Source organism: Modestobacter marinus, from assembly GCF_019799945.1.
Classification (GTDB): Bacteria; Actinomycetota; Actinomycetes; order Mycobacteriales; family Geodermatophilaceae; genus Modestobacter; species Modestobacter marinus_B.
This window is the reverse complement of record NZ_JABGCH010000024.1, coordinates 1-55,724: the sequence shown is the minus strand read 5'-3', so window position 1 is coordinate 55,724 and position 55,724 is coordinate 1. Positions and strand designations below refer to the sequence as shown.

Below are 55,724 nucleotides of genomic sequence, written 5' to 3'. Positions count from 1 at the left end.
CGACCCCCGACGGCACCTGCATCCGCGACTACGTGCACGTCAAGGACCTCGCCGCCGCGCACCTGCTCGCGCTGCCGGCCCCCGCGCCCGGCGAGCACCGCATCTACAACCTGGGCAGCGGCAGCGGCTTCTCCGTGCAGGAGATGGTCGACGCCGTCCGCGAGGTCACCGGCCATCCGCTGCCGGTCATCGCCGGGCCCCGGCGGACCGGGGACCCGGCGCGGCTGGTGGCCAGCTCCGCGCGTATCCACGACGACCTGGGCTGGGCCCCGGCGCACACCGACCTGCGCGAGATCGTCGGCGACGCCTGGTCGTTCACGAAGGACCCCCGTGCCCCACACCACTCGCAAGCTCGCGGCGGGACCCTGCACGGGGACCTCAGCTAGCGCTGGCCTCTGCGGTGGTCTCGTCCGCGGTCTGCGGCGCCGGGCTGACCGAGATACGGGCGATCCGGCGGCCGTCGAGCTCGAGCACCGTCAGCCGGCGGCCCTGCACGGCCACCGAGTCCCCGACCACCGGGAGCCGGCCGAGCTCGGCCAGCACGAACCCGGCGGCCGTCTCGTAGGGGCCCTCGGGCAGCTCCAGCCCGGTCGCCTCGCTGAAGTCGTCCAGGTTGAGCAGCCCGTCGACCTCGTGGGGGCCGTCGGACGGCTCACCGGACTCCGCGGCGACGGCGGCGTCGTACTCGTCGTAGATGTCGCCGATGACCTCCTCGATGAGGTCCTCGAGCGTCACGATCCCGTCGGTGCCGCCGTACTCGTCGACGACGATGGCGAAGTGCCGGTTCTCCCGGCGCATCTCCGACAGCGCGGTGAGCACCTTGGCGGTGCCGGGCAGCCGCTTGACCTCACGGGCGAGGTCGCCGACGGTCGCCGCCCGGCCGGCGGGGTGGCCGGGCAGGAACAGGTCGCGCACGTGCACGAACCCCACGACGTCGTCCTCGTTGCGGCCCACGACCGGGTAGCGCGACCAGTTGGAGTCGGCCACCTGCTTGGCCGCGCGGCTGGCCGTCATCGAGGCCTCGAGGAAGTGCACCTCGGTGCGCGGGGTCATGACCTCGCGCACCTCCCGGTCCCCGGCGCGGAAGACCTCGTCGATGAGCCGGCGCTCGTCGCTGGACAGTGACTCGTGCGCGGCGACGAGGTCGCGCAGCTCCTCCTGGCTGATCGACTCACCGCTCAGCTTCGGGTCGCCACCCAGCAGGCGGACCAGCAGGTCGGTGCTCTTCGACAGCAGCCAGATGACCGGCCGGAACAGCTTCGCGATGGCGTTGAGCGGCGCGGCGACGACCAGCGAGAAGCCCTCGGCCCGCTGCAGCGCGAGCCGCTTGGGGGTCAGCTCACCGACGACGAGGGACAGGTAGCTGATCGCGATGGTGACCGCGACGAGGGCCAGCGTGCCGGCGAGTCCGCGGGACAGGCCGAACTGGACCGCCGCCCAGTCGGCGAGCGGCCGGGACAGCGTGCTGGCACCGAAGGCCGCGGAGAAGAAGCCGGCCAGGGTGACGCCCACCTGCACGGCGGCGAGGAAGCGGTTGGGGTCGGCGAGCAGCTTGTTCAGCGCCTGTCCGCGGCGGCCGGAATCGGCCAGCGAGCGCACCTGCGACTCCCGGAGGGAGACCAGGGCGATCTCCGCCCCGGAGAACGCGCCGCCGACCATGACGAACGCGACGACCATGATGATGTTGAGCCAGACGTCGCTCACGAGCGGCGTGCTCCTCCAGAGGTGTGGGCTCAGCCGGGACGCTCCCGGAACTCCCCACGGTAGTGGCTGCGGCAGTGCGCAGATCTGCGGGGACAACTCCCGTCACCCTTGGGGATGTTCCCCGGCGTCCGCTACCGATCACGTTGCGTGCCCGGTTACCCTCAAACCCGTTACAGATCCGCTGTCTCCTGAGGACGGTCCCGTGCCACCCCGCCCGCCCTCGCCGCGCGTGCCCGCCCACCGCCTCGCCACCCCGGTCCTGCTGGTCGTGGCCCTGGTGGTGCTCGTCGTCTCCGGCACCTCCCTGATGCGCAGCGAGGTGGTCCCGCGCCTGGCCGGTGCGACCGCGGACGGCGTGCTCACCGACCTCGCGCCGTCCGCCGGTCCGACCGGCGGCCCGCCGACTCCGCCGGCTCCGGCTCCCGCTCCGGCCTCCACCAGCGCGCCGGCGACCACCGCGACGCCCTCCGAACCGTCGGCGCCGGCCGGTCCGGCCTCGTCGGCCGTCGTGACGGCGCCGGCCGGGACCGAGCCGGCGACGACCCCGCCGAGCCGGTCGCCCGAGCCCGTGCCGTCCGCCTCCGACGCGCCCGCACCCGCGCCGGCCCCCGCTCCCGCGCCGGCAGCGGCGGACCCGACCGTCGAGGGACAGGTCCTCGCGCTGGTGAACATGGAGCGGACGGCGGCCGGCTGCCCCGCCCTCACCGCGGACCCGGACCTGGCCGCGGTGGCCCGCGCGCACAGTGCGGACATGCGGGACCGTCACTACTTCGCGCACGACACCCCGGACGGCGTCTCCCCCTGGGACCGGGCGGACGCGGCGGGGGTCCCGTCGATGCGCGCGGAGAACATCGCCCAGGGCCAGCGGGACGCGGCGGCCGTGATGGCGGCCTGGATGAAGTCCCCCGGGCACCGGGAGAACATCCTCGACTGCAGCCTGCGGACGCTCGGGGTCGGCGTGGCCCAGGGCGCCGGCGGCCCGTGGTGGACCCAGGACTTCGGCGTCTGATCGCCGTCGAGATCGGGGGATCCCGGGCCGCCTGAGCCTCTTCGGCGCCCGGTTTCCCCGATCTCGACGTCCCCGAGGCCCCCCGACACGCGGAACGGCCCCCGCGACCGGTGGTCGCGGGGGCCGTCGTCGTCCGGCCCCCCTGCAGGGTCCCGCCGCGGGCCTGCGAGTGGCGGGGGCAGGGGGTCCTTTCTCAGGCCATGGCCTTCTGCAGGTTGGTGTCGATGGCCGCCAGGAAGTCCTGGGTGGTCAGCCAGGGGGCGTCCTTGGAGATCAGCAGCGCGAGGTCCTTGGTCATCTGACCGCTCTCGACGGTCTCGATGCAGACCCGCTCCAGGGTCTCGGCGAACCGGGTCACCTCGGGGGTGCCGTCCAGCTTGCCGCGGTGGGCCAGGCCCCGCGTCCAGGCGAAGATCGACGCGATCGGGTTGGTCGAGGTCTCCTTGCCCTGCTGGTGCTGCCGGAAGTGCCGGGTGACCGTGCCGTGCGCGGCCTCGGCCTCGACGGTGCGGCCGTCGGGGCTCATCAGCACCGACGTCATCAGCCCCAGCGAGCCGAAGCCCTGCGCGACCGTGTCGGACTGGACGTCGCCGTCGTAGTTCTTGCAGGCCCAGACGTAGCCGCCCTCCCACTTCAGGGAGGCGGCGACCATGTCGTCGATCAGGCGGTGCTCGTAGGTGATCCCGGCCTTCTCGAACTGGTCCTTGAACTCGGCCTCGAAGACCTCGGCGAACAGGTCCTTGAAGCGGCCGTCGTAGGCCTTGAGGATCGTGTTCTTGGTCGACAGGTAGACCGGGTACCCGCGCTGCAGGCCGTAGTTCAGTGACGCCCGCGCGAAGTCGCGGATCGAGTCGTCCAGGTTGTACATCGCCAGCGCGACACCGGCGCCGGGAGACTGGAACACCTCGCGCTCGATCGGCTCGCCGCCGTCCTTCGGCTGGAAGGTCAGCGTCAGCGTCCCCTCGCCGGGGAACGTGAAGTCGGTGGCCCGGTACTGGTCACCGAACGCGTGACGGCCGACGACGATCGGCTTGGTCCAGCCCGGCACCAACCGCGGCACGTTGGACATGATGATCGGCTCGCGGAAGATGACGCCGCCGAGGATGTTGCGGATCGTCCCGTTGGGCGACCGGTACATCCGCTTGAGGCCGAACTCCTCGACCCGCGCCTCGTCCGGGGTGATGGTGGCGCACTTGACGCCCACGCCGTGCTTCTTGATCGCGTTGGCCGCGTCGACCGTGATCTGGTCGTCGGTCTCGTCGCGCTTCTCGATGCCCAGGTCGTAGTACTCGAGGTTGACGTCGAGGTACGGGAGGATCAGCTGGTCCTTGATGAACTGCCAGATGATCCGGGTCATCTCGTCGCCGTCGAGCTCGACGACGGTGCCCTCGACCTTGATCTTGCTCACGTGTCCTGTCTTCCCTCTCTGCAGCTCTGACCGTCGAGGTCAGAGGTCGGCCACATCGGCCTGCTTGGCGCGTACCGCCTCGGCGGCCTCGCGCAGGCCCGCCAGCTCGCTGTCGGACAGGTCGGTCTGCACGACCCGCCGGACGCCGTCCCGGCCGATCTCGGCCTCCACCCCCAGGTAGACCCCGGAGATGCCGTACTCCCCGTCGACCCAGGCGCACACGGGCAGGACCGCCCCGGAGTCCTCGATGACCGCGCGGGCCATCCGGGCCGCCGCCGCGGACGGCGCGAAGTACGCCGAACCGGTCTTCAGCAGCGCCACCACCTCGGCGCCCCCGTTGCGGGTGCGGTCGACGAGGTGGGCGATGCGGTCCTCGGACAGCACGTCGGCCAGCGGCTTGCCGTCGACGGTGCACCGGGACGGCACGGGCACCATCGTGTCGCCGTGCGAGCCGAGGGTCAGGGTGCGCACCGAGGCCACCGCCACGCCGAGCTCCTCGGCGACGTTGTTGGCGAACCGCGCGGTGTCGAGCATCCCGGCCTGGCCCATGACCCGGTGCTGCGGGAAGCCGGTGGCCAGCTGGGCCAGCGCCGTCATCTCGTCCAGCGGGTTGGAGACGACGATGACGACGGCGTCCGGCGAGGTGCGGGCCACCTCCTCGGCGACCGAGCGCACGATCCGGGCGTTCGTCTCCAGCAGGTCCATCCGGCTCATGCCGGGCTTGCGCGGCAGGCCGGCGGTGATGACGACGACGTCGGAGCCCTCGGTGCCGGCGTACGAGCCACCACCCACCCCGACCACCCGGGTCTCGAAGCCCTCGATCGGCCGGGATTGGTTGATGTCGAGTGCGAGCCCCTCGGGGCGGCCCTCGAGGATGTCGGTGAGCACGACCGTCTCGAAGACGTCGTACTCCGCGAGACGTTGTGCGGTGGTCGAGCCGTAGAAGCCGGCGCCGACGACGGTCACCTTGCCCTTCCGGGGCGACGCTGCCATGCCCGCCAACCTAGCCCCGGACGGGGTGCCCCGGCCATGCGGGTGGCGTTGCCGGGGTCAGGTCGGGGGGACGTTCCACGCCAGGAGGACCAGCGCGAGCCCGGCCGCACCGGTCAGGGTGACGTCCACCGGCCGGCTGCGGACGGCGAGGAAGCCCATCTGCCGCACCGGCAGGAGCAGCCGCAGCAGCGTCGCCCCGAGCAGCGCGACCCCCATGACGACCAGCCCGCGGCGCCACTGCTCGGCCGCGACGAGCAGCAGGCCCACCGCGACGACGGCGATGACGACCGTCAGCGGCCACTGCCGGAGGAAGCCGGCGAGCAGCGGCCGCCGGACGTAGAGCGGCGCGCGGGCCGGGCCCGGGGCTGTCATGCCGTCAGTGCCTCTGCGCCGGTCGCCAGCTCAGCGGCGAGGACGACGTTGGCCAGCAGCATCGCGCGGGTCATCGGGCCGACGCCGCCCGGGTTGGGCGCCACGAAGCCGGCGACCTCACGGACGTCGGCGGCGACGTCCCCGGCGATCTTCCCGTCGACCCGGCTGACGCCGACGTCCAGGACGGCCGCTCCCGGCTTGACCATGTCGGCGGTGACGAGCTCCGGCACGCCGGCCGCGGCGACGACGACGTCGGCGGTCCGGGTGTGCGCGGCCAGGTCGCGGGTGCCGGTGTGGCACAGCGTGACCGTGGCGTTCTCGCTCCGCCGGGTGAGCAGCAGGCCCAGCGGCCGGCCCACGGTGATGCCGCGGCCGATGACGACGACCTCCGCGCCGGCCACCGGGACGTCGTAGCGGCGGAGCAGCTCGACGATGCCCACCGGGGTGCAGGGCAGCGGCCCGGGGATGCCGAGCACCAGCCGGCCGAGGTTGATCGGGTGCAGGCCGTCCGCGTCCTTGGCCGGGTCCATCCGCTCGAGGACGACGCTCGCGTCGATCCCCCGCGGCAGCGGCAGCTGGACGATGTAGCCGGTGCAGCCGGGATCGGCGTTCAGCTCGTCGACCACCTCGAGCACGTCGGTGAGGGACGCGGTGGCCGGCAGCTCCCGCTGGAGGCTGGCGATGCCCACCTGGGCGCAGTCCTTGTGCTTGGCCTGCACGTACCACCTGCTGCCCGGGTCGTCGCCGACGAGCAGGGTGCCCAGCCCCGGCAGCCGTCCCGCGTCGGCCAGACGGGCCACCCGCGCGGTCAGTTCCTCCCGGATCGCCGCCGCGGTCGCCTTGCCGTCCAGGATCGTCGCCGCCACGTGTTGCAGTCTGCCCGACGCCGTCCACCGCCTAGGCTCCGGACACCGAGAGCCGCGGGTCTCCCCACCCGCGCGCGAGGGAGGCCCCATGAGCGAGCCCGGCGACCGCCAGGGCAGCCCACCCACCGACGGCCCAGCGGGCGAGGACACCGGAACCCACCGCCCCACCGAGGTGCTGGGCGGAGCGGAGCGCGACCGGCAGGAGACCCTGGTGGTGCCGCCGTGGTCACCGCCCCGGCACGAGGAGGCCGGGTTCCCGCAGCGGCCGATCTGGCAGCCCGAGCCACAGGGGACGGGTCCGCAGCCGACCGGGCCGCAGCAGTCCTGGCCGGGGCGCACGCAGCCGGAGTGGAGCGACCGGCCGGTGGTCGTGCGGCGCGCGGACACGGTCGCCGGGCTGCTGCTCCTGCTCGCCGGCTTCGCGGCCGGGATCAGCCTGCTGGTGGTCTGGGTGCACGGCGGCCGCTCCGGCATGGACCTGGTCCGCGCCGGGGTCGCCGACTGGTCCACCGACGCCTGGCGGCTGTGGGACACCGGCTCGTGGCAGCCGCTGGCCGTCGTCCTCGGTGGTGCGGCGCTCTTCCTGATCGGGCTGCTGCTGTACGTGCCGGCCCACACCCACCGGTTCCTCGGTGCGCTCGCGCTGCTCGTCACGGTGGTGGCGGCGGCGGGGGTGCTCGTGCCGCTGGCCGCGGCCGACTGGGACGTCGACCGCTACGCCGTCGGCGGCTGGCTCGGCGTCGCGGTCGCCGGCCTGGGCGGTCTCGGTGCCCTCAAGGCGCTGATGACGGGCCCCGAGATCGGCAGGAGGCTCTGACATCGCGGTCTCACCGGACCGCACCGCGGCCACCGGCCGCCCCCGCCGCCCAGGGCGCGACCGCGCCCGGATCAGTCGGCGACCACGGCGCCGTGGGCGTGGGCGAACCGGACAGCCTGGCCCAGGTCCAGCCGGACGCCGTCGAGGTCGAGCGCCCGCCAGTTGATCCCGTCGGTCTCCGCGCCCCGCAGGTCCGCGCCGCGCAGCTTGGTGCCCTGCACGCGGGCGTGCCGCAGGTCCGCGCGGGTGAGGTCACACTCCCGCAGGTCCGCGTCGACGAGGTCGGCCTCGGCCAGCCGCAGCCCCGACAGGTCCAGCCCGGAGAGGTCCGCCCCGCGCAGCGACGTGTAGCTCCAGTCGCTCTCGGTCGTCGTCATCGACCGCAGCGTGGCGCCGGGGAACTGCGAGCCGGTGAGCTTGCAACTGGTCCAGGTGACGTCGAACAGCGTGGCCCGGTCGAACCGGCACGAGAGGAACGCCGACCCCTCGTGCACGGAGCCGCTCATCGCCACCCCGGTGAGGACGCACCGGTCGAACACGCAGCGCCGGGTGACCAGCTCCGCCATCGACGCGTCGTCGAACCGGCACTCCACGAAGGTGACCCGCTCGAGCTCGGCACAGTCCCACTCGACGCCGGCGAGGTCCTCGTCCTCCCAGATGGTGTCGGGCTCGGGCGGATCGACCTGCGGCTCAGGCCCCGTGCAGGGGCCCGGCGCGAGCTTGCGAGCGTTGGGGGGCACGGGGTCCTTCGTCAGTGGGCGAAGTGCCGGGTGCCGGTGAGGTACATGGTCACGCCCGCGGCCTCCGCCGCGGCGATGACCTCGTCGTCCCGGACCGAGCCGCCGGGCTGCACCACGGCGCGCACCCCGGCGTCCAGCAGCACCTGCAGCCCGTCGGCGAAGGGGAAGAACGCGTCGGAGGCGGCCACCGCCCCGGCGGCCCGCTCCCCCGCCCGGGCGGTCGCCAGCCGGGCCGAGTCCACCCGGTTGACCTGCCCCATCCCCACCCCGACGGTGGCCCGGTCGGCGGCCAGCAGGATCGCGTTGCTCTTCACCGCGCGCACCGCGCGCCAGGCGAAGACCAGGTCGTCGAGCGCCGCGGCGTCCACCGGCTGACCGGTGGCCAGCTTCCACGAGGTCGGGTCGTCCCCGGCGGCGTCGATCCGGTCGGCCGTCTGCAGCAGCAGGCCGCCGCTGACCGGGCGCATCTCCACGGCCAGCCGGGGGACGGCGGGCATCCGCAGCAGCCGGATGTTCTTCTTCTGCATCAGCACGCCCAGGGCGTCCTCGGTGAACGACGGGGCGACGACGACCTCGGTGAACACGTCCGAGATCTGCTCGGCCAGGGTGAGGTCGACCTCGCGGTTGGCCGCGATCACCCCACCGAACGCCGACACCGGATCGCAGGCATGCGCCTTGCGGTGCGCCGCGGCGATGTCCGCCCCGACGGCGATGCCGCACGGGTTGGCGTGCTTGATGATCGCCACGCAGGGGTCGGCGTGGTCGTGGGCGGCCCGCCAGGCGGCGTCGGTGTCGACGTAGTTGTTGTAGGACATCTGCTTGCCGTGCAGCTGGTCGGCGTCGGCGAGCCCCGGCTGCCCGCTGCGGTACAGCGCCGCGCCCTGGTGCGGGTTCTCCCCGTAGCGCAGCACGTCGGCGCGCTCCCAGCTGCCGCCGATCCAGAACGGGAAGCCGCTCCGGTCGTCGGGCACCAGCACGTTGCCCATCCAGGAGGCGACGGCGACGTCGTACGCCGCGGTGTGCCGGAACGCCTCGGCGGCCAGCTGCTGCCGGTCGGTCAGCGTGAACCCGCCGGCGCCGACGGCGGCCAGGACCTCGTCGTACCGGTCGGGGTCGACGACGACGGCGACCGACGGGTGGTTCTTCGCCGCCGCGCGCACCATCGCCGGGCCGCCGATGTCGATCTGCTCGACGCACTCGTCCGGCGAGGCACCGGAGGCGACCGTCTCGCTGAACGGGTAGAGGTTCACCACGACCAGGTCGAACGCGACGATGTCCAGCTCCTCCAGCTGCTGCACGTGCTCGGGCCGGCGGCGGTCGGCCAGGATGCCCGCGTGCACGGCCGGGTGCAGGGTCTTGACCCGCCCGTCCAGGCACTCGGGGAAGCCGGTGACCTGCTCCACCGGGGTGACGGCGACCCCGGCGGCGGCGATCCGGGCGGCGGTCGCTCCTGTGCTGACCAGCTCGACCCCCGCCTCGGCCAGGCCGCGGGCCAGCTCCTCCACCCCGGTCTTGTCGTACACACCGAGCAGGGCGCGGCGGACGGGGATGCGGTCGCTCATCGGGGCTTCTCCCTCGGTCGGGGTGGAGGTCGGAAGTGGCGCACCGGCGGCCAGGGCGGCCACCGTCTGCACCAGGAGCTCGCGCTCCACGGTCTTGATCCGCTCGTGCAGGCGGGCCTCGTCGTCCCCGGGCAGCACCGGCACCGACCGCTGGGCGAGCACCGGACCGGTGTCCACGCCGGCGTCCACCAGGTGCACCGTCGTCCCGGTCGTGGCGACACCGGCGGCGAGCGCGTCACGCACCGCGTGGGCGCCCGGGAACGCCGGCAGCAGCGCGGGATGGCTGTTGACGATCCGGTCGGGGAAGGCGCCCAGCACGGCCGGCCCGAGGATCTTCATGAACCCCGCGGTGACCACCCAGTCGGGGGCGAGGGCGGTGAGCTCGGCGGCGAGTGCCCGGTCCCAGGCGGCCCGGTCCGGGTGGTCGCGGAGGGCGCAGACGAAGGTGGGCACGCCGCGCCCGCGGGAGGCGGCGAGGCCGGCGGCGTCGGCACGGTCCGCGCCGACCGCGACGACGTCGAAGGGCGAGCCGGGCCGGTCGGCCACGTCGAGCAGTGCGGCGCACAGCGAGCCGACGCCGGAGAGGAGCACCACGACCCGGGGCCGCGGGCAGGCGGTCGCGTCAGCGGGCACGTCTGCGAATCTAGCCAACGCCGTCCGGTGGCCGACCCACGCGGGGGCGTCAGCCGCTGGCTCGCCACCGGGACACCGCGGCGGCGGGCGCAGCGGCGATCCCGGCCTGCTCCGCGACCGCGAGCCCGGTGGCCAGCGCCGGAGCGCCCACCTCGGCGAGCGCGGCGTCCCCGAGCTGCCCGCCCGCGACGAGCACCCACAGGCCGGTGACGACGCCGACGCCCAGACCGGCGACGATCCCCCACAGCGCCGCGGTGACCGCGCCGCCGTCCTCGTCGTCCAGCCGCCGGCCCAGCACGGTCCCCGCCGCCAGGCCGGCGAGAACCGGCAGGGCCTGGGACAGGAAGGCCAGCAGCGGCACCGCCTGGGTGTCCGGCAGGGCGGCCATCAGCGGCAGCGCGGGCACGCTGCCCAGGGTCACGCCGCCGGTCGAGACGAACGTGCCCGCGCCGATGGCGAACCCGGGGCCGGCGGCGAGCCCGGCCACCGCGGCGGCGGCGTTGGGGAGCAGGAGCAGGCTCAGCCCGATCTGGCCGGCCGCGCCGGCGCTGGCCCCGCCGAGGCCGGTGACCAGCCGGGCCACGCCGTCGACGTCCCCGGCCAGCGCCAGCGCGACCACCGCCGTGCAGCAGGCGGCGAGCACCAGCCCGCCGACGGCCACCGCTCGCCAGAGCGCCCGCCCCGGGCCGGGGAACCGGTCGGCGAGGACGTCACCGGCCGGCGAGTCCCGCAGCACGCCGAGCCCGCCGGCGAGGACGGCCAGGACCACCGCCCCGAGCACGGGCCGCAGCGGCTCGACCGGGACCTCGTCGGTGCGCGCCGCCAGGACCAGCAGCGCGGTGGTCGCCGCGTGCACGGCGGTGACGACGGCCAGGACGGCGCCGGTCCCCCGGGCCGAGGCGATCCCGCGGAGCGCGGCGACCCCACCGGCCGCGTGGCTCAGCCCCCAGGCGATGCCCAGGGTGAGCAGCAGGGGCGCGATGCGCAGCGGGCCGGTGTCGAGGCCGAGCTCGGCGCCGTGGGCGAGCAGCCACAGCTGCCCGGCCAGCCGCGCCGAGGACCCGACCGGCAACCCGCCGTCGGGGTCGAGGGTCTGCACGACGACCAGCGCCAGCCCGAGCACGAGCAGGCCGACGACCGGCACGGCCAGGGCGGTGCCGGCGGCGAGCCAGCCGGTCGCCGGGCCCCGCCCTCCGCTCTCCTCCCGCGGCCCGCGGGCGGTCGGGCGACTGAGCACGGAGGTCATCCCCTCACTCTCGCAAGCGCTACCGGCGGAGGCCCGGTGCACGCGCCGGGCGACGTCACGGCTGCTGGGGAGGGCGGGACGGGCCGGGTCCGGACTGCGGCGGCTGCCAGCTGCCGCCGTACCGGGGCGCATCGTCGTGCCCCGGCCAGCGGTGGCCGGCCGGGTCGGCCGGCTGGTCCGGCGGTGCCGACGCCGGCGGCTCCGGCAGCGCCGGTCCGACCCGCAGGTCCGGCAGCACCCGCAGCACGGCGAGGCTCACCACGGTCGCCGACGTGAGGACGGCGAGCAGTCCGGCGAGGGTGAATCCGACGTCGAACGTGGTCAACCACTCGACGACGGTGAGCAGGAAGGTGAGCGCGGCCAGCCCGACGGTGAGCGTCGCCCGCGGGAAGGGCACCCGGACGTCGGCGAGCGCCGGCAGCAGCGCCCACACCCCCGCGGCGACGACCAGGACCGCCGCGACGGTGAGCAGCCCGGAGACGAACCCGTTCACCGAGTAGCTCGCGCTCCGGTAACCGAACCCGAGGTCGTAGCCGTCGTAGCGGAACCACGGCACGCTCAGGCACACCACGTAGAGGACCGCCCCGACGGCCACCGCGACGTCGATCCAGGTGAGGCGGGACCGGTCGAAGCGGTGACCACGTCCCGCCGGCGCGGGCGCCGGACCACTGACCGTCATGGTGCTCCTCCCCGTCCTGCCGCAGGTGTCCCCAGCATCGTCGCCGACCGCCCGGCACCCGGGGCGCCACCCCGGCCGGTGCGCAGACGGGACTGCCCGGCGCCTCGGACGAGGCGCCGGGCAGTCGGGGTCCGAGGGCGGCGTCAGCCGGCGAGCGCACTGGTCGGCTTCCCCGCCGTCCCGGGCCCCGCCCTGAGCTCGCGAAGGGTGGGGAGTACGGGGTCCTTCCTCAGCCTCCGACGATCTCCCGCATGATCCGGGCGCTCTCCGACGGCGTCTTCCCGACCCGGACACCCGCGGCCTCGAGGGCCTCCTGCTTGGCCGCGGCGGTGCCGGCCGAGCCGGAGACGATCGCACCGGCGTGGCCCATGGTCTTGCCCTCCGGCGCGGTGAAGCCCGCGACGTAGCCCACGACCGGCTTGGTGACGTTGGCCTTGATGAAGTCCGCGGCCCGCTCCTCGGCGTCGCCACCGATCTCACCGATCATCACGATGGCCTCGGTCTCCGGGTCGTCCTGGAAGGCCTGCAGGCAGTCGATGTGCGTCGTGCCGACGACCGGGTCGCCACCGATGCCGACGGCCGTGGAGAAACCGATGTCCCGCAGCTCGTACATCATCTGGTAGGTCAGCGTGCCGCTCTTGCTGACCAGCCCGATCGTCCCGGACTGGGTGATGTCCGCCGGGATGATGCCGGCGTTGGACTTCCCGGGGCTGATCAGGCCCGGGCAGTTCGGGCCGATGATCCGCGTCGTGCCGCCCTGGGCGTGCGCCCAGGCGTACGTCGAGTCGTGCACCGGGATGCCCTCGGTGATCACGACCGCGAGCCCGATCTGGGCGTCGACGGCCTCGATGACCGCGGCCTTGGCGAACGGCGGGGGCACGAAGATGACGCTGACGTCGGCGCCGGTCTCCTTCATGGCGTCGGCGACGCTGCCGAACACCGGCACGTTCGCGCCCTCGAAGTCGACGGTCTCGCCGGCCTTGCGGGGGTTGACGCCGCCCACGATCGCGGTGCCGGAGGCGAGCATCCGCTGGGTGTGCTTGCGCCCCTCGGAGCCGGTCATGCCCTGGACGATGACCTTGCTGTTCTCGTTGAGGAAGATCGACATCTGTGGTGTCCCGTTCTCAGGAGTGGAGGAGGCGGCCCCTTCCAGGGCCCGCCCCGAGCGTGCGAGGGGTGGGGAGGAAGGGGGTCCTCAGGCGGCGGCGAGCTCGGCGGCGCGGCGGGCCGCGCCGTCCATGGTGTCGACCACGGTCACCAGCGGGTGGTCGGCCTCGGCGAGGATCCGCCGGCCCTCCTCCACGTTGTTGCCGTCCAGGCGCACGACCAACGGCTTGGTCGCCTCGGCGCCGAGCAGGCCCAGCGCGGAGACGATGCCGTTGGCGACGGCGTCACAGGCGGTGATCCCACCGAAGACGTTGACGAAGACGCTCTTCACGGCGGGGTCGGACAGGATGATGTGCAGGCCGTTGGCCATGACCTCGGCGGACGCGCCACCACCGATGTCCAGGAAGTTGGCCGGCTTGACGCCGAACTCCTCCCCGGCGTAGGCCACGACGTCCAGGGTGCTCATGACCAGGCCGGCGCCGTTGCCGATGATCCCGACCTCGCCGTCCAGCTTGACGTAGTTGAGGCCCTTCTCCTTGGCCGCGGCCTCCAGCGGGTTGGCGGAGGCGGCGTCCTCGAGCGCGGCGTGCTCGGTGTGCCGGAACTCGGCGTTCTCGTCGAGGGTCACCTTCGCGTCCAGCGCGAGCACGGTGCCGTCGGGCGTCTTGGCCAGCGGGTTCACCTCGACCAGCGTGGCGTCCTCCTTGGCGAAGACGTCCCACAGCTGCACGGCGATGGCGATCACCTGGTCGCGCACCTCGGCGGGGAACCCGGCCGCGTCGACGATCTCGGCGGCCTTTTGCTCGTCCACGCCGACGGCGGCGTCGATCGGGACGCGGGCCAGCGCCTCCGGGCGCTCGACGGCCAGCTGCTCGATGTCCATGCCGCCCTCGACCGAGGCCATCGCCAGGAAGGTGCGGTTGGACCGGTCGAGCAGGTAGGAGAAGTAGTACTCCTCGGCGATGTCGCTGGCCTGGGCGACCATCACGCGGTGCGTGACGTGGCCCTTGATGTCCAGCCCGAGGATGTCCTGGGCGCGAGCGCGGGCGCTCTCGGCGTCGTCGGCGAGCTTGACGCCGCCGGCCTTGCCACGGCCACCGGTCTTCACCTGCGCCTTGACGACGACGGGTGCAGCGATCTCCCGGGCGATCGCCTCTGCCTGCTCGGGTGTCTCGGCGACCCCACCGGGGAGCACGGGCACGCCGTGCGAGGCCAACAGGTCACGGGCCTGGTACTCGAAGAGATCCACGAGCAGTCACCGTAGCCCGCTCGCCCGCGGCCCGCGCCCTCGGTCCACCCCTCCGGGACGTGGCACCCGCCTCTTCCGCCGGGCAGCAGATCAGGCCCCGGGGGCCGTCCTCACGTGCCCACGTGCTCCCGCACCCACGCCACGATGTCCTCGGTGCTGGCCCCCGGCGTGAACACCTCGGCCACCCCCATGCGGGACAGCTCCTCGCGGTCGGCGTCCGGGATGATCCCGCCACCGAAGACGACGACGTCGTCGGCCTCCCGCTCGCGCAGCAGCTCGGTGAGCCGGGCGAACAGCGTCATGTGCGCCCCCGACAGCACCGACAGCCCGACCGCGTCGGCGTCCTCCTGGACGACGGTCTCCACGATCTGCTCCGGCGTCTGGTGCAGCCCGGTGTAGACGACCTCCATGCCGGCGTCCCGCAGCGCGCGGGCGACCACCTTCGCGCCCCGGTCGTGCCCGTCGAGGCCGGGCTTGGCGATCACCACGCGGATCCGTTCGGTAGCCACACGCGGACTCTAGGACCCGGCTGTGGCGCGGGTCACCCGCCGCGGGTCAGGCCGTGTCGGACGAGGCGGGACGGCGGCCCCGCCACCGCCACGCCAGCACGGTCAGCCCGAGGGCGCCGACCCCGGCGGCCAGCAGACCGGCACCGGGCACGGTCCACTCGACGTCCGGGCCGTGGCCGGCGTCCCGCAGGCCGGTCAGCCCGGCCGCGAGCAGGAACACCGCGATCCCCAGCAGCCCGCCCACCGCGCCCAGCCGAGGCCGCAGCGAGGGGGCGGTCACCGAGCAGAGCAGCAGGGTTCCGGCCAGGAGCAGCCCGCCCAGCAGGGCCAGCCCGGGACGCTCCAGCAGCGCCTGCGGCCCCTCGACGGTCACCACCGTCTCCAGCCCGGTGGTGGGGTCGGTGACCACCTCGTCGGGGACGTCGGCCGCCGGGGACGCCAGGCACAGCACGGCCACGACCCCGAGCAGGACCATCGCCCCGGCCAGCGCCGGGCGCAGCGGGTCCAGCGCCCCGCCGTCCTCCATGACCGTGCGCCCCCAGGCGACCAGCGCGACGGCACCGGCCAGGACGGTCAGCCCCAGCGCGACCAGCCCCAGCGCCCAGCCGGCGCCGGTGTCCACGGAGCTGGTGAGCACCCGCTCCCCGGCGAGCACGTCGACGCCGGGCCGATCGGTCGACCCGTGCCCCTGGTACATCTCGATGAGCAGGCGCCCGATGGCCAGGGAGCCGAGGACCGCGGCGTAGGCCAGGCCTAGGCGCGGCACCCGGCCGAGAGCCAGGGTGAGGCCGACGGCGAGGGTCGCCAGCGGCGCGACCAGCGCCACGAGCGCGTCCACCGGACCGGCGACCGGCGTGACGGCCTGGCCGCCGACCACGAGGTAGGTGGGGAAGGGCGCCGCGGCGCCGACGAGGGCCGCCAGGACGAGCAGCAGACCGGCGGCCCGGGCCGCACCCGGCACGCGGCCGACGACCAGGTCGTCGGTGGCCGGGGCGACCGGGCCCGGCCGTCGGGTGCCGTTGGCGGGACGGCGGTTCCCCCGGGCACCGGCCGCGCGGGAGGCCGACGAGGTCCCTCCCCGGTCGTTCCGGACGCGCGCTCGATCACCGGCGGGCACAGCGCCCCCTCCTCAGGTCGGTCGATCACGGTGCGTCGTCGTGTCGTGTGATCAATGTGTGACTTTCGGCACAAAAGGGCATGACCGTCCGCGGGCGGAGCACACCAGGTGTGCACGCTGCGCCGCCCGGCGCGGTGCCGAGGCGGACAGGAGACAGACCGGCGTGCTGAACACACACCTGCCCTCGTCTCCAGCGTGGCATGCGCCGACGGCTCCGGCGGGCAGCGACGTACCGGACGGACCGGTCGGCGCGGTGCGCTCCCTGCTGTCCCCCACCCTGCTGACCGGCGGCCTGACCGAGCTCGCCTGGGTGGGTGCCCACGCCCTGCTGTGGCCCCTGGGCACCCGCGCGGAGCCGCTCCGTCCGGACTCCCGGTTCCGGCCCGGCCTGCAGTCCCCGGCTGTCCGCGCCCTGTTCGCCGACGACCCGCTGGCCGCCCGGACACCGGTGCTCCTGGTCCACGGCCTGGTCGACAACCGATCGATCTTCGCGGTGATGCGCCGCAGCCTGCGCCGCCGGGGCTTCGCCCAGGTGTGCCCGTGGAACTACAGCCCGCGCCTGCGCGACGTGGAGAGCACCGCCGCCACCCTGGGCCGGCACGTCGAGCGGGTGTGCGAGGAGACCGGGCACGACCGGGTGCACGTGGTCGGGCACAGCCTCGGCGGTCTGGTCGCCCGCTACCTGGTGCAGCGACTGGGCGGCGACGCCCGGGTGGACCGTCTGGTGACGCTCGGGACGCCGCACGGCGGCAGCCGATGGGCGCACGCGCTGCCGATCCCGGTCGGGCGCCAGCTACGTCCCGACTCACCGCTGCTGCGGGAACTCGACCGGCCGGCGGCAGGGTGCCGCACCGAGGTCACCGCCGTCTACAGCGACCGGGACCAGGTCGTGATCCCGTCGGCGGCCGGGCGCTGCGACCACCCGGACCTGCAGGCGCGCAACGTGCTCGTCCGGGGCGTCGGGCACATGTCGCTGCCGATCCACCGCGGCGTGCTCGACGAGGTGGCAGCAACACTCGCCGGACGCCGTCGGAGTTGGACAGAAGTGACGACGTCCGTCGCCTGAGTGGGACGTGTGTGACGCGTGTCGTCACTGTTCGCCACCGATCGAGACACATGCCGACAGGTCGTTGAACCCCCTCCGGAGCGCGGTTAGCGTCCGCGAATGACAACGGTGCGACTACCGACCGTGGTCGACGCGCGATCACACCGGCTCAGCTCCCGTGGCCGACCGGCGCACCTGCACCACCACCACACGGCTCCTCCCGTGCGGCACCCGGAAGGTGTTCCCCTTGTCTCGACTGCGTGAGCACGTGGGCCGTTCCCGGTCCGAGGGCGACCTGCGGTCGCTGCTCGCCGCCGGCTCCGAGGACGGCTGGGCGGCGGACTGGGACGGCGACTGGGACGGCGAGTGGGCCGCCACCCAGGCCCGCGAGGACGCCGACGAGGACGTGCCCGCCGAGGAGACGCTGGACGAGGACCGCGCAGACGAGGACACCGCAGAGGAGGACACCGCGGACGAGGACCCCGCGGACGACGACGAGGACGCCCCCCGGGCGACCCGCTCCGCCCGCCGGCGACTGCGCCGAGCGGCCCGGGAGACCACCGCACCGGCCGCACCCGTCGCCAGCGCATCCACACCCGCCGCCACGCCCGCCACCGCCGCGACGCCCGCCACCGCACCCCCCGCCGCCGGCACCGCACCCACCGCCGCGGCACCCCGCCGCGCACGCCGCCGTCCGCCGGGCCGCCGCGCCCCGGTGCTGGTCGTGGTCGCCGCCCTCGGCGCGCTGATGACCGCCCTGCTCGGCGGGGTGGGCAGCGACCCGGCCCCGGTCGCCTCCGCCCAGGACTACGGGCTGGGCGTCTCCGACAGCAGCTTCGCCGGTGGTGTCGGCGACGCCCGGGGCGTGATCAGCCAGGCCGAGGCGCAGGCGCGGCTCAACGAGATCGCCGCCTCCCGGGCCGCCCGCGAGCCGGACTTCGTCGTCCCCACTGTCGGCCGGCTCACCACCTGCTTCTGCATGCGCTGGGGCACCATGCACTGGGGCCTCGACCTGGCCGCGCCGCTGGGCACCCCGATCGTCGCCGCCGCCGACGGCGTCGTGCTGCGCGCCGGTCCGGCCTCCGGGTACGGCTACGCGGTCTACATCCAGGACGCCGACGGCAACGTGCAGATCTACGGCCACATGCGCTACATGTTCGTCGAGGCCGGTGACGTCGTCTCCGCCGGCGACCTCATCGCCAAGGTCGGCAACCAGGGGCAGTCGACCGGCCCGCACCTGCACTTCGAGATCCACGAGGGCGGGCTGAACGGCGACCCGATCGACCCGCAGGAGTGGCTGGCCGAGCGCGGCGTGCCCCTCGGCTGATCCCCGCCGGGTCCGGGACCGGGCCGGCAGGGTGCACTCGGGGTGGGTTCCCGACCGGGGACCCACCCCGAGCGCACGTCGTCCCGGGGCGGCTGCCGCTACAGCTTCACGAGGGGCGCGTACCGCAGCACGAGCCGCTTGGTGCCCCCCGAGCCGAAGTCGACCGTCGCCTGGGCCTTGTCGCCGATCCCGTTCACCTCGACGACCGTGCCCAGCCCGAAGGCGTCGTGGCTCACCCGGTCGCCGACCTCCACGCTGATCGCCGGCCGCTTCGTCCCGCCGCCGCGCAGCCCGCCGGTGGACAGCCCGGTGGCGGCCACCCGCGCCTGCGCGGAGCCCATCGGTGCGGTCGGCGCCGCCTCCGTGCGGGCCCAGTGGACGGTGTCCGACGGCAGCTCGTCGAGGAAGCGGGACGGCGGGTTGTAGGCCGGCTGCCCCCAGCTGGTGCGCACCGTGGCCCGGGAGAGGAAGAGCCGCTGCTGCGCGCGGGTGATCCCCACGTAGGCCAGCCGGCGCTCCTCCTCCAGTTCACGGGGGTCGCCGAGCGCTCGCATGTGCGGGAAGACGCCGTCCTCCAGGCCGGTGAGGAAGACGACCGGGAACTCCAGCCCCTTGGCCGTGTGCAGGGTCATCAGCGTCACCACGCCGGCGTCGTCGCCGGTCACCGGGATCTGGTCGGCGTCGGCCACCAGCGACACCTGCTCGAGGAAGTCGGTGACCGAGCCGCCGGGGGTGGCCGCCTCGAACTCGGCGGCGACGGAGATCAGCTCGTTGAGGTTGTCGACGCGGCCCTCGTCCTGCGGGTCGGTGCTGGCCGAGAGCTCCGCCAGGTAGCCGGTGCGGTCGAGGATGCTCTCCAGCAGCGCGGCCGGCCCCGAGCCGGTCTCGACCAGCCGCTCGAACTCCTCGAGCAGCGCCACGAACTCCTGGATCGCCTTGAGCGACCGGGAGGCCAGGGTGGTGACCTCGGAGCACCGGCGCAGCGCGGACGCGAACGCGATCCGCTCCCGGTCGGCGAACTGCTCGATGCAGGCCTCGGCGCGCTCGCCGATGCCGCGCTTGGGGGTGTTGATGACCCGCCGCAGACTGACCACGTCCGCGGGGTTGGCGACCACCTTCAGGTAGGCCAGCGCGTCGCGGACCTCCTTGCGCTCGTAGAAGCGCACCCCGCCGACGACCTTGTACGGCATGCCGACGCGGATGAACACCTCCTCGAACACCCGGGAGGCGTTGTTGGTGCGGTAGAAGACCGCGATGTCCGCGGGCCGGGCCGTGCCCGCGTCGGTGAGCGCGTCGATCTGCTCGGCCACCCAGGCGGCCTCGTCGTGCTCGTTGTCGGCGACGTAGCCCTCGATGAGCTCGCCGTCGCCGGCGTCGGACCACAGGTTCTTCGGCCGGCGCGAGGTGTTCTTGGCGATGACCGTGTTGGCGGCCCTGAGGATGCGCTGGGTGGAGCGGTAGTTCTGCTCCAGGACGATCGTCGTCGCCTCGGGGTAGTCGCGCTCGAACTCGTCGATGTTGCGGATCGTCGCGCCGCGGAACGCGTAGATGGACTGGTCGGCGTCGCCGACGACGCACAGCTCCGCCGGCGGGACCGGGCCGCCGGCCCCGCCGACCAGCTCGCGCACCAGCACGTACTGCGCGTGGTTGGTGTCCTGGTACTCGTCCACCAGCACGTGCCGGAACCGGCGGCGGTAGTGCTCGGCGACGTCCGGGAACGCCTGCAGCAGGTGCACCGTGGTCATGATCAGGTCGTCGAAGTCCATGGCGTGCGCCTCGCGCAGCCGCCGCTGGTAGAGCTTGTACGCCTCGGCCAGCACCTTCTCCGGCGCCGTCTGCGGGACGTAGGACTCCTCGTCGACGAGCTCGTTCTTCAGGTTGGACACCTGGTTGGCCAGGCTGCGGCCGGGATACCGCTTGGCGTCCAGGTCGAGGTCCCGGGCCACCATCGTCATCAGCCGGACCGAGTCGCCCTGGTCGTAGATGGTGAACGAGCTCTTCATGCCGAGCTTCGCGGCCTCGGCGCGCAGGATGCGCACGCACATCGAGTGGAAGGTCGACACCCACATGGCCCGGGCGCGCGGCCCGACCAGGGTGGCGACGCGCTCCTTCATCTCGCCGGCGGCCTTGTTGGTGAAGGTGATCGCCACGATCTCGCCGGGCTGCACGCCGCGCGCGCCGAGCAGGTAGGCGATGCGGTGGGTGAGCACCCGGGTCTTGCCCGAGCCCGCGCCCGCCACGATCAGGAGGGGGCTGCCCTCGTGCACGACCGCGTCGCGCTGCGGTCCGTTGAGGCCGGCGAGCATCCGGTCGAGTGCGCGGCCGGGCTGGCCGGCGGTGTGCCGGGGCAGCGCGGCGGTGCCGGGGAGGGTCTGCTGAGGGCTGCTCATGTCCCTGCCACTGTAGGCCGCGGGACCGACGGCCCCCGGGACGCACGGGACGTCCCGGACGGGCGTGGCGGGTGGCGCGGGACCGCGCGCCCGTGCCAGACTCGGGCCGTGCTCCGCCACCGCGAGTTTTTCTACGGCCACCGGGTTCCGGTGTCCGTCACCGCTGGCTGAGCAGCCACCGAACACGACGCCCCGGGCCCGATGGCCCCGGGGCGTTTCTCGTCTCCGGGGCCGGACGGCCTCCTCGCCCCTGGAGACGACGACCATGAGCACCACCGCCACCGAGCCCACCGCCCCGGACACCCCGGCCGCCGACCGGATCGGTGAGCTGCGCGAGCAGATCGACCTCTGCGACGCGCAGATCATCGAGCTGGTCCAGCGCCGGCTGGCCATCTCCGAGCAGATCGGGTCGCTGCGCACCGCCTCCGGCGGCATGCGGCTGAGCCTGTCCCGGGAGCGGCAGGTGCTCGACCGTTTCCGGTCGGCGCTCGGCCCGGACGGCGCCTCGCTCGGCATGATGCTGCTCCGCCAGGGCCGCGGTCGTCTCTGAAGAAGGACCCTGTCCTCCTCGGGACGGGGCCTCAGGGCGTGTCACGTCCGGGGCCGCCGCTCCGTCTCATGGGCGCGCACCCGTAGAGGAGGAGCCCACCATGGCACGCATCCCGCTCGACCCGCCCCACACGCCGCTGTACCGGCTCACCGAGTGGTACTCGCGCGGCCGGTTCGGGACCGTCGCCGACCCGGCCGCCGCGATGGGCCACAACCCCCGCGTGCTGCTCACCAGCGTCCGGCAGGAGATGTCGCTGGAGAGGTGGCACGCCCTGGACCCGACGCTGAAGGACCTCGCCACGATGGCCGCCGCGGTGACCATCGGCTGCTCGTGGTGCGTCGACTTCGGCTACTGGATCAGCACCCGCAAGGGCACCGACCCGGTCAAGCTGCGCGACGTCCCGCGCTGGCGGAACAGCGACCGCTACACCGACCTCGAGCGTCAGGTGCTGGCCTACGCCGAGGCCGTGAGCGCGACGCCGCCCGCCGCGACCGACGAGATGGTGGCCGGCCTGCGGGCACACCTCAGCGACGCCGCGCTGGTGGAGCTCACGATGATGGTCGCGGTGGAGAACTCGCGGTCGCGGTTCAACAGCGCGCTCGGCCTGACCAGCCAGGGCTTCCGCGACCGCTGCGAGGTCCCGGCCGCGACCACCCCCGCGTCGTGAGCACCACCCGGCCGCCGGTCCCGGACGGGAGGCTGGTGGCCTTCGACCGGCACCGGCGGCTGCTGTTCACCGTCGCCTACCAGATGCTGGGCAGCGTCGCGGACGCCGAGGACGTCGTGCAGGACGCCTGGCTCCGCTGGTCCGCCGACGACCGGGACGACGTGGCTGACCCGCGGGCCGACCTGGTGCGGACCGCCTCACGCCTGGCGCTGGACCGGCTCACCGCGGCCCGGACCCGGCGGGAGACCTACGTCGGCCCGTGGCTCCCGGAGCCGTTGCTCACCGACGAGGCCGACCGCGGTCCCGAGGAGGCCGCCGAGCTCGGCGAGCAGGTGTCCCTGGCGCTGCTCGTCGTCCTCGAGACCCTCTCCCCCGTCGAGCGGGCGGTGTTCGTGCTCCGTGAGGTCTTCGGCCTGCCGGTCGCCGAGGTGGCCGCCGCGCTCGGCCGCTCCGAGGCCGCCGTCCGCCAGCAGGCGCACCGGGCCCGCGAGCACGTGCAGGCGCGTCGTCCGCGGTTCGCCACCGACCGGCGGACCCAGCGGGAGGTGACCGAGCGGTTCCTCGCCGCGGCCGCCGGCGGGGACGTCGAGGCGCTGGTCGCGCTGCTCGCCCCGGACGTCGTCCTGGTGACCGACGGCGGAGGCAGGGCACGGGCGGCTCTGCGGCCGATCACCGGAACCGACAAGGTGTGCCGCTTCCTCCTGGCGACGGCGGCCGCGGGACTGGAGCTGCCCGACATGCGGGTGGACGTCGCCGAGGTCAACGGTCTGACCGGGATCGTGGCGTGGACCGGCGGGGAGCCGTTCCTGGCGATCTCCCTGACCGTGACGCACGGGCGGGTCGACCAGGTGCTCGTGGTGCGCAACCCGGACAAGCTGACCGGTCTGGGAGCACCGCCGTCCGACACCTAGGCTCCGGCGCGTGATGCCGCTGCCCTCCGCCCCCGCCGAGCACGTCGAGCGCGTCCTGTGCGTGCTGGCCCACCCCGACGACATCGACTTCGGCAGCTCCGGCACGGTCGCCACCTGGACGGCGGACGGCACCGAGGTCACCTACTGCATCGTCACCGACGGGGACGCCGGCGGTTTCGACGACACCCCGCGCGCGGAGATGGGGCCGCTGCGGCAGGCCGAGCAGCGGGCGGCGGCCAAGGAGGTCGGGGTCTCCGACGTCCGCTTCCTCGGCCACCCCGACGGCCGCCTGGAGCTGACCCTGGACCTGCGCCGCGACATCGCCCGGGTCATCCGGCAGGTGCGGCCGCAGCGGGTGCTCACCAGCTCCCCCGAGCGGAACTGGGAGCGGATCGGCGCGAGCCACCCCGACCACATGACCGTCGGCGAGTCGACGCTCCGCGCCGTCTACCCCGACGCCCGGAACCCCTTCGCCGTCCCGGAGCTGCTCGCCGACGAGGGCCTGGCGGAGTGGACGGTGGCGGAGGTGTGGCTGAGCGGCAGCCCCCGCGCCGACCACGCGGTCGACGTCACCGACGTCCTGGACCGCAAGCTGGCCGCGCTGCGGTCGCACGTCAGCCAGGTCGGCCACTGGCCGGAGAACCGGCTCGAGGAGTTCCTGACCGGCTGGATGCGGCGCAACGCCCGCACCCACGGCCTGCCCGAGAGCCGGCTCGCCGAGGTCTTCCACGTCGTGCACACGGCCTGACCGCGCGGCCCGGCCTCGGCGGTGGCACAGCCCGCCGGAGGCCGGGTGTCGGGCTAGGCCGCCGACGAGGTGAGCTGCCTGGTCCGCCCGGCGCGCTCGACCCGCCGGTGCACCCGCTGGACCAGCGGGTCGCCCAGGTGCGGGTCGCCGAAGTGGAACAGGGCGGTCGCCCGGAGCTGGTCGGGGTCGCAGACGTCGTTTCCGTGCAGCGTCCGGTAGTCCCAGAACACGTACAGGTTGCCGGGCACCAGCTCCAGCCGCTGCGGGGCGACCCGCTTCCGGAAGGCCTGCGACGCCAGCACGCGCCGGGTGACGCCGTTCTGGCAGGCCGCCTTCTCGGCGATGTTCACCACCGCGCTGCGCCGGACCGCCCGCAGGTTCGGGTAGTACAGGAAGTCGCCCCGGTTGCCCGACGTCGGGATCTCGACGGGGAGCAGCGCGGTGACCGTGTAGCTGTCGAAGTGGTACTGCAGCGAGCTGGCCGCCCCGCTGCGCCCGTACAGGCACCGCAGCCCCGCGTAGATGCTCTCCTCGGGAGCCGGCGGGCGCCGCGCGGCGGCCTGGTGCAGCTGCCTGAGGAAGGTGTTCAGCTGGGGCGAGCGGGGCCAGCTCGCCGATCGCCGTGCCGGCCAGCGCGTCGGGGGCCAGGTACGCGGACTCGTCGCACTGGCGCCGGACGGCGTCCCGGGCGAATGCCTGCAGGGACCGGAGTTCGTCGGCCGGCATGGCGTTCTCCACCTGCCCGAAGCCGGTGCGCCGCATGGAGTCGGCGATCTCCTCGACGTCGACCGCGCCCACGATCGCAGCAGTGCTCATGCGCCTTCTCGCAGTGGGTCCAGCTGGTCGATGACGCGCGGTCGCACCATCGCACCCGGCGCGATCGCAGCCCGCGTCCGGAACCGAACGCCTCGTACCGCCCCTGCCAAGTCAGGGCAGGCTGACCAAAGGGCGGTCGGACGGTAGTGATCTTCGGCTGGCCGTCACGACGGGGGGCGATCCGATCGTGACGGACACCGGCAGGCGTTCCCGCGCGGAGCGCCGGCGTCAGCCGACCCGAGCCGCCAGGTCCCGCACCGCGCCGACCAGCTCTGGTCCGTCGAGCAGGGCGGGGTCGTTGTGGTCGGCGCCGTCCACGGCGACGAGCCGGTGCAGCTCGGCGGCCGCCGCGGCGACGGCGCGGCTCTGTCCCGGCGGCACGATCGTGTCCGCGGTGCCGTAGACGACCGTCGTCGGCACGTGCACCCGCGCGATCCGCTCGGCCACCGGGTAGCGGTCGCGCAGCAGGGCCCGGACCGGCAGGAACGGGTAGTGGACGGCGCCCACGGCCGCCAGGTCCTCGAACGGTGACCGCAGCAGCAGCCCTGCCGGCGGGTGCTCGGTGGCCAGTTCGGTCACCACGCCGGCGCCCAGGCTCTCCCCGAAGTAGAGCAGCCGCCCGGCCGGCACTCCCGCCTCCTCGAGCAGGAACGACCGGGCGGCACGCACGTCAAGCGCCAGCCCCTCCTCGCTCGGGCTGCCCGGGTTGCCCGCGTACCCGCGGTAGTCGAGCAGCAGCACGCCCAGGCCCTCCTCCGCCAGGGCCCGGGCCAGCGGGGCGCGCAGGCCGCGGTGCCCGCCGTTGCCGGGGGCCACGAGCACCGTCAGCGCGTCCGGGGACCGCGCCGGGACGTGCCAGGCGGCCAGCTGCAGGCCGTCGGCGGTCCGGAGGACGACGTCCTCCCCGCCCGGCAGCGCGGCCGCGACCGGCACCGGCCCGCCCTGCGGCAGGTAGACCAGCCGGCGCTGCAGCGCCCAGAGCAGCCCGGTCACCAGCGCCGGCACCAGGACGACGACCGCGACGGCGACCAGCACCCGCCGGCGCACCCCGCCGTCCTCACAGCAGGCGGTTGGTGGCCGCCCAGCGGGTCAGCTCGTTGCGGTTGGACAGCTGCAGCTTGCGCAGCACGTTGGAGGCGTGCGACTCCACGGTCTTCACCGAGATGAACAGCCGACCGCCGATCTCCCGGTACGTGTAGCCCCGGGCCAGCAGCTGCATGACCTCGCGCTCCCGCGTCGAGAGCAGGTCCAGGCCGGGGTCGGTGGCCGGGTCGTCGGTCGCCGGGGCGGGCGTCGAGGAGGCGGCGAAGGCGTCCAGGACGAAGCCGGCCAGCCGCGGGCTGAAGACGACGTCGCCCTCGGCCACCCGGCGGACGGCGTCGCGCAGGTCGGGGCCCGAGATCGTCTTGGTCACGTACCCCCGGGCGCCGGCCCGGATGACGGCGATGACGTCCTCGGCGGCGTCGGAGACCGACAGCGCCAGCCAGCGGGTGTCCGGCAGCTCCGCGCGCAGCGCCTCCAGCACCGCGCGCCCGCCGCCGCCGGGCAGGTGCACGTCGAGCAGGACGACGTCGGGCGCGGCCGCCCGGATGCCGGTCACCGCGGTCGGGGCGTCCGCCGCCTCCCCGACGACCTCCACGTCGTCGCCGAGCTCGGCGCGCACGCCGGCCCGGACCATCCCGTGGTCGTCGACGAGGAAGACCCGCGGCCGGGTCCCGGTCGCCGGGGCGGTCACGCCGTCACCTCCGCCCGCTCGCCGCGCGGCAGGCACAGCTCCACCTCGGTCCCCTCTCCTGGTGCCGAACGCACCATCGCCGTCCCGCCGATGCGGGTGAGCCGGCCGGTCACGGAGTCCCGCAGGCCACGCCGGTCCGGCGGCACGGTCCCCGGGTCGAAGCCGCTGCCCCGGTCGCGGACGAACACGGTCACCGACACCGGCGTCACCTCGCTGTAGAGCGAGACGCTGCCGGCACCCGAGTGCTTGGCGGCGTTGACGACCGCCTCCCGGGTGGCCTGCGCCAGCGCGGTCACCGCGTCGTCCGCCGGCACGTCCCCGACGACCACCTGCTCGACGGTGACCTCGTGGTCGGCCTCGACCTCGGCCACCAGCCGGGCGACCAGCCCGGCCCAGGTGCCGCCGCTGGCGACGGTCGGGTCGTACAGCCACGTGCGCAGCTCCCGCTCCTGGCTGCGGGCCAGCCGGCCCACGACGTGCGGGGAGTCGGCGTGCCGCTGGATCAGCGCCAGGGTCTGCAGCACCGAGTCGTGCAGGTGCGCGGCCAGCTCCGCGCGCTCCTCGGAACGGATGCGCGCCGCGCGCTCGGCGGCGCGCTCGTCCAGCAACCGCCGCCACACCGGGGCGGTCGCCAGGGCGACGCCGACCAGGATGACCAGGGTGGCGGTGAAGCCGTTGCGGGCGTTGGCCAGCTGGCCGGTCGTGGCCAGCAGCAGGACCACGCCGATGATGCCCAGCGCGATGCCGGCGGCCAGGCCCCACCGGGCCGAGCCGCGCAGCAGGCCGGCGTCGCTGTCGAACTGTCGCCAGATGACGGCGATGCCGGCACCGGCCAGCACGAGCGGCAGGACGATGCCGTCCCCGCCCCAGGTGGTCATCTGGCCCAGCAGCACCACGGCGACGACCGACAGCAGTCCCAGCCCGACCAGCTGCCGCTTGCTCGTCAGCTGTGTGCGCGCCGGGACGAGGGTGTCGCTCTCCGCGTCGGTGACGGGCATGGTCAGCCAGAGCAGCGCGTAGGCGACGACGCCGACGCCGAACACGGCGACGGCGACGAAGACGACGCGGACGACGATCGGGTCGACCCGCAGGTGGGCGGCGGTGCCGGCGGCGACGCCGGCGAGCACCCGGCCGCGGCGTGGGCGCGCCAGCGGCGGCCGGGGCGCGGGCAGGGCTGTGGTGGTCACGCCGTCGATCGTGTCACCGGCAGCGGGCCGTGCACATCGGTGGTCACCCCGAGTCGGGGCGTGCCGCGGGATTCAGGGTCGGCTCAGGTGGTTCCCCGATACCGCCGGGGTCCTGCGCCGAGCAGTCTCTGTGCCATGACCTCGACCCCTCCGCCCCCCGCCTCCCCGGCGGCCGACCCCTCCGGGGCCTCCTGGCCGCCACCGCCCTCCCCGCAGCAGCCGTGGCAGCCCCGCACCCAGCTGCGCCGCAGCCGCACCGACAAGGTGATCGGCGGTGTCGCCGGCGGGCTCGCCGAGTACACCGGCGTCGACGCCCTGCTCTGGCGGATCGGCGCGATCGCGCTGACCCTCGCCGGCGGCAGCGGCGTGCTCATCTACCTGCTGCTGTGGGTGCTCATGCCGGCCGCCCCGGTCGGTCAGTCGACGGTTCCCGCCGGCGCGGCGGCCGTCGCACCCCGCGCCCCGCGCGGACCGCGGTCCCCCGTCCCGGGCGTGACCCTGGCGACGCTGCTCATCGTGCTCGGCTCGGCGGTGCTGCTCGCCCAGCTCACCGACTGGGACCTCGGGCCCCGCGGCTTCTTCGGCACCGCCCTGCTGGTCGTCGGCATCGGTCTGATCGTCTCGGCGGTCACCGGGGCCGGCCGGGGCGCGAAGGGCGGGCTGATGGCGCTGGGCGTCGTCCTCTCCCTGGCGACCCTGATCGCCTCGACCGCCGACTTCCACGACGGTCCTCGCGGGGACGTCGGTGACCGCTTCTACCAGCCGACCACCGCCGCGGCCGTCCGCGACGTGTACGAGGGCGGCGTCGGCGACCTGGAGATCGACCTGTCCCTGATCGACCCGTCCGACCTGCCCCGCACGATCGAGACCGAGATCCGCCACGGTGTCGGTGACATCGACGTCATCGTCCCGCGGAACGCCGACGTCCACGTGACCGGGATGGGCGGCATCGGCGAGGTCGAGTTCGAGGACGAGCAGATCAGCGAGGACGGCGCGTTCTTCCCGGGCACCGGGTCCGGGAGCTGGGTGGGCGACGGCCGCGCCGAGTTCCGCATCATGATCCACAACGGAATCGGAGACGTGGAGGTGTCCCGTGACTGACTACAGCGAGTTCCCGACCACGCCGACCCGCTGGCAGGAGAACCTCTGGCCGGAGCCGATCACCACGCCGGAGATCACACCCCCGGCGCCGGTCCGCCGCCAGCGGGACGTGCCGTCCCTCATCGCCGGGATCGTCTTCACCGTGCTGGCCATCGTGACCCTGTCCGGGGTGGACCTGGCCGCCGGGTGGTTCTGGAACGGCGGCTTCGTCTGGCTGGCACTGCTGGCCGGCGGGGTGGCCCTGCTGGTGACCGAGGTCCGGCGGGCGCGCCGGCACCGCTGACCGACGGAGGACCGAGGCGAGAGGGCCCGGGGAGCAACCGCTCCCCGGGCCCTTCGGCGTCATGCCGGCGGGAGGAAGACGGCTGGCGCCACCAGCCGTCGGCCCGTCATTCCCATTCGATCGTGCCCGGGGGCTTGCTCGTCACGTCGAGGACGACGCGGTTGACCTCGGCGACCTCGTTGGTGATCCGGGTGGAGATCCGGGCCAGGACGTCGTAGGGGAGCCGGGTCCAGTCCGCGGTCATCGCGTCCTCGCTGGACACCGGCCGCAGCACGATCGGGTGGCCGTAGGTGCGCCCGTCGCCCTGCACCCCCACCGACCGGACGTCGGCGAGCAGCACGACCGGGCACTGCCAGATCTCGGTGTCCAGCTTGGCCGCGGTCAGCTCCTCGCGGGCGATCGCGTCGGCCTGGCGGAGCACGTCCAGCCGCTCGCGGGTGACCTCCCCGACGATCCGGATGCCGAGCCCGGGGCCCGGGAACGGCTGGCGCTGCACGAGGCTGTCGGGCAGTCCGAGCTGCCGGCCGACCTCGCGGACCTCGTCCTTGAACAGCGTCCGCAGCGGCTCGACCAGGGTGAAGGTCAGGTCCTCGGGCAGGCCGCCGACGTTGTGGTGGCTCTTGATGTTCGCCGTCCCGGTGCCGCCGCCGGACTCGACGACGTCGGGGTACAGCGTCCCCTGGACGAGGAAGTCGACCGTCTCGCCGTGCGCCTGCGCGTCGGCGACGACGTCGGTGGCCGCCTGCTCGAAGACCCGGATGAACTCCCGGCCGATGATCTTCCGCTTCTGCTCCGGGTTGCTCACCCCGGCGAGCGCGGACAGGAACTGCTCGCTGGCGTCCACCACCCGCAGGTCCGCGCCGGTGACCGCGGCGAAGTCCCGCTCGATCTGCTCGGTCTCGCCCTGCCGCATCAGGCCGTGGTCGACGTAGACGCAGGTCAGCCGGTCCCCGATCGCCCGCTGGACGAGCGCGGCGGCCACCGCGGAGTCCACCCCGCCGGACAGCGCGCAGAGCGCCCGCCGGTCCCCGATCTGCGCCGTGATGGCCGCCGCCTGCTCGTCGACGACGTTGCTCATCGTCCAGGTGGGCGCCAGGCCGGCGATGTCGAACAGGAAGTGCTCGAGCACCGTCTGGCCGTACGCGGTGTGCCGGACCTCGGGGTGGAACTGCACCCCGGCCAGCCGGCGGTCGACGTCCTCGAAGGCGGCGACCGGCGCGCCGGTGCTGGTGGCGGTGACGGTGAACCCGGGCGGCGCGGCGCTGACGGCGTCCCCGTGGCTCATCCACACCGCCTGCTCCGAGGGCAGCGACCCGAACAGCCGGCCCTCGGTGGTGACCGTCAGCGGGGTACCGCCGTACTCGCGGTCCCCGGTGCGGGCCACCGTGCCGCCGAGGCTCTGCGCCATGGCCTGGAAGCCGTAGCAGATGCCGAAGGCGGGCACCCCGGCCTCGAACAGCGTCGCGTCGATCTGCGGGGCGTCCTCGGCGTAGACGCTGGACGGACCGCCGGACAGCACGATCGCGGCGGGCTTGCGGGCCAGCACCTCCTCCACCGGGACGTCGGAGCCCACGATCTCGGAGTAGACCCCGGCCTCGCGGATCCGGCGGGCGATCAGCTGGGCGTACTGGGCGCCGAAGTCGACGACCAGGACGGTCGGGAAGTCCACGAGTCCTCCTGACTCAGCCGGCGAGGTGGCCCGGGCCCGGCGCCTCGGCACCGGTCCCGCCGATCACCAGGTCGACCCGCTGGAACTCCTTGAGGTCCCGGTAGCCGGTCTTGGCCATGGTGCGGCGCAGCGCCCCGAACAGGTTGGTGCGCCCGTCGGCGTCCTCGGCGGGGCCGAGCAGCACCTGCTCCAGCGTGCCGCGCGGCTCGGCGGCCCCGGACGCGCCGCCGCGGGGCAGCCGCGGGTGCGCCGCGACCGAGTCCCACCACACGCCGCCACCGGGTGCCTCCGCGGCGACCCGCAGCGGCTCGCCGAGCTGGACGGCGTCCGCGCCGCAGGCCAGCGCCCGGGCGATGGCGCCGCTGGTCTCGATCCGGCCGTTGGCGATCACGTGCACGTACCGGCCACCGGTCTCGTCCAGGTAGTCCCGGCGGGCGGCGGCCGCGTCGGCGATGGCGCTGGCCAGCGGCACCCGGATGCCCATGACGGTGTCCGAGGTCGACCAGCTGTCGGCACCGACGCCGACGATGACCCCGGCCGCGCCGGTGCGCATCAGGTGCAGCGTGGTCTGGTAGTCCGCGGACCCGCCGACGATGACCGGGACGTCGAGGTCGGCGATGAACTCCTTGAGGTTCAGCGCCTCCCCCGACTTCGTCACGTGCTCGGCGGAGACGATCGTGCCCTGGATGACCAGCAGGTCGACGCCGGCGGCGAGGACCGTGGGCGCCAGCTGGACGGTGTGCTGCGGGGAGACGCGCACCGCCGTGGTGACCCCGGCGGCGCTGAGCTCCTTGACCCGTGCGGTGACCAGGTCCGGCTTCACCGGCTCGGCGTAGAGCTGCTGCAGCAGGGACACCGGCGGGCCGCCGTGCGAGCCGGCGGCCTCGCGCAGCTGCCGGTAGACGTCGGTCGGGTCGTCGTAGCGGGCCCACAGGCCCTCGGCGTTGAGCACGCCCAGGCCACCGGCCTGCCCGACGCCGATCGCGGTGGCCGGGCTGACCACCGCGTCGCTGGGGCTGGTGACCAGCGGGATCTCGAACCGGAAGGCGTCGATCTGCCAGGCGGTCGAGACGTCGTCGTGGTCGCGGGTGCGGCGGGACGGGACGATCGAGACCTCGTCCAGGTCGTAGCCGCGGCGGGCGAAGCGGTTGAGACCGATCTCGACGTTGTCGCGTGCGGGCATCGGTCAGCGCCCCCGGTAGTTCGGCGCTTCGACGGTCATCTGGATGTCGTGCGGGTGGCTCTCGACCAGGCCGGCGGAGGTGATCCGGGTCAGCTGGCCGCGCTCCTGCAGGTCGGCGATGGTCGCCGCCCCCGCGTAGCCCATCGACGCCTGCAGCCCACCGACGAGCTGGTGGGCGACACCGGACAGCGAGCCCCGGTAGGGCACCTGGCCCTCGATGCCCTCGGGCACGAGCTTGTCGTCGGAGAGGATGTCGTCGGCGAAGTACCGGTCCCGGCTGAACGACTGGTTGCCGCGCTTCTGCATCGCGCCCAGCGACCCCATCCCGCGGTAGGTCTTGTACTGCTTGCCGTTCATGAAGACCAGCTCGCCCGGCGCCTCCTCGACGCCGGCGAACAGGCCGCCGATCATCACGGTGTCGGCGCCGGCCACCAGGGCCTTGGCGATGTCGCCGGAGTACTGCAGCCCGCCGTCGGCGATGACCGGCACCCCAGCCGGCTTCGCGGCCAGGCTGGCCTCGTAGATCGCGGTGATCTGCGGGACGCCGACCCCGGCGACCACGCGGGTGGTGCAGATCGACCCCGGGCCCACGCCCACCTTGACCGCGTCCACGCCGGCGTCGACCAGCGCCTGCGCCCCGGCGCGGGTGGCGACGTTGCCGCCGATCACCTGCACCCCGTGGCCGACGTTGGCGAAGTCCTTCTTCACCCGGGCGATCATGTCCAGCACCGCGCGCTGGTGGCCGTGCGCGGTGTCGACGACCAGCACGTCCACGCCGGCCTCGACGAGCAGCCCGGCCCGCTTGTAGGCGTCCTCACCGACGCCCACGGCGGCGGCCACGGCCAGCCGCCCGTCGACGTCCTTGGTGGAGTGGGGGAACTGGTCGCGCTTGACGAAGTCCTTGACGGTGATCAGGCCGCGCAGCCGGCCCGCGTCGTCGACCAGCGGCAGCTTCTCGATCTTGTGCTTGCGCAGCAGCTCGAGCGCCCGCTCGGGGTCGACGCCCACCGGGGCGGTGACCAGGGGCATCGGCGTCATGACGTCGCGCACGAGCCGGTTCTGGTCGGTCTCGAAGCGCATGTCCCGGTTGGTGACGATGCCGACGAGCACGCCGTCGGCGTCGACGACCGGGGCGCCGGAGATGCGGTAGCGCCCGGAGAGCGCGTCGACCTCGGCCAGGGTGTTGTCCGGGGAGCAGGTGACCGGGTTGGTGACCATGCCGGCCTCCGACCGCTTCACCAGGTCGACCTGGCCGGCCTGGTCCTCGGCGGCGAGGTTGCGGTGCAGGACGCCGATGCCGCCGACGCGGGCCATCGCGATCGCCATGCGGGACTCGGTGACCGTGTCCATCGCCGAGGACAAAAGCGGGATGGCCAGGCGGAGTCCACGGGTCAGCCGGGTGCTCGTGTCGACCTCCGCGGGGACCACGTCGGAGGCTCCGGGGATGAGCAGGACGTCGTCGTAGGTCAGCCCAAGCGGGGCGAACTTGGCGGGGAGTTCGGGGACGCGCTCGTCGGGCTGCACGTGTCGCCACCCTCTCGACTAGTGGTGGGAGCGCCGCAGACGGCGCACGGGTACCGACTCGATGGTAGGCGGACCCCCCTGGGCGGCCTCCGCCCCGTTACCGTGGACGGCTGGACGGGCGTGCACGTCCGGCACCGAGCTCACCGGGGCGGCATGCTCCCGGGGACACGCACCGGCGAGGAGGACACGTGGACGCGTGGGACGACGCATTCGGCTCATCCCGGGACCGCGACCCGGACTTCGGGCCGGACGACGGCCAGGGGCACCCGCCGCTGACCATGGAGGAGCGGGCCGGGGTGCTCGACGACCTGGCCGAGCTGGAGGTCTTCCGCACCCTGCTCGAGCCCACGGGGGTCAAGGGCATCGTCGTCGACTGCCCGGACTGCCAGGAGGAGCACCACGTCGACTGGGCGCTGATGCAGGCGAACCTGCGCCAGCTGCTCGACGAGGGGCAGACCGGACGGCACGAGCCGCCCTTCGACCCGGACCCCGACGACTACGTCAGCTGGGACTACGCCAGCGGCTACGCCGACGCGGTGGCCGCGATGGCCGAGCGCGAGGAGCCCACCGGCCGGCACGGCGCCGGCGGCGGCCGCCACGCCCGCGAGGACTAGGAGGCACCCCCGGGAGGTAGAGCCGGCCCGGGGGCGGCCAGGTCCCGATGGATTCGCGCCTCCACCGACGCCCAGCCCGGCCCAGATCCTCGTCGACCAGACGGAGGAAGCGCACCCCGGTCGCCCGCAGCGCGTCCTCCCGGCGCTTCTCGTCGAACAGGACGTCCTCGGGCCGGCCGCTCCGGCCACTCCCGGGCGGTGTCGACCAGCGCCCGGGCGGGGGTCGTGAGCCGGTGGCGGCCACGGGTGGTCACCTCGGCGGCCGGGAGGTCGGCGCGGGTCATCACACACCCAGGGCCGCTGCGCCAGCACTCCGGATGGGTGAGCCGCACGTCCGGCGGCAGACCGGCGGGGACCGGGAGACGCCACAGCCGGGCAGCCGTCGCGTGACTGAGCGCCGCGGTGGGTCGGGCGAGCGCGCTCGTGACGGTGAGGACGTCGAGCTCGTGCCGTCGTCCGGCCGCCTCGACCGCAGCCAGGTCGGCGGCGGTGACGAACGAGCTACGCCCCAGCCGCACCCAGGCACCGGATCGGACCGCGCTCCGGATCTCCCGCTCGGTGACCCGCGCAGCCGTCAGCTCGGCGACGGTGAACAGCCCGAGCCGCGTCGAGGCGGCGACCCGGACGGGGCCTGGGAGCAGGGAGTCCCTCCGGCCATGGTCGACGGCCCGCCGGTCTCCGCGCGGAGCTCGCCGGTGCCTGTGGACGGCTCCCCGGCCGGTGGACGACGACCTGCGCCGCGGCTGCCCTCAGGTCGAGCCGCCTCGGCGACCGGTGGGTCGGGGTGCGCCCCGGCGTACCGGTCGCCGGGGCGGCTCAGCCCCTCGACAGGGGGCTAGTGCATCATGCCGCGGCGGAAGCCGGTGGCCACCGCCTCGGCGCGGTCCTTGGCGCCGAGCTTGCGGAACAGCCGGCGGGCGTGGGTCTTGATGGTGTCCTCGGACAGGTAGAGCTCGCGGCCGATCTGGGCGTTGCTCTTGCCCTGGCTCATCCCGGTGAGCACCTGCATCTCCCGGGCGCTGAGCGCGACCGGCGGCGGCTCGGGGACGGTCGACCGCACGGTGGTCGGCGCAGAGCCGGCCAGCGCGCTGGCGCCGCCCCACGGTGACTGTCCGTGAGACGGTGCCCCGCCGGGTGGGACCGCGTGCTGCGGGCTGCGGGGCATCGGCGCCATCCGCGCCTGCACGGGCCGGCCCTGCTCCACGCGCGGCCCACGGGCCAGGCCCAGGCCGAGCTCCAGGGGGTTGGCGTCCCAGCGCAGGTAGCCACGGGCACCGGCGGCCACCGCGGCGCGGACGGAGTCCGCGTCGTCCGGGGCACCGAGCACCAGCACGGTCAGCGAGGGGTGGCTCCGCAGCACCTGGGTGGCGACGGCCAGCCCGCTGTCGGTGGCCCGCTGGGTCCCGACGAGCAGTGCGTCGGGCAGCCGGTTGGCCAGCCGGGCCGTCAGGGCCGTCGGGTCACCGACCGCCTCGACGCGGGCCACGAACGGCAGCGCCAGCAGGCGGGCGGCGACGTCGTCCCGCACGCGGCGCCGCTCGTCGAACACCCACACCACGGCACCGCCGTGGCCGTTGCCGCGCATCCTGTCCTCGATCACCGATAGCTCCCGTCCTGCGCCGAACCGGGGGTCACCCGGCCGGGTGGTGGGACCGGGTACTCCCCCGCTCCCCGGGGCGCCGGCACCGCCCGAACGGAGTCCGGGCGTGGTGTCGGGGTGTCCCCCACTCCGGTGGTCGGCACTCCCTGTCACCACCTTGATCCGCTCCGTCGTGCGACAACAGCGCCCGTCACCCCGGGGGGTGAGGGCAGGAGCACGCCCGATCGGAGCTGGACAGCGGGGTACGTCCTGATGCACACATCGGCAGATCCCGCACCACGAAGGTGGGCCGATGTGTTTGCGCCTCACCGGCACGGGGCACCGGCTGCTCCGTGACCGGGCAGACCCCCCGGTGCATCTGAGCCGAGGAGGTCCAATGGCCGACATCCGCCGACTGCCCACCCCTGTTGCCGAGGTCTGGGACTGGCAGTTGCACGGCGCCTGCCGAGGCGAGAGCACGTCGCTCTTCTTCCACCCCGACGGCGAGCGTGGGCCGGCCCGAGCGCGGCGACAGGCCGCCGCCAAGGCCGTCTGCGGAACGTGCCCGGTGATCGACGCCTGCTTGAAGCACGCGCTGTCCGTCCGCGAGCCCTACGGGGTCTGGGGCGGCATGAGCGAGGAGGAGCGCGCCCGGCTGATCGCCGCGGAGCCCGCCTCCATCGCCGCCGGGGTCTGAACCACCGCGGCGGGCGACCTCCCCGCCGCGCGAAGCGCCGAGAGGGCCGGTCCGACGAGTCGTCGGACCGGCCCTCTCGGCGTTGTCGTGCCCTGACGCCCGACCGTCCTGGGAACGGGCGGGCGTCAGCTGACGTCAGTGGCTGTGACCGTGCCCATGCGAGTGGCCGTGGGTGTGCTGGCCACCGGCGTGCTCGTGCTCCTCCGCCGGCTTCTCCACGATGGCGGAGTCGGTGGTGAGCACCATGGCCGCGATCGACGCGGCGTTGCCCAGCGCGGCCTTGGTCACCTTGACCGGGTCGATGACACCCTGCGCGGCCAGGTCGCCGAACTCGCCGGTCTCGGCGTTGAAGCCCTTGCCCTCACCGAGGTCACGGACCCGGCCGACGACGACCGGCCCCTCGAACCCGGCGTTGGACGCGATCAGCGACAGGGGGGCCTCCAGGGCCTTGCGGACCGACCGTGCACCGGTCAGCTCGTCGCCGGACAGCTCCAGCGCGTCGACGGCCGTCGCCGCGTGCACCAGCGCGGAACCGCCACCGGGGACGACGCCCTCCTCCACCGCGGCGCGGGTGGCGGCGATGGCGTCCTCGATCCGGTGCTTGCGCTCCTTCATCTCGACCTCGGTCGCCGCCCCGACGCGGACCACCGCGATGCCGCCGGCCAGCTTGGCCAGCCGCTCCTGCAGCTTCTCGCGGTCCCAGTCGGAGTCGGTGGCCTCGATCTCGTTGCGGATCTGCGCGACCCGGTCGGCGATCGCGCCGGCCGTGCCACCGCCGTCGACCAGGGTGGTGTCGTCCTTGGTGACGACGACCCGGCGGGCGGTGCCCAGCACCTCCAGGCCGACGGCGTCCAGCCGCAGGCCGACGTCCTCGCTGACCACCTGGCCGCCGGTCACGACGGCGAGGTCGGCCATGAACGCCTTGCGCCGGTCACCGAAGTACGGCGACTTCACCGCGACGACCTTGATGGTCTTGCGGATCGAGTTGACCACGAGCGTGGACAGCGCCTCGCCCTCGACGTCCTCGGCCACGATCAGCAGCGGGCGGCCACCGGACTGCAGCACCTTCTCCAGCAGCGGCAGCAGGTCGGCCAGCGCGCCGATCTTGCCCTGCACCATCAGCACGAGGGCGTCCTCGAGGACGGCCTCCATGGCCTCGCTGTCGGTGACGAAGTACGGCGACAGGTAGCCCTTGTCGAACTGGACGCCCTCGGTGACGTCCAGCTCGGTGGTCATGCCGCTGGCCTCTTCGACGGTGATGACGCCGTCCTTGCCGACCCGCTCGAACGCCTCGCCGATCAGCTCGCCGACCTCGGCGTCCTGGGCGGAGATGGTGGCGACCTCGGCGATCGCGCTGCGCTGGTCGACCGGGACGGCGACCGCGTCGAGGGCGGCGGACACCGCGTCGACGGCGGCCCGCATGCCCCGGCCCAGCGCCATCGGGTTGGCGCCGGCGGCGACGTTGCGCAGGCCCTCGTGCACGAGCGCCTGGGCGAGCACGGTGGCGGTGGTGGTGCCGTCGCCGGCGACGTCGTTGGTCTTGGTGGCGACGTTCTTCGCCAGCTGCGCGCCGAGGTTCTCGTAGGGGTCCTCGAGATCGATCTCGCGGGCGATGGTGACGCCGTCGTTGGTGATGGTGGGACTGCCGAACTTCTTGTCGATCACCACGTTGCGGCCACGCGGGCCGAGGGTGACCTTGACGGCGTCGGCGAGCTTGTCGACGCCACGCTCGAGGGCGCGCCGGGCGCCCTCGTCGAACAGGATGATCTTGGCCATTGCCGGACCTCTCGGGTCAGGGGGTGCTGCGGGGGGGCGGACGACGACCGCCCCGGGACCCGGTGTTCTCGGGTCGCCGGGGCGGTGTCGTTCAGTGCGAGGTGGTGCATGGCCCTGCAGGGGCCCGCTCGCCGGCCCCGTCCAGAGGCTCGTCCCCGAGCTTGCGAGGGATGAGGAGGACGGGGCCTTCAACGGGTGGGGGGCAGGGGGTCCTTCTACTTCTCCACGACGGCGAGCAGGTCGCGCGCGGAGAGGACGAGGTAGTCCTCGCCGCCGTAGCGCACCTCGGTGCCGCCGTACTTCGAGTAGATGACCACGTCGCCGACGTTCACGTCGAGCGGGACCCGGTTGCCGTTGTCGTCGATGCGGCCGGGGCCGACGGCGATGACGGTGCCCTCCTGGGGCTTCTCCTTGGCGGTGTCCGGGATGACCAGACCGGAGGCGGTGGTGGTCTCGGCCTCGTTGGCCTGGACCACGACCCGGTCCTCGAGCGGCTTGATGTTGACCTTGGTAGCGGTCGTCACGTGGTGACGCCCCCTTCGGTGTCGGACGGTTCGGGAGTGGTGCTGATGCTGGGTGGCACGGGGGCTGGGCACCTGCCGTCGCGGGGGTCAGGTGCCAACCCGTGTCGATTGGCACTCTACCCATGGGAGTGCCAGCCGCTCAACCGGGTGGCCCACCCGGGGGAACCGGGGATGGGCCAGGCTGGGGCCGTGTCCGGCACCCCACCCGACGACCCCCGTGCAGACCGGGTCGCCGCCCTGCGCTGGCTGAGGACCCCGGCCGGCGAGGCCGCGACCGCACGCGCCGCCGATCTGGTCGCCGACCGGGTGGACGTGCTGCCCGCGCTCGCCCGGCTGCGCGCCGAGGTGGGGCCGGACGGCGCGGGTCCCGCGTGGGAGCTCGCCCGGCTGCGGGCGCGAGCCCGGGCCACCTTCGGGGACGACGCCGACCGGCTGCTCCTCACCGCGGACGCCCTCGAGCAGGCCGGCCGCCCGGTGCTGGCCACCCGGCGGGCGCGGCGGCTGCTCGCCGGCGGTGCCCGCTCGGTGGCCGACCTGGGGTGCGCCTCGGGCACCGACACCGTCGCGCTGGCCCGCGCCGGTGCCGCGGTCACCGCCGTGGACCTCGATCCGGTGGCCCGCGAGCTCACCGCCGCCAACGCCGAGGCGCTGGGGGTCGCCGACCGGGTGCAGGTGGTGGCCGGCGACGTCGTCGCGCTGGTGGCCGCGGCCGCCGACGGCCGGGTCGCCGGCTGCGACGCGGCCGTCCTCGACCCCGCCCGCCGCGCCGGGGGCCGGCGGCAGCTGGACCCCGACCGCTGGTCCCCGCCCTGGTCGACCGTCGCCCTGCTGCTGGACCGGGCCCCGGCCTGCGTGGTCAAGGTGGCCCCGGGGCTGGACCACGCCCGGGTGCCGGACGGCGTGGAGGCCGAGTGGGTGTCGGCCGGCGGGTCGATCGCCGAGGCGCTGCTGTGGGGCCGCGGGCTCAGCCGCACCTGGCGCCGGGCGAGCCTGCTGCTCGCCGACGGCTGGCTGCTCGAGCTCACCGCAGACCGGGACCCCGGTACCGCGCCGGTCGGCCCGGTGCGCGGCTGGCTGCACGAGCCGGACCCGGCGGCGATCCGCTCCGGGCTGGTGGCCCTGGTCGCGGCGGACCTCGGCGCCACGCTGGTCGACCCGACGATCGCCTACCTGACCTCCGACGGCCCGGCGGACTCCCCCTGGGTCAGCAGCCACGCGGTCACCGACGTGCTGCCGTTCAACCTCAAGAAGCTGCGCGCGCTGCTGCGGGCCCGTGGCGTCGGCCGGGTGACGGTGAAGAAGCGCGGATCACCGATCGAGCCGGAGAGCCTCGCGCGGCAGCTGCGCAGCCCCGGCAGCGGGACCGCGGTCGTCGTCGTCACCCGGGTCGCCGGCGCGCCCACGGTCCTGGTCTGCGACGTCAGCGGCTGACGACGTCGATCGGCAGCGAGCTGTCCGCCCCCAGGTCGATCTCCGACGGCGTCACCCCCGCCTCGACCAGCCGCGACCCGAGCGCGGCGACCATCGCCCCGTTGTCGGTGCACAGCCGGCGACTCGGCACCCGCAGCACGATCCCCGCGGCGTCGCACCGCTCCTGCGCCAGCGCGCGCAGCCGCGAGTTGGCCGCCACCCCGCCGCCGATGACCAGGTGGTCGACGCCGTGGTCCCGGCAGGCGCGCACGGCCTTGGCGGTGAGCACGTCCACGACCGCCTCCTGGAACGCGGCGGCGACGTCGGCCACCGGCACCGGCTCACCGGCCCGCTGCCGCGCCTCGACCCAGCGGGCGACCGCCGTCTTCAGCCCGGAGAACGAGAAGTCGTAGGCGGCGTCGCCCGGGCCGGTGAGCCCGCGGGGGAAGGCGATCGCGTCCCGGTCGCCCTCGCCGGCCGCCCGGTCGATCGGCGGGCCGCCGGGGAAGGGCAGGCCCAGCACCCGGGCCACCTTGTCGAAGGCCTCACCCGCCGCGTCGTCGATGGTGCGGCCGAGCTCCTGCACGTCCTGCGTGAGGTCGGGCACCAGCAGCAGCGAGCTGTGCCCGCCGGAGACGAGCATCGCGATCGAGGGCTCGGCGAGCCGGCCGTGCTCGAGCTCGTCGACGGCGACGTGCGCGGCCAGGTGGTTGACCCCGTACAGCGGGACGTCGAGGGCCAGTGCGTACGCCTTCGCCGCCGCGACCCCGACCAGCAGGGCGCCGGTGAGCCCCGGCCCGGCGGTCACCGCGACGGCGTCGACGTCCAAGGCACCCACGCCGGCGTCGGACAGCGCCTTGTGCACCGTGGGGACCATCGCCTCCAGGTGCGCGCGGGACGCGATCTCCGGCACCACCCCGCCGAACCGCTCGTGCTCCTCCATCGAGGTGGCCAGCGCGTCGGACAGCAGCGTCTGCCCGCGCACCAGCCCGACGCCGGTCTCGTCGCAGGAGGTCTCGAACCCGAGCACCAACGGCTGGGCCGCGGTCATCACTGTTCGCTCCCGCGGTCGCTCCGCTCCTCGCTCGCAGACCTCGCTGCGATGCTCACTCCCTGTCCGCTCATGACACCGGCTCCCGGAGCATCACGACGGCGTCCTTCCCGCTCAGTGGGTAGTAGCGCGGCCGGCGGCCGACCTCGGTGAAGCCGCGGCGGCGGTAGAAGCCCTGGGTGGCCTCGTCGTCGGCGCGCACCTCCAGCAGCACCGGTTTCCGCTGCTGGTCCGCCTCGGCCAGCAGGGTGTCCAGCAGCAGCGCGCCGATCCGCTCCCCCTGCCGGGCCCCGGTCACCCCGATGGTGGCGAGGTGCGCCTCGTCGTCGTAGGCGATCAGCCCGGCGTAGCCGACGACGGCGCCGGTGGCGTCGTCGGCGGCCACCAGATAGTGGCGGGTGTCGGGGCGGGCGAGCTCGTCGCGGTACATCCACTCGGTCCAGGTGTCCGGCGCGAAGAGCTCCTCCTCGAGCTCCAGGACGGCGGGCAGGTCGGCGGCGGTCATGTCCCTCAGCCGGACCGTCACGGCTGGGACACCGCCTTGCGGGCGGCCGGGGGGACGGCGTCCGGGCGGCGCAGGTACAGCGGCTCCAGCGGGCGCCGGGGGACGTCGCCGGCCAGCTGGGGAGTCGCGGCCCGGAGCAGCCCCGCCGTCGTCACGTCCGCCGCGGTGACGTCCCGGCCCAGCCGCTCGGCGAACCGCACGTCCCCGAGGACGGGGTCGGTGACCGGGGCGTCCTCCGGCCGGTCGACACCGGGCCCGGCCAGGCGCGCGCCGTCCGGGCCGTAGACGGCCCAGTGCACCTCCTTGCGCCGCGCGTCGGTGACCACCGAGCGGGCGCCGCTGCCGACTGCGTCGAGCGAGCACACGCCAACCACCGGCAGGTCCCGGGCATCGGCCAGCGCGGCGGCGGTGACGATCCCGACCCGCAGCCCGGTGAACGGCCCGGGACCGAGCCCGGTGACGACGGCGTCGAGGTCGCGCATGCGCACGCCGGCCTCGGCCAGCACCTCGCGGACCGCGGGGGTCAGCAGCTCGGCGTGCCGGTTGCCGGAGGGCAGCGCCCGCTCGGCCAGCAGCTGAACGCTCTCGGGTGACCAGCGGGCCACTCCTGCGACGAGGGTCGGGGTGGCGGTGTCGAGGGCGAGGACGAGCACGACCGACGAGCCTAGGCCGCCCACCGGCGACCCGGCCGCGCGGTGGCCGATGCCCTTCCGCCCGATGTACTAAGCGTGCATACTATTTCCATGATCGAACTCGCCTGCGGCTCGGCTCGCTCCTCCGCCGGTCCCGACGCCTACTTCGCGCGCTGGGTGGACCACGGCACCTGGCCCGCCTGGTCCCCCGACACCGAATGGGTGCGCGTGGCCGGGCCGGTCCGCACCGGCACCAGGGGTGTGCTGAAGCCGCGGGGCGGGCCACGGGTCCGGTTCGTCGTCAGCGCCTGCCGTCCGGGGCGGGAGTACACCGACACCAGCCGGCTGCCCGGGGCGTGCCTGGTGTTCCAGCACGTCGCGGAGGAGTCCGGCGCCGGCACGGAGCTCGGCGTCCGGGTGACGCTGTCGGCCCGCTGGCCCCGCTGTGGGCGCGGCTCATGGGCCGCGGGTTCCGGGGGTCCACCCAGGCCGACCTGGACCGCCTGGTCGCGCTCGTCGAGGAGGCGGCCTGAGCCCCCCGGGTCTCTCCGGCGACGATGGCGGCATGACCGGTGAACTCCGCACCGCCCATGCCGAGGCCGACGACAGCCCCGGACTGATGCTCTGGCGGGTGACCAACGCCTGGCAGGCGGCGCAGCGGGCCACGCTGGCCCCCTTCGACCTCACGCACGTGCAGTTCGTGCTGCTCGCCTCGCTCGCCTGGCTGCGGGCTGACGGGCCGGTCAGCCAGCGCGCGCTGGCCTCGCACGCGCGGACGGATCCGATGATGACCTCCCAGGTGCTGCGCGCCCTGGAGGGCAAGGGGCTGGTCGAACGCCATCCCCACCCGACCGACGCCCGGGCCCGGGCGCTCACCGTGACCGCACGGGGCGCGGCGCTCGCCGACGACGCCAACGCCGCGGTGGAGGCGACCGACCGACGGTTCTTCGGCGTGCTGGGCGACCGCGAGCCGCTCCTCACCGGGATGCTGCGCGACCTGGCCCGGGCCGGCTGACCGGTCGCGGCGGAGCGCCACGCCGGGTCACACGCCGTCGAGCCGCCGCTCCCAGCCGGGGCCGACCGGGACGAGCCGGGCGGTGCGGACGTCGTCGTCCCGGCGGTCCAGCTCGACCACGAGGTGCTCGTCGGCGAGCTGCTCGACCAGCCCGTGGCCCCACTCGACGACCGTCACCGACTCCTCGGTGGTGGCGTCCAGGTCCAGGTCATCGACGTCGGCCATGCCGGTGAGCCGGTAGGCGTCCACGTGCACCAGCGGCACGCGGCCGCCCCGGTGCACGCGGGCGAGCACGAAGGTGGGCGAGGTGACCGGCCCCGGGACGCCGAGCCCCGCGCCGATGCCCTGGGTGAGCGCCGTCTTCCCCGCGCCCAGCGGACCGGCCAGGACGACGAGGTCCCCGGGCTGCAGCACCCCGGCGAGCTCCCGGCCGAGGGCCTGGGTGTCGGCGACCATGGGCAGTACGTGCTCGCGCCTCACAGCGTGTCCGCCACGGCCTGCAGGTCGGCCAGCAGCCCGGCGCGGGGAGCGCCGTGGGGGCCGAACCGGATCGCCGCCGACGGGTGGTAGGTGGCCCACACCGCGCGGCCGTCGACCTCGTGCGGGCGGCCGCGGACGGCGGCGAGCACGGTCCGCGGGCCGAGGAACCACTTCGCCGAGGACAGCCCCAGCGCCACCACGACCCGGGCGTCGAGCAGGTCCAGCTGCCGGCGCAGCCATCCGCTGCACCGGGTCACCTCGGCGGCCTTTGGTGTCCGGTTGCCCGGGGGCCGGCACTTCACCACGTTCAGCACGGCGGCCTCGGCGCGGTCGAGGCCCGCCTCGGCCAGCAGCTGGTCCAGCAGCGCGCCGGACCGCCCGACGAACGGGCGGCCGGTCTCGTCCTCGGTCGCCCCCGGGGCCTCGCCCACCAGCACCAGCCGGGGCCGGCCGGTGACCGGGACGTCGCCGACGACGACGTGCTGACGGGCGGCGGCCAGCTCGGGGCAGGCCAGGCACCCACTGGCCGCGGTGGCCAGCGCGGCCCAGTCCGGTGCCGCGGCGGCGGTGCGGGCGACCTCCTCGGCGGCCGCGTCGAGCCGCGGCGGTCGGGGCGGGGACGGTCGCGGAGAGGCCACGCCAGCACCCTACGGCGACCGGCGGCGGGCTCCGGACCGGCCACGGCTCAGCCGGGCGTCCGGCCCGGCTGCTCGGCGGCGACCCGGCGGATGAGCCCGGCCAGCGCGCGGGTCACCTGCTCCGGGTGCTCCAGCGGCACCAGGTGGCCGGCGTCGGGGACGACGACGAACTGCGCCGTCCCCAGCCGCTCGTTGATCAGCTCGCTGTGTGCCATCGGGATCAGCTTGTCCTTGTCGCCGGTGAGCACCAGCGCCGGGACGCGGCGCAGCGGCTCCAGTGCGCCGCTCTCGTCCAGCCCGACCAGTGCCGGGTAGAACTCGGCGATCACGTCGACCGGCGTCCCGGCGATCATCGCGTCGACGTAGTGCCCGAGCTCCGGGGCGACGTCGGCGGAGGAGAACGACAGGGACCGGGTGGCCGCCGAGACGAGGTCCTTGGCGACCCGGCGGGTCTGCTCGGCGAACCGCGGGCGGCGCCGCATGGTCCAGGCGGCCACCGGCAGCACCGCAGCGCGCACCCGGGTGAGCAGCTGGGGCAGGCCGAGGTCGAGGTCGGCGAGGTTGCCGCTGGAGGTGGACACCAGCGCCACCCCGGCGATCCGGGAGCCGAACAGGTCGGGACGGCGGCGGGCCAGCGCCAGCACGGTCATCCCGCCCATCGAGTGGCCGACCAGGACCACCGGGCCGGTCGGCACCCGGGCGGCGAGCACCGTCTCCAGGTCGGCGGCGAGCTGCTCGATCGTGGCGTGGTCGGCGTCCCCGCGGCCGGAGGCGCCGTGCCCGCGCTGGTCGTAGAACACCAGCCGCGCCGTGGGCCGGTGCCCGTTGGCGGCGGCGAGCTGCGCGCCGAGGTCCCGGCGCTGGAAGGTCCACGACGCCATCGACAGCGCGTAGCCGTGCACGAGGACCACCGTCAGCGGCGCGTCGAGCGGGCCGACCTCCTCGACGGCCAGCAGCACGCCGTCGTCGGCCGGCACGACCGTGCTGCGGTCCGCGGGCCGGGAGGCGAGGCCGAGCGGGTCGTCCTGCCGCAGCTCCCGCTCCGGGACGCCCTCGACCTCCGGCAGCCGGCCGGCGATGCGGTCGGCCCGGATCCGCGCGGTGGCCGCCCGGGTGACCGCGACCCCCACCGCGGTGCCGGCCGCGGCGAGCCCGAGCGCCGCGCCGACGATGCCTACCGTGCGCCCGGTGGGCCGGTGCGGGTGCGGGTAGGCGGTCATCGTCCAGCCCCGGCGGTGCCGACGTACCGCCGCCGGAACCGGCCACCGATCCGGGTCACCAGCTCGTAGTGGATCGTGTCGACGGCGTCGGCCCACTGCTGGGCGGTCGGCTCGCCGCCGTCCCCGGGCCCCCAGAGGACGACCTGGTCGCCGGCCGACACGGCGTCGTCCCCGACGTCGAGCACGAACTGGTCCATGCACACGCGCCCGGCGATGGTCCGCTGCGCTCCCGCGGCGAGCACCGGCGCACGGTTGCCCGCCGCGCGGGGCACGCCGTCGGCGTAGCCGACCGGCACCAGGGCGAGCGTCGTCTCCCGCTGCGGGGAGTAGGTGTGGCCGTAGGAGACCCCGGCGCCGGCCGGCACGCGCTTGGTGAGCGCCACCTGGGCCTGCACGGTCATCGCCGGGCGCAGCCCGTACGCGGCGGGGTCGCCGCCGAGCGGGTCGAGCCCGTAGACGGCGACCCCCGGGCGGACCATGTCGTACCAGGTCTCCGGCAGCGCGATCGTCGCCGCCGAGTTGGCCAGGTGCCGCCGGGCGCCGGTCAGGCCGGCCGCGCGGGCGATGTCGACGGCCTCCTCGAAGAGCCGCACCTGCCGGCCGATCGTCGGGTGCGTGGGGGCGTCGGCGTAGGCCATGTGGCTCCACAGCCCGACCACCTCGACGTCGCCGTCGCCCTGCGCGCGGGCGGCCGCCGTCACCAGGCCCGGCCAGTCGGCGGGAGTGGCGCCCTCCCGGGACAGGCCGGTGTCGGCGAACAGGTGCAGCCGGGCGGTCCGGCCGGTCTCCCGCGCGGCCGCGACCACCTCGGCAAGCCCCCAGTCGGCGTTGACCGAGACCTCCACGTCGGCGGCGAGGGCCGCCGCGAAGTCCTCGCCGGGCGCGTGCAGCCAGGCCAGCAGCGGGGCGGTCACCCCGGCGGCGCGCAGCGCCAGCGCCTCCTCGACGACGGCGACGCCCAGCGCGTCGGCACCGCCGGCGAGGGCCGCCCGCGCGGCGGGGACCATGCCGTGGCCGTAGCCGTCGGCCTTGACCACCGCCATCAGCGGGCGGTCGGCCCGCTCGCGCAGCACGGCGGTGTTCGCCGCGATGGCGTCCAGGTCGACGACCACCTCGGCCCGGTGGAGCAGTGCGGTGTCCAACGACGTCACACCACCACTCTCCCAGGCACCGGTGTCAGGCCGCGCCACCGCGGCGCAACCGGCCGACGGTCTCCGGCAGCACGCGCACCAGGTCCCCGGCGATCAACGGGCCCCGTTCGGCGGCCAGCTGCCCGGCCCGGCCGTGCACGTGCGCCGCGACCGCGGCCGCCTCGGCGGCCGGGAGCCCGGTGGCCAGCAGCGCACCGAGGATCCCCGCGAGCACGTCACCGGTGCCGGCGGTGGCCAGCCAGGAGGTGCCGGTGGCGTTGACGTAGGCCGCGCCGTCCGCGTCGGCGACGACGGTGGCGTCGCCCTTGAGCAGCACCGTGCAGCCCAGGGCCGCGGCGCCACGGCGGGCGGCGGCGACCCGGTCGGGCCCCACCTCGTCGCCGAGGACGCGGGCGAACTCCCGGTCGTGCGGCGTGAGCACGGTGGGCGCGGTCCGCTCCCGGACCAGCTCGGGCTGCGCCGCGACCAGCGTCAGACCGTCGGCGTCCACCACCACCGGCAGGTCGGTGGCCAGCACCTCGGCCAGCACGCTGCGGGCGTCGTCGTCGATGCCCATGCCGGGCCCGGCGACCCAGGCCTGCACCCGCCCGGCGTCCGCCGGCCGCCCGGAGGTGACGAGCGCCTCCGGCCAGGCCGCGCGCACGCCCTCGGCCGCAGTACCGGCATAGCGGACCAGCCCCGGCCGGGCGCGCAGCGCGGCCCCGGTGCACAGCACGCCCGCACCCGGGTAGGTGGCCGATCCGGCGACGATGCCGACGACCCCGCGCGAGTACTTGTCGTCGCCGGGGTCCGGGGCGTCGAGGTGGACGGCGACGTCGGCGTCGGTGAGCTGCCGGGCGTCCGGCGCCCCGAGCGCCCCGCCCAGCCCGATGTCGACCAGGTGCACCGTGCCGGCCGCCTGCCGTCCCGCGCCGACGACCAGCCCGGTCTTCACCGCTCCGAAGGTGACGGTGTGCTGGGCGGGGAAGACGGCGCCGGGCACCTCACCGGTGTCCGCGGCCACGCCGCTGGGGACGTCGACCGCCACGAGCAGCGCGGGCCCGGCGATCGCCTCGGCGACCAGCGCCGCGGCGGGATCCCGCAGTCCACCGCTGCCGCCGATGCCCACGATCCCGTCCAGGACCAGGTCGGCGCGGTCCAGACCGGAGTGCCCGGGGTCGGCCACCCGGCCGCCGGCCCGGCGCAGCGCGACCAGGCCGCCGGCGTGCGCCCGGTCCGGGGCGAGCAGGACGGCGGTCACCTGCGCGCCGCGGGCGGCCAGGTACGCGCCCGCGTAGAGCGCGTCGCCGCCGTTGTTGCCCGCACCCACCAGGAGGACCACCCGGACGCCGTGGGCCCGGCCCAGCAGCTGCAGGCAGATCGTGGCCAGGCCGGTCGCGGCCCGCTGCATGAGCGCACCCTCGCGGACCGCCGCCAGCACCGCGTCCTCGGCGGCCCGCACCCCGGCGGCGGTGTAGAGCCCGATCACGGCGCGGTGTCCCCGCGCTCCGCGACCACCACGGCCGACGCGACGCCCCCGTCGTGGCTCAGTGACACGTGCCAGCAGGTGACGCCGAGCTCCGCGGCCCGGCGCGCGACGGTGCCCCGGACGACGAGGTGGGGGCGGCCGCGATCCCCCACCGTCACCTCGGCGTCGTGCCAGTTCAGGTCACCGGGCGCGCCGAGGGCCTTGGCCAGCGCCTCCTTGGCCGCGAACCGGGCCGCCAGCGACTCCCCCGTGCGCCGGCCGCCCGAGGGGGTGGTCTGCTCGTCGGTGGTGAAGAGCCGGTCCCGCAGGCCGGGTGTGCGGTCCAGGGAGGCGGCGAACCGCTCCACCGGGCAGACGTCGATGCCGACCCCGATGATCACCGGGACAGTCTGCCAAGCTCGCACCGGAACGGCCCGCGGGGCAGGGGTCGTCCTGCTATTCCACCGTGACGCTCTTGGCCAGGTTCCGCGGCTGGTCGACGTCCAGGCCGCGGGTGTCGGCGATCTCGCAGGCCAGCACCTGCAGCGGCACCGTGGTGACCACCGGCGCGAGCAGGGTGGGGGTGCGTGGCACCCGGATCACGTGGTCGGCGAAGGGCAGCACGTCGTCGTCGCCGTCCTCGGCGATCACGATCGTCCGCGCGCCCCGGGCGCGGACCTCCTGGATGTTCGAGACCACCTTCCCGTGCACCGACTCGCGGGTGCGCGGTGAGGGCACGATCACCACGACCGGCGTCCCCTGGTCGATGACGGCGATCGGCCCGTGCTTCAGCTCCCCGGCGGCGAAGCCCTCCGCGTGGATGTAGGCCAGCTCCTTGAGCTTGAGCGCACCCTCCAGCGCGACCGGGAAGCCGACATGCCGGCCGAGGAACAGGATCGTGTTCGCGTCGGCCAGCGACCGGCCCAGTTCGCGCACCGGCTCCATCTGCTCCAGCACCCGGGCCACGGCATCGGGCAGCGCGCGCAGGTCGTCGACGATGGCGGCGATCTCGTCGGCGTACTTGACCCCGCGCACCTGCGCCAGGAACAGCCCCACCAGGTAGCAGGCGACGACCTGGGTCAGGAAGCCCTTGGTCGAGGCGACGGCGACCTCCGGGCCGGCGTGGGTGTAGAGCACCGCGTCGGACTCGCGCGGGATGGTGGACCCGTTGGCGTTGCAGATCGCGAGCACGCGGGCCTTCTGGTCCCGGGCGTGCCGCAGCGCCATCAGGGAGTCCATCGTCTCGCCGGACTGGCTGATGACCACGACGAGCGTCGAGCGGTCCAGCACCGGGTCGCGGTAGCGGAACTCGCTGGCCACCTCGACCTCGACCGGGATCCGGGTCCAGTGCTCTATCGCGTACTTGGCGAGCAGACCGGCGTGGAAGGCGGTGCCGCAGGCGACGACGAAGATCTTGTCGATGTCGCGCAGCTCCTGGTCGGACAGGCGGACCTCGTCCAGCACCAGCTCCCCGGACTCGCCGAGGCGGCCGAGCAGCGTGTCGGCGACGGCCCGCGGCTGCTCGGCGATCTCCTTGAGCATGAACCAGGGGTAGCCGCCCTTCTCGGCGGCCGCGGCGTCCCAGTCGACGGTGTAGGCGGTGGGCTCGACCCGGTTGCCGGAGAAGTCGGTGACGGTGGCACCGCGGGTGCGGTCGATCTCCACAACCTGGTCCTGGCCGAGCTCCAGGGCGTTGCGGGTGTGCCCGATGAACGCGGCGACGTCGGAGCCGAGGAAGTACTCGCCGTCCCCGACGCCGACCACCAGGGGGCTGTTGCGCCGGGAGGCGACGATCGTGTCCGGCTCGTCGGCGTGCGTGGCCACCAGGGTGAAGGCGCCCTCGAGACGGCGGCTGACCGCGCGCATCGCCTCGGCCAGCCGGTCCGGGCCCGCGGGCAGCGCGCGGTACGTCGCGGTGAGCAGGTGCGCGACGACCTCCGTGTCGGTCTCGGAGGTGAACTCCACGCCGGTCGCCTCGACCTCGGCGCGCAGCGGGACGAAGTTCTCGATGATCCCGTTGTGGACGACCGCCACCCGACCGTCGGCGGACACGTGCGGGTGCGCATTGCGGTCGGTCGGGCCGCCGTGGGTGGCCCACCGGGTGTGCCCGATGCCGATCGTGGCGGCGGGCAGGTCCGCCTCGGCGAGCTGCTTCTCCAGGTTGGCGAGCTTGCCGGCCTTCTTGGCCGTGCTCAGCTGCCCGTCCGCGAGGACGGCGACACCAGCGGAGTCATACCCCCGGTACTCGAGCCTCCGGAGACCTTCCAGGACCACGCCGAGTGAGTCCTGCGGGCCGACGTACCCCACGATGCCGCACATTGCACCGATGGTACCGGCGCACGCGGAGACCCTCCGCCCGCCGCCGGGGGACGGCGGTCACCCGGTGGCGGCGACGACCTCCGCCAGCCGGCCCGCCACGGCGTCCGCCTGCTCCTGGGTGGGCGCCTCGACCATGACCCGCACGAGCTGCTCGGTGCCCGAGGGGCGCAGCAGCACCCGCCCGGCGTCCCCGAGCTCCGCCTCGACCGCGTTGACCGCCTGGGCGACGTCGTCGCTCTCGACGACCGCGAGCCGGTCGCTGACCGGCACGTTGACCAGGGTCTGCGGCAGCCGGCGCACCACGGACGCCAGCTCGGCGAGGGAGGCGCCGCTGGAGCTCATCCGGGAGAGCAGGGCCAGGCCGGTGAGCAGGCCGTCGCCGGTGGTGGCCCAGTCCCGGAACACCAGGTGCCCGCTCTGCTCCCCGCCCAGGGACAGCCCGCGGGAGCGCAACGCCTCGAGCACGTAGCGGTCACCGACCGCCGTCGTCTGCACCTTGATGCCCGCCTGGCGCATCGTGTGGTGGAAGCCCAGGTTGCTCATCACCGTGGCCACCACGGTGTCGTCGGTGAGGTTGCCGCTCTCGTGCAGGGCGAGGGCGCAGATGGCGAGGATGCCGTCGCCGTCGACGACGTCGCCCTTGGCGGTCACCGCCAGGCAGCGGTCGGCGTCCCCGTCGTGCGCGATCCCGATGTCGGCGCCCTGCTCGGCGACGGCGGCGATCAGCGGACCGAGGTGGGTGGAGCCGATGCCGTCGTTGATGTTCCAGCCGTCGGGCTGGCCACCGATGACGTGCACGTCGGCGCCCGCGCGGCGGTACACCTCGGGGGCGGCGCGGAATGCGGCGCCGTGCGCGCAGTCGACGACCACACGCAGGTCGCGCAGCGGCTCGCGCAGGGCGGACAGCACGTGCGCGGTGTAGTCCTCGGCGGCGCCGGGAAGGTCCCGGACCCGGCCGATCCCGCCGCCGGTGGGCCGGTGGTCGTCGCCGTCCGGGCTGGCCACCCGCCGCTCGATGGCGGCCTCGACCGCGTCGGGCAGCTTGTGCCCGCCCCGGCTGAACAGCTTGATGCCGTTGTCCGGCATCGGGTTGTGACTCGCCGAGATCATGACGCCGAGGTCGGCGCCGGTCCGGTCGGTGAGGTGCGCGACGGCCGGGGTGGGCAGCACGCCGACCCGGAGCACCTCGGCGCCGGCGCTGGCCAGCCCGGCGACCACGGCCGACTCGAGCATCTCCCCGCTGGCCCGGGGATCACGGCCGACGACCGCGACGGGACGCGAGGTCCCGTCGCGGTCGGCGAGCACGCTGGCGGCGGCCCGGGCCACCGAGAGCGCCAGCTCCGGCGTCAGGTCGGCGTTGGCCCGGCCACGGACACCGTCGGTCCCGAAGAGGCGACCCACTGGTCGAGTGCCGCTGCGCCGGTCAGCGCTTGGAGTACTGAGGAGCCTTGCGGGCCTTCTTCAGGCCGTACTTCTTCCGCTCCTTGACCCGCGGGTCACGGGTGAGGAAGCCGGCCTTCTTCAGCGCCGGGCGGTCCTCGGCCTCGACCTGGATGAGCGCGCGCGCGATCGCGAGCCGCAGGGCACCGGCCTGGCCGGTGACGCCGCCGCCCTTGAGCAGGCCGATGACGTCGTACTGCTCGGCCTTCTCGAGGGTCACGAACGGCTCGCGGATGAGCTGCTGGTGCACCTTGTTCGGGAAGTACTGCTCCAGGGTGCGGCCGTTGAGGCGGAACTCGCCGGTGCCCGGCACGAGCCGGACGCGGACGATGGCCTCCTTGCGGCGGCCGACGGTCTGGATGGGACGCCCGTCGGCGTCGGTCACGGTCAGTGCGCTGGTCACTGGGCCACCTGCTTGATCTCGAAGGTCTGGGGCTGCTGGGCGGCGTGCGGGTGCTCGGGCCCGGCGTAGACCTTGAGCTTGGAGAGCATCTGCCGGCCCAGCGTGTTGTGCGGCAGCATCCCCTTGACGGCGCGCTCGATGACGCGGTCGGGGCGGGTCTTGAGCTCGTCGCCGACCTTGGTCTGGCGGAGGCCACCCGGGTACCCGGAGTGGCGGTAGGCGATCTTCTCGTCGCGCTTCGAGCCGGTCAGCGCCACCTTGCCCGCGTTGACGATGACGACGAAGTCGCCGGCGTCCACGTGCGGGGCGAACTGGGGCTTGTGCTTGCCGCGCAGCAGCTGCGCGGTCTGGCTGGCGAGTCGGCCGAGCACCACGTCGGTGGCGTCGATGACGTGCCAGGCCCGGGTGATCTCACCGGGCTTGGGGCTGTACGTGCGCACGAGGCTCACTGTCCTTCGTCAGTCGGGCGGGCGGCTGGTGGGATCGCCTCACCGAGCACGGGAGACGCGGGCCCCGACCAGGTCGGGAAGGCCCCGGACGCGCGTGCACCAACCAGCGGCGCGCGCCAGCAGGTCACGATACCAGCCACCGGACGGCGCCCTCCCGGCCGTCGGCCGACCGTGACGTCCGCTGTCAGCGGACCGTGACGAGCGTCCGCCTCCGCACTCCGGTCCGCTCCTCGCTCGTTCCTCGCTGCGATGCTCCCGGAGCTGTCAGCGGACCTCGCGCAGCCGGCCGGTCGCCACGTCGTACACCGTCCCGCGCACCTCGGTGCTGAGCAGGTAGGGCGTCGCCTGCAGGATCCGCACCGACTCCCGGACGTCGGCGTCCACGTCGGTGAACGTGCGCGCGGTCCACGGCGGCCGGTGCCCGGTGGTGCGCTCGACGAGGTCGGCGACCTCCTCGTCGGTGGACTTCTGCAGTCCGCAGTCGGTGTGGTGCACGAGCACCACCGACCGGGTGCCGAGCACGTGCTGGGAGATGGTCAGCGACCGGAGGGTGTCCTCGGTGACCACGCCCCCGGCGTTGCGGATGACGTGCGCGTCGCCGACGGCGAGGCCCAGCATGCCGAACAGCGGCATCCGTGAGTCCATGCACGCGACGACGGCCACCTTGCGGGCCGGTGCCACCGGCAGGTGCCCCGGGAACTGGTCCAGCCACACCTCGTTGGCCGCCAGCATGCGGTCGATCTCGCTCATCCACGCTCCTCCTCCGTACCCCGGGAACCTAGCGCGCCGGGGGGCACCTGCCCGCCGGACCAGCATCGGTGAGGATGGGCGCGTGCGCAGCGTCGAGGAACACCAGGCGGTCGTGGCGGCGCTGCTGCGCCCCCTGCCGGTCGAAGAGGTGCCCGTGGGGGCCGCGGCGGGCCGGGTGCTGGCCCGCGACCTGGCCGCGCTGGTCGACCTGCCGGGGTTCACCAACTCGGCGATGGACGGCTACGCCGCCCGGCACGCCGAGGTCGGGACGGCGAGCGACGCCGCCCCCGTGCGGCTGCCGGTGGCCGAGGACGTCCCGGCCGGGCGCACCTCCGTCCCCCCGCTCGCGCCGGGCACGGTGCACCGGATCATGACCGGCGCGCCGGTGCCCGCGGGCGCGGATGTGATCGTCCCGGTCGAGCGCACCGACGCGGGCACCGGCGTGGTGACGATCACCGGCTCACCCGCCGTCGGCACCCACCTGCGCCACACCGGGGAGGACATCCGCACCGGGCAGCTGGCCCTGCCCGCCGGCACCCCGCTGGGCGCCGCGCAGCTGGGCCTGGCCGCGGCCGTGGGCCACGCCGAGGTGCCGGTCCGGCGCCGGCCCCGGGTGCTGGTGCTCTCCACCGGCAGCGAGCTCGTCGAGCCGGGCCGCCCGCTGCTGCCCGGGCAGATCTACGAGTCGAACTCGGTCCTGCTCGCGGCCGCGGTGACCGACGCCGGAGGCGAGGCGCGCACGCTGCACTTCGTGCCCGACGACGTCGACCAGTTCCTGACCGCGATCCGGGCGGAGCTGCCCACCGCCGACCTGCTGGTCACCAGCGGCGGGGTCAGCGCGGGGGCCTACGAGGTGGTCAAGGACGCCCTCGGTGTCCTGGGCACGGTGGAGTTCGGCAAGGTCGCGATGCAGCCGGGCGGCCCGCAGGGCGCCGGCACCGTGGACGGCGTCCCGGTGGTGACGCTGCCGGGCAACCCGGTGAGCGCGTTCGTGTCCTTCGAGGTGTTCGTGCGCCCGGCGCTGCGCCGCGCCCTCGGGCACGCGTCCCCCGAGCGGCTGCGCAGCACCGCCCGGCTCACCGCCCCGCTGCGCTCCCCGGAAGGCCGGCGCCAGTTCCTGCGCGGGCGCTTCGACGCCGGCGAGGTCTCGCAGGTCGGCGGGCCCGGATCACACCTGGTCGCCCACCTGGCGCGGGCGAACTGCCTGGTCGTCGTCCCCGAGGACGTCACCGAGCTGCCCGCGGGCGCCGAGGTGACCGTCGTCCTGATCGAAGGAGCCCTGCAATGACCGATGCCCGGCTGACCCACGTCGACGAGACCGGTGCCGCCCGGATGGTCGACGTCACCGCCAAGCCGGTGACCGCCCGGGTCGCGACGGCGGCCGGCCGGGTGCTGGTCGGCCCGGAGGTGGTCGCCCTGCTGCGCGGCCGCGGGGTGCCCAAGGGCGACGCGATCGCCGTGGCCCGGATCGCGGGCATCGCCGGCGCGAAGCGGACGCCGGACCTGGTGCCGCTGTGCCACCCGATCGCGCTGCACGGCGTGACCGTCGACCTGGAGGTCACCGACGAGGCCGTGGAGATCACCGCCACCGCCCGCACCGCCGACCGCACCGGCGTGGAGATGGAGGCGCTCACCGCGGTCACCGTCGCAGGGCTCACCATGATCGACATGGTCAAGGCGGTGGACCCGCGGGCCTCGATCACCGACGTGCGGCTGGTGGCCAAGAGCGGCGGCAAGAGCGGGGACTGGACCCGTGGCTGAGCTGCCCCCCGATCCCCGTGCGGTCGTCGTCACCGCCTCCAACCGGGCCGCGGCCGGCGTGTACGCCGACCGCAGCGGCCAGGTGCTGGCCGAGGGCCTGCGCGCGCTCGGTTTCTCCGTCGACGGCCCGCACGTGCGGCCCGACGACCTCGGGCGGCTCGAGGAGGTGCTGCGCGAGGCCGTCGCGTCCGGCGCCGACGTGGTGCTGACCACCGGCGGGACCGGGCTGTCGCCCACCGACGTCACCCCGGAGGCGACCCGCGCGGTGCTCGAGCGGGAGGCCCCCGGCATCGCTGAGGCGGTGCGCCGCGCGGGTGAGCAGGAGGTGCCCACCTCGGTGCTGTCCCGCGGGATCGCCGGCGTCGCCGGGCGCACGCTGATCGTCAACCTCCCCGGGTCCACCGGGGGCGTGCGGGACGGGCTGGCGGTCCTCGGCCCCCTGCTCCCGCACGTGGTCAGCCAGCTCCGCGGCGGGGACCATGCCTGAGGTCGCGCTTCCGCGCTCCACCGCGGCCAGGTGCCGTCTCCTGCCGCGCTGAGCCGCTGCCCGGGTTCCCAGCGGGAGCCTCCGGCCCCGCACTGGGCTCCCGGACCGTCCGACGGACGGGTCATCCGTACTCGTCCCCCGGTGAGCCCGTCCCGGCATGAGGTGTATCGGTTGGCGATCTTGGATCGCCGCGCTTGGGGATGAGAATGCGGGGGCCGTCCGGCGACGT

The 55,724-nt window shown here is 74.7% G+C and carries 58 protein-coding genes (1 of these 58 running past the window's edge); 19 read left to right on the top strand and 39 right to left on the bottom strand.

What is annotated here, in order from left to right; genetic code table 11:
* Positions 1–386 carry the end of a UDP-glucose 4-epimerase GalE gene (gene galE, locus HK417_RS18270; protein WP_222269203.1) on the top strand. 622 nt of this gene lie to the left of the window's left edge, so only the last 386 of its 1,008 coding nucleotides appear in the window; its start codon lies off the left edge, out of view; its stop codon occupies positions 384–386.
* Here the strand turns inward: galE and HK417_RS18265 are convergent.
* Positions 379–1,704, bottom strand: a complete 1,326-nt coding sequence (locus HK417_RS18265) for a hemolysin family protein (protein ID WP_222269201.1) — start codon at positions 1,702–1,704, stop codon at positions 379–381. The genes galE and HK417_RS18265 overlap by 8 nt on opposite strands.
* 202 nt (positions 1,705–1,906) lie before the next feature.
* On the opposite strand from HK417_RS18265, the gene HK417_RS25670 reads away from it, so the two are divergent.
* Positions 1,907–2,713, top strand: coding sequence for a CAP domain-containing protein (locus HK417_RS25670; protein ID WP_308123692.1), 807 nt, complete (start codon positions 1,907–1,909; stop codon positions 2,711–2,713).
* A 193-nt stretch (positions 2,714–2,906) separates the two neighbouring features.
* Here HK417_RS25670 and HK417_RS18255 read toward each other — a convergent pair whose 3' ends face one another.
* From HK417_RS18255 to HK417_RS18240, 4 genes are read right to left on the bottom strand one after another with little or no spacing between them, the layout of a single operon-like run.
* On the bottom strand, positions 2,907–4,121 hold the full coding sequence (locus HK417_RS18255; protein WP_222269198.1) for an NADP-dependent isocitrate dehydrogenase: 1,215 nt from the start codon (positions 4,119–4,121) through the stop codon (positions 2,907–2,909).
* Between the two features lie 39 nt (positions 4,122–4,160).
* On the bottom strand, positions 4,161–5,114 hold the full coding sequence (gene mdh / locus HK417_RS18250; RefSeq protein WP_222269195.1) for a malate dehydrogenase: 954 nt from the start codon (positions 5,112–5,114) through the stop codon (positions 4,161–4,163).
* A gap of 57 nt (positions 5,115–5,171) precedes the next feature.
* Positions 5,172–5,486, bottom strand: a complete 315-nt coding sequence (locus HK417_RS18245) for a DUF3017 domain-containing protein (protein WP_222269192.1) — start codon at positions 5,484–5,486, stop codon at positions 5,172–5,174.
* Positions 5,483–6,352, bottom strand: a complete 870-nt coding sequence (locus HK417_RS18240; protein WP_308123691.1) for a bifunctional methylenetetrahydrofolate dehydrogenase/methenyltetrahydrofolate cyclohydrolase — start codon at positions 6,350–6,352, stop codon at positions 5,483–5,485. The genes HK417_RS18245 and HK417_RS18240 overlap by 4 nt, the downstream gene beginning before the upstream one ends.
* 88 nt (positions 6,353–6,440) lie before the next feature.
* On the opposite strand from HK417_RS18240, the gene HK417_RS18235 reads away from it, so the two are divergent.
* Complete coding sequence (locus HK417_RS18235) at positions 6,441–7,169, top strand: hypothetical protein (protein ID WP_261327201.1); 729 nt, start codon at positions 6,441–6,443, stop codon at positions 7,167–7,169.
* Positions 7,170–7,240: 71 nt separating this feature from the next.
* Here HK417_RS18235 and HK417_RS18230 read toward each other — a convergent pair whose 3' ends face one another.
* The 8 genes from HK417_RS18230 to HK417_RS18190 form a co-directional block, all read right to left on the bottom strand.
* Positions 7,241–7,909, bottom strand: coding sequence for a pentapeptide repeat-containing protein (locus tag HK417_RS18230; RefSeq protein ID WP_222269186.1), 669 nt, complete (start codon positions 7,907–7,909; stop codon positions 7,241–7,243).
* An 11-nt stretch (positions 7,910–7,920) separates the two neighbouring features.
* Positions 7,921–10,104: a bifunctional phosphoribosylaminoimidazolecarboxamide formyltransferase/IMP cyclohydrolase gene (gene purH, locus HK417_RS18225; RefSeq protein WP_308123690.1), complete on the bottom strand. Its 2,184-nt coding sequence runs from the start codon at positions 10,102–10,104 to the stop codon at positions 7,921–7,923.
* 49 nt (positions 10,105–10,153) lie between these two features.
* Complete coding sequence (locus HK417_RS18215; RefSeq protein ID WP_222269183.1) at positions 10,154–11,350, bottom strand: cell division protein PerM; 1,197 nt, start codon at positions 11,348–11,350, stop codon at positions 10,154–10,156.
* Positions 11,351–11,405: 55 nt separating this feature from the next.
* The gene (locus HK417_RS18210) at positions 11,406–12,029 is read right to left on the bottom strand and encodes a hypothetical protein (RefSeq protein ID WP_222269180.1); all 624 of its coding nucleotides are present in this window, start codon (positions 12,027–12,029) and stop codon (positions 11,406–11,408) included.
* A gap of 229 nt (positions 12,030–12,258) precedes the next feature.
* Positions 12,259–13,137 (bottom strand): succinate--CoA ligase subunit alpha, encoded by an 879-nt coding sequence (gene sucD, locus HK417_RS18205; RefSeq protein ID WP_222269177.1) that lies wholly within the window; start codon positions 13,135–13,137, stop codon positions 12,259–12,261.
* A gap of 87 nt (positions 13,138–13,224) precedes the next feature.
* Positions 13,225–14,385, bottom strand: a complete 1,161-nt coding sequence (sucC, locus tag HK417_RS18200) for an ADP-forming succinate--CoA ligase subunit beta (RefSeq protein WP_222269174.1) — start codon at positions 14,383–14,385, stop codon at positions 13,225–13,227.
* Positions 14,386–14,495: 110 nt separating this feature from the next.
* Positions 14,496–14,894, bottom strand: coding sequence for a cobalamin B12-binding domain-containing protein (locus HK417_RS18195; RefSeq protein WP_222269171.1), 399 nt, complete (start codon positions 14,892–14,894; stop codon positions 14,496–14,498).
* 46 nt (positions 14,895–14,940) lie between these two features.
* Positions 14,941–16,011: a hypothetical protein gene (locus HK417_RS18190; RefSeq protein WP_308123689.1), complete on the bottom strand. Its 1,071-nt coding sequence runs from the start codon at positions 16,009–16,011 to the stop codon at positions 14,941–14,943.
* A gap of 163 nt (positions 16,012–16,174) precedes the next feature.
* Here HK417_RS18190 and HK417_RS18185 point away from each other — a divergent pair, with 163 nt between their 5' ends.
* The gene (locus HK417_RS18185; RefSeq protein WP_308123688.1) at positions 16,175–17,077 is read left to right on the top strand and encodes an esterase/lipase family protein; all 903 of its coding nucleotides are present in this window, start codon (positions 16,175–16,177) and stop codon (positions 17,075–17,077) included.
* Between the two features lie 226 nt (positions 17,078–17,303).
* A complete protein-coding gene (locus HK417_RS25665) occupies positions 17,304–18,383 on the top strand; it encodes a M23 family metallopeptidase (protein WP_261327199.1) in 1,080 nt (359 codons plus the stop codon).
* Positions 18,384–18,481: 98 nt separating this feature from the next.
* Here HK417_RS25665 and pcrA read toward each other — a convergent pair whose 3' ends face one another.
* On the bottom strand, positions 18,482–20,773 hold the full coding sequence (pcrA, locus tag HK417_RS18175) for a DNA helicase PcrA (RefSeq protein WP_222269168.1): 2,292 nt from the start codon (positions 20,771–20,773) through the stop codon (positions 18,482–18,484).
* 265 nt (positions 20,774–21,038) lie between these two features.
* Between pcrA and HK417_RS18170 the strand changes: the two genes are divergently transcribed.
* The 4 genes from HK417_RS18170 to HK417_RS18155 all read left to right on the top strand — a co-directional run bounded on the left by HK417_RS18170 (position 21,039) and on the right by HK417_RS18155 (position 23,649).
* Entirely contained in the window at positions 21,039–21,323 is a 285-nt protein-coding gene (locus HK417_RS18170; RefSeq protein WP_222269166.1) for a chorismate mutase, read from the top strand.
* A gap of 100 nt (positions 21,324–21,423) precedes the next feature.
* Complete coding sequence (locus HK417_RS18165) at positions 21,424–21,990, top strand: carboxymuconolactone decarboxylase family protein (protein WP_222269163.1); 567 nt, start codon at positions 21,424–21,426, stop codon at positions 21,988–21,990.
* Complete coding sequence (locus HK417_RS18160) at positions 21,987–22,901, top strand: RNA polymerase sigma-70 factor (RefSeq protein ID WP_308123687.1); 915 nt, start codon at positions 21,987–21,989, stop codon at positions 22,899–22,901. Before HK417_RS18165 ends, HK417_RS18160 begins: the two co-directional genes overlap by 4 nt.
* A gap of 13 nt (positions 22,902–22,914) precedes the next feature.
* Entirely contained in the window at positions 22,915–23,649 is a 735-nt protein-coding gene (locus HK417_RS18155) for a PIG-L deacetylase family protein (RefSeq protein ID WP_222269270.1), read from the top strand.
* 53 nt (positions 23,650–23,702) lie between these two features.
* Here the strand turns inward: HK417_RS18155 and HK417_RS18150 are convergent, their stop codons facing one another.
* The 4 genes from HK417_RS18150 to HK417_RS18135 all read right to left on the bottom strand — a co-directional run bounded on the left by HK417_RS18150 (position 23,703) and on the right by HK417_RS18135 (position 27,387).
* The gene (locus HK417_RS18150; RefSeq protein ID WP_222269161.1) at positions 23,703–23,999 is read right to left on the bottom strand and encodes a hypothetical protein; all 297 of its coding nucleotides are present in this window, start codon (positions 23,997–23,999) and stop codon (positions 23,703–23,705) included.
* Between the two features lie 694 nt (positions 24,000–24,693).
* Positions 24,694–25,512 carry an alpha/beta hydrolase gene (locus tag HK417_RS18145; RefSeq protein ID WP_308123686.1) on the bottom strand — a complete coding sequence of 273 codons (819 nt, stop codon included), beginning with the start codon at positions 25,510–25,512 and terminating at the stop codon, positions 24,694–24,696.
* A 10-nt stretch (positions 25,513–25,522) separates the two neighbouring features.
* Positions 25,523–26,200, bottom strand: coding sequence for a response regulator transcription factor (locus HK417_RS26560; RefSeq protein ID WP_308123685.1), 678 nt, complete (start codon positions 26,198–26,200; stop codon positions 25,523–25,525).
* Positions 26,197–27,387: a sensor histidine kinase gene (locus HK417_RS18135; RefSeq protein ID WP_222269159.1), complete on the bottom strand. Its 1,191-nt coding sequence runs from the start codon at positions 27,385–27,387 to the stop codon at positions 26,197–26,199. Before HK417_RS18135 ends, HK417_RS26560 begins: the two co-directional genes overlap by 4 nt.
* A 135-nt stretch (positions 27,388–27,522) precedes the next feature.
* On the opposite strand from HK417_RS18135, the gene HK417_RS18130 reads away from it, so the two are divergent.
* Positions 27,523–28,488, top strand: a complete 966-nt coding sequence (locus tag HK417_RS18130) for a PspC domain-containing protein (RefSeq protein WP_222269157.1) — start codon at positions 27,523–27,525, stop codon at positions 28,486–28,488.
* Positions 28,481–28,771, top strand: coding sequence for a hypothetical protein (locus tag HK417_RS18125; protein ID WP_222269156.1), 291 nt, complete (start codon positions 28,481–28,483; stop codon positions 28,769–28,771). The genes HK417_RS18130 and HK417_RS18125 overlap by 8 nt, the downstream gene beginning before the upstream one ends.
* A gap of 106 nt (positions 28,772–28,877) precedes the next feature.
* Here the strand turns inward: HK417_RS18125 and guaA are convergent, their stop codons facing one another.
* Genes guaA through guaB form a run of 3 tightly spaced genes read right to left on the bottom strand, consistent with a single transcriptional unit; the run spans position 28,878 to position 33,147 of the window.
* Positions 28,878–30,440: a glutamine-hydrolyzing GMP synthase gene (gene guaA, locus HK417_RS18120; protein ID WP_222269154.1), complete on the bottom strand. Its 1,563-nt coding sequence runs from the start codon at positions 30,438–30,440 to the stop codon at positions 28,878–28,880.
* A 13-nt stretch (positions 30,441–30,453) separates the two neighbouring features.
* Positions 30,454–31,623, bottom strand: a complete 1,170-nt coding sequence (locus tag HK417_RS18115; RefSeq protein ID WP_222269152.1) for a GuaB3 family IMP dehydrogenase-related protein — start codon at positions 31,621–31,623, stop codon at positions 30,454–30,456.
* A 3-nt stretch (positions 31,624–31,626) separates the two neighbouring features.
* Complete coding sequence (guaB, locus tag HK417_RS18110; protein WP_222269150.1) at positions 31,627–33,147, bottom strand: IMP dehydrogenase; 1,521 nt, start codon at positions 33,145–33,147, stop codon at positions 31,627–31,629.
* A gap of 188 nt (positions 33,148–33,335) precedes the next feature.
* Between guaB and HK417_RS18105 the strand changes: the two genes are divergently transcribed.
* Positions 33,336–33,761 (top strand): DUF5319 family protein, encoded by a 426-nt coding sequence (locus HK417_RS18105; protein ID WP_222269148.1) that lies wholly within the window; start codon positions 33,336–33,338, stop codon positions 33,759–33,761.
* On the opposite strand, the gene HK417_RS18100 is transcribed toward HK417_RS18105, so the two are convergent.
* Together HK417_RS18100 and HK417_RS26200 are read right to left on the bottom strand one after the other, a co-directional pair.
* The gene (locus HK417_RS18100) at positions 33,758–34,279 is read right to left on the bottom strand and encodes a hypothetical protein (protein WP_222269146.1); all 522 of its coding nucleotides are present in this window, start codon (positions 34,277–34,279) and stop codon (positions 33,758–33,760) included. The genes HK417_RS18105 and HK417_RS18100 overlap by 4 nt on opposite strands.
* A gap of 317 nt (positions 34,280–34,596) precedes the next feature.
* A complete protein-coding gene (locus HK417_RS26200; RefSeq protein ID WP_308123684.1) occupies positions 34,597–35,361 on the bottom strand; it encodes a helix-turn-helix transcriptional regulator in 765 nt (254 codons plus the stop codon).
* 376 nt (positions 35,362–35,737) lie between these two features.
* Here HK417_RS26200 and HK417_RS18090 point away from each other — a divergent pair, with 376 nt between their 5' ends.
* Positions 35,738–36,037, top strand: a complete 300-nt coding sequence (locus HK417_RS18090) for a WhiB family transcriptional regulator (protein WP_222269144.1) — start codon at positions 35,738–35,740, stop codon at positions 36,035–36,037.
* Positions 36,038–36,172: 135 nt separating this feature from the next.
* On the opposite strand, the gene groL is transcribed toward HK417_RS18090, so the two are convergent.
* Positions 36,173–37,813, bottom strand: a complete 1,641-nt coding sequence (gene groL / locus HK417_RS18085) for a chaperonin GroEL (RefSeq protein ID WP_222269142.1) — start codon at positions 37,811–37,813, stop codon at positions 36,173–36,175.
* Positions 37,814–38,028: 215 nt separating this feature from the next.
* Positions 38,029–38,337 carry a co-chaperone GroES gene (gene groES, locus HK417_RS18080; RefSeq protein WP_222269139.1) on the bottom strand — a complete coding sequence of 103 codons (309 nt, stop codon included), beginning with the start codon at positions 38,335–38,337 and terminating at the stop codon, positions 38,029–38,031.
* 189 nt (positions 38,338–38,526) lie between these two features.
* Here groES and HK417_RS18075 point away from each other — a divergent pair, with 189 nt between their 5' ends.
* Positions 38,527–39,768 (top strand): class I SAM-dependent methyltransferase, encoded by a 1,242-nt coding sequence (locus HK417_RS18075; RefSeq protein WP_308123683.1) that lies wholly within the window; start codon positions 38,527–38,529, stop codon positions 39,766–39,768.
* Here HK417_RS18075 and tsaD read toward each other — a convergent pair.
* The 3 genes from tsaD to tsaB all read right to left on the bottom strand — a co-directional run bounded on the left by tsaD (position 39,758) and on the right by tsaB (position 41,956).
* A complete protein-coding gene (tsaD, locus tag HK417_RS18070) occupies positions 39,758–40,798 on the bottom strand; it encodes a tRNA (adenosine(37)-N6)-threonylcarbamoyltransferase complex transferase subunit TsaD (RefSeq protein WP_222269133.1) in 1,041 nt (346 codons plus the stop codon). The genes HK417_RS18075 and tsaD overlap by 11 nt on opposite strands.
* A 70-nt stretch (positions 40,799–40,868) precedes the next feature.
* Entirely contained in the window at positions 40,869–41,324 is a 456-nt protein-coding gene (gene rimI / locus HK417_RS18065; RefSeq protein WP_308123682.1) for a ribosomal protein S18-alanine N-acetyltransferase, read from the bottom strand.
* Positions 41,321–41,956 carry a tRNA (adenosine(37)-N6)-threonylcarbamoyltransferase complex dimerization subunit type 1 TsaB gene (gene tsaB, locus HK417_RS18060; protein ID WP_222269130.1) on the bottom strand — a complete coding sequence of 212 codons (636 nt, stop codon included), beginning with the start codon at positions 41,954–41,956 and terminating at the stop codon, positions 41,321–41,323. The genes rimI and tsaB overlap by 4 nt, the downstream gene beginning before the upstream one ends.
* A gap of 90 nt (positions 41,957–42,046) precedes the next feature.
* Here tsaB and HK417_RS18055 point away from each other — a divergent pair, with 90 nt between their 5' ends.
* Positions 42,047–42,511, top strand: coding sequence for a hypothetical protein (locus HK417_RS18055; RefSeq protein ID WP_222269127.1), 465 nt, complete (start codon positions 42,047–42,049; stop codon positions 42,509–42,511).
* Positions 42,501–42,950 (top strand): MarR family winged helix-turn-helix transcriptional regulator, encoded by a 450-nt coding sequence (locus HK417_RS18050; protein WP_222269124.1) that lies wholly within the window; start codon positions 42,501–42,503, stop codon positions 42,948–42,950. The genes HK417_RS18055 and HK417_RS18050 overlap by 11 nt, the downstream gene beginning before the upstream one ends.
* Before the next feature lie 27 nt (positions 42,951–42,977).
* Here HK417_RS18050 and tsaE read toward each other — a convergent pair whose 3' ends face one another.
* The 11 genes from tsaE to HK417_RS17995 form a co-directional block, all read right to left on the bottom strand.
* Positions 42,978–43,430, bottom strand: a complete 453-nt coding sequence (tsaE, locus tag HK417_RS18045; RefSeq protein ID WP_222269121.1) for a tRNA (adenosine(37)-N6)-threonylcarbamoyltransferase complex ATPase subunit type 1 TsaE — start codon at positions 43,428–43,430, stop codon at positions 42,978–42,980.
* Positions 43,427–44,068 (bottom strand): uracil-DNA glycosylase, encoded by a 642-nt coding sequence (locus HK417_RS18040; RefSeq protein ID WP_222269118.1) that lies wholly within the window; start codon positions 44,066–44,068, stop codon positions 43,427–43,429. Before HK417_RS18040 ends, tsaE begins: the two co-directional genes overlap by 4 nt.
* 47 nt (positions 44,069–44,115) lie before the next feature.
* Positions 44,116–45,288, bottom strand: a complete 1,173-nt coding sequence (locus tag HK417_RS18035) for an alpha/beta fold hydrolase (RefSeq protein ID WP_222269115.1) — start codon at positions 45,286–45,288, stop codon at positions 44,116–44,118.
* A complete protein-coding gene (gene alr, locus HK417_RS18030) occupies positions 45,285–46,439 on the bottom strand; it encodes an alanine racemase (RefSeq protein ID WP_308123681.1) in 1,155 nt (384 codons plus the stop codon). Before alr ends, HK417_RS18035 begins: the two co-directional genes overlap by 4 nt.
* A gap of 25 nt (positions 46,440–46,464) precedes the next feature.
* Positions 46,465–47,907 carry an NAD(P)H-hydrate dehydratase gene (locus HK417_RS18025; protein ID WP_222269112.1) on the bottom strand — a complete coding sequence of 481 codons (1,443 nt, stop codon included), beginning with the start codon at positions 47,905–47,907 and terminating at the stop codon, positions 46,465–46,467.
* Positions 47,904–48,287, bottom strand: a complete 384-nt coding sequence (locus tag HK417_RS18020; protein WP_222269109.1) for a holo-ACP synthase — start codon at positions 48,285–48,287, stop codon at positions 47,904–47,906. The genes HK417_RS18025 and HK417_RS18020 overlap by 4 nt, the downstream gene beginning before the upstream one ends.
* Before the next feature lie 55 nt (positions 48,288–48,342).
* On the bottom strand, positions 48,343–50,205 hold the full coding sequence (glmS, locus tag HK417_RS18015) for a glutamine--fructose-6-phosphate transaminase (isomerizing) (RefSeq protein ID WP_222269106.1): 1,863 nt from the start codon (positions 50,203–50,205) through the stop codon (positions 48,343–48,345).
* A gap of 57 nt (positions 50,206–50,262) precedes the next feature.
* Positions 50,263–51,606, bottom strand: a complete 1,344-nt coding sequence (gene glmM, locus HK417_RS18010) for a phosphoglucosamine mutase (RefSeq protein ID WP_222269102.1) — start codon at positions 51,604–51,606, stop codon at positions 50,263–50,265.
* 22 nt (positions 51,607–51,628) lie between these two features.
* Positions 51,629–52,048, bottom strand: a complete 420-nt coding sequence (gene rpsI, locus HK417_RS18005) for a 30S ribosomal protein S9 (protein WP_368858536.1) — start codon at positions 52,046–52,048, stop codon at positions 51,629–51,631.
* On the bottom strand, positions 52,045–52,488 hold the full coding sequence (gene rplM / locus HK417_RS18000) for a 50S ribosomal protein L13 (RefSeq protein WP_222269099.1): 444 nt from the start codon (positions 52,486–52,488) through the stop codon (positions 52,045–52,047). The genes rpsI and rplM overlap by 4 nt, the downstream gene beginning before the upstream one ends.
* A gap of 273 nt (positions 52,489–52,761) precedes the next feature.
* Positions 52,762–53,247: a beta-class carbonic anhydrase gene (locus HK417_RS17995; protein WP_222269096.1), complete on the bottom strand. Its 486-nt coding sequence runs from the start codon at positions 53,245–53,247 to the stop codon at positions 52,762–52,764.
* Between the two features lie 82 nt (positions 53,248–53,329).
* On the opposite strand from HK417_RS17995, the gene moeA reads away from it, so the two are divergent.
* The 3 genes from moeA to HK417_RS17980 are packed head-to-tail and all read left to right on the top strand — an operon-like array spanning position 53,330 to position 55,495.
* On the top strand, positions 53,330–54,535 hold the full coding sequence (gene moeA / locus HK417_RS17990) for a molybdopterin molybdotransferase MoeA (protein WP_222269093.1): 1,206 nt from the start codon (positions 53,330–53,332) through the stop codon (positions 54,533–54,535).
* Positions 54,532–55,008, top strand: coding sequence for a cyclic pyranopterin monophosphate synthase MoaC (gene moaC, locus HK417_RS17985; RefSeq protein ID WP_222269090.1), 477 nt, complete (start codon positions 54,532–54,534; stop codon positions 55,006–55,008). Before moeA ends, moaC begins: the two co-directional genes overlap by 4 nt.
* A complete protein-coding gene (locus HK417_RS17980) occupies positions 55,001–55,495 on the top strand; it encodes a MogA/MoaB family molybdenum cofactor biosynthesis protein (protein ID WP_222269087.1) in 495 nt (164 codons plus the stop codon). Before moaC ends, HK417_RS17980 begins: the two co-directional genes overlap by 8 nt.
* The last annotated feature ends 229 nt before the right edge of the window (positions 55,496–55,724 follow it).

What these genes read in the sequence shown, in the direction of transcription:
- tsaD (WP_222269133.1), bottom strand. Translation starts at nt 40,798, where the DNA reads ATGACCGCGGCCCAGCCGTTGGTGCTCGGGTTCGAGACCTCCTGCGAC.
- HK417_RS17995 (WP_222269096.1), bottom strand. Translation starts at nt 53,247, where the DNA reads ATGAGCGAGATCGACCGCATGCTGGCGGCCAACGAGGTGTGGCTGGAC.
- HK417_RS18115 (WP_222269152.1), bottom strand. Translation starts at nt 31,623, where the DNA reads ATGCCCGCACGCGACAACGTCGAGATCGGTCTCAACCGCTTCGCCCGC.
- HK417_RS18235 (WP_261327201.1), top strand. Translation starts at nt 6,441, where the DNA reads ATGAGCGAGCCCGGCGACCGCCAGGGCAGCCCACCCACCGACGGCCCA.
- sucD (WP_222269177.1), bottom strand. Translation starts at nt 13,137, where the DNA reads ATGTCGATCTTCCTCAACGAGAACAGCAAGGTCATCGTCCAGGGCATG.
- HK417_RS18055 (WP_222269127.1), top strand. Translation starts at nt 42,047, where the DNA reads ATGATCGAACTCGCCTGCGGCTCGGCTCGCTCCTCCGCCGGTCCCGAC.
- HK417_RS18210 (WP_222269180.1), bottom strand. Translation starts at nt 12,029, where the DNA reads ATGACGGTCAGTGGTCCGGCGCCCGCGCCGGCGGGACGTGGTCACCGC.
- groL (WP_222269142.1), bottom strand. Translation starts at nt 37,813, where the DNA reads ATGGCCAAGATCATCCTGTTCGACGAGGGCGCCCGGCGCGCCCTCGAG.
- HK417_RS18155 (WP_222269270.1), top strand. Translation starts at nt 22,915, where the DNA reads ATGCCGCTGCCCTCCGCCCCCGCCGAGCACGTCGAGCGCGTCCTGTGC.
- HK417_RS18130 (WP_222269157.1), top strand. Translation starts at nt 27,523, where the DNA reads ATGACCTCGACCCCTCCGCCCCCCGCCTCCCCGGCGGCCGACCCCTCC.
- pcrA (WP_222269168.1), bottom strand. Translation starts at nt 20,773, where the DNA reads ATGAGCAGCCCTCAGCAGACCCTCCCCGGCACCGCCGCGCTGCCCCGG.
- HK417_RS18245 (WP_222269192.1), bottom strand. Translation starts at nt 5,486, where the DNA reads ATGACAGCCCCGGGCCCGGCCCGCGCGCCGCTCTACGTCCGGCGGCCG.
- HK417_RS18170 (WP_222269166.1), top strand. Translation starts at nt 21,039, where the DNA reads ATGAGCACCACCGCCACCGAGCCCACCGCCCCGGACACCCCGGCCGCC.
- glmS (WP_222269106.1), bottom strand. Translation starts at nt 50,205, where the DNA reads ATGTGCGGCATCGTGGGGTACGTCGGCCCGCAGGACTCACTCGGCGTG.
- moaC (WP_222269090.1), top strand. Translation starts at nt 54,532, where the DNA reads ATGACCGATGCCCGGCTGACCCACGTCGACGAGACCGGTGCCGCCCGG.
- HK417_RS18090 (WP_222269144.1), top strand. Translation starts at nt 35,738, where the DNA reads ATGGCCGACATCCGCCGACTGCCCACCCCTGTTGCCGAGGTCTGGGAC.
- HK417_RS18035 (WP_222269115.1), bottom strand. Translation starts at nt 45,288, where the DNA reads ATGACCGCCTACCCGCACCCGCACCGGCCCACCGGGCGCACGGTAGGC.
- HK417_RS18050 (WP_222269124.1), top strand. Translation starts at nt 42,501, where the DNA reads ATGACCGGTGAACTCCGCACCGCCCATGCCGAGGCCGACGACAGCCCC.
- HK417_RS18165 (WP_222269163.1), top strand. Translation starts at nt 21,424, where the DNA reads ATGGCACGCATCCCGCTCGACCCGCCCCACACGCCGCTGTACCGGCTC.
- HK417_RS18215 (WP_222269183.1), bottom strand. Translation starts at nt 11,350, where the DNA reads ATGACCTCCGTGCTCAGTCGCCCGACCGCCCGCGGGCCGCGGGAGGAG.
- mdh (WP_222269195.1), bottom strand. Translation starts at nt 5,114, where the DNA reads ATGGCAGCGTCGCCCCGGAAGGGCAAGGTGACCGTCGTCGGCGCCGGC.